General features: G+C 45.7%; 49 protein-coding genes (2 of these 49 cut by a window edge). 24 read left to right on the top strand and 25 right to left on the bottom strand.

The features are described 5' to 3' along the window. Both KDM92_RS05205 and KDM92_RS05200 read left to right on the top strand, forming a co-directional pair. Positions 1 to 1,095: the end of a TonB-dependent receptor gene (locus tag KDM92_RS05205; protein ID WP_230408175.1), read on the top strand. It extends 1,353 nt beyond the left edge of the window; the window shows 1,095 of its 2,448 coding nt (coding positions 1,354-2,448); its start codon lies off the left edge, out of view; the stop codon is at positions 1,093 to 1,095. Between the two features lie 258 nt (positions 1,096 to 1,353). Further along, positions 1,354 to 1,656 carry a DUF1161 domain-containing protein gene (locus tag KDM92_RS05200; protein WP_212683320.1) on the top strand — a complete coding sequence of 101 codons (303 nt, stop codon included), beginning with the start codon at positions 1,354 to 1,356 and terminating at the stop codon, positions 1,654 to 1,656. A gap of 76 nt (positions 1,657 to 1,732) precedes the next feature. Here the strand turns inward: KDM92_RS05200 and KDM92_RS05195 are convergent, their stop codons facing one another. Beyond that, on the bottom strand, positions 1,733 to 2,419 hold the full coding sequence (locus tag KDM92_RS05195) for a glutathione S-transferase family protein (protein WP_212683319.1): 687 nt from the start codon (positions 2,417 to 2,419) through the stop codon (positions 1,733 to 1,735). A gap of 198 nt (positions 2,420 to 2,617) precedes the next feature. Further along, positions 2,618 to 3,580 carry a transcriptional regulator FtrA gene (ftrA, locus tag KDM92_RS05190; protein WP_212683318.1) on the bottom strand — a complete coding sequence of 321 codons (963 nt, stop codon included), beginning with the start codon at positions 3,578 to 3,580 and terminating at the stop codon, positions 2,618 to 2,620. A gap of 150 nt (positions 3,581 to 3,730) precedes the next feature. On the opposite strand from ftrA, the gene KDM92_RS05185 reads away from it, so the two are divergent. After that, entirely contained in the window at positions 3,731 to 4,129 is a 399-nt protein-coding gene (locus KDM92_RS05185; RefSeq protein ID WP_212683317.1) for a rhodanese-like domain-containing protein, read from the top strand. Between the two features lie 223 nt (positions 4,130 to 4,352). Next, positions 4,353 to 6,743 (top strand): glycoside hydrolase family 127 protein, encoded by a 2,391-nt coding sequence (locus tag KDM92_RS05180; RefSeq protein WP_329603129.1) that lies wholly within the window; start codon positions 4,353 to 4,355, stop codon positions 6,741 to 6,743. Here the strand turns inward: KDM92_RS05180 and KDM92_RS05175 are convergent. The 3 genes from KDM92_RS05175 to KDM92_RS05165 form a co-directional block, all read right to left on the bottom strand. Further along, on the bottom strand, positions 6,738 to 7,427 hold the full coding sequence (locus KDM92_RS05175) for a DNA alkylation repair protein (RefSeq protein ID WP_212683315.1): 690 nt from the start codon (positions 7,425 to 7,427) through the stop codon (positions 6,738 to 6,740). The genes KDM92_RS05180 and KDM92_RS05175 overlap by 6 nt on opposite strands. Positions 7,428 to 7,440: 13 nt before the next feature. Beyond that, the gene (gene ggt, locus KDM92_RS05170; protein ID WP_230408174.1) at positions 7,441 to 9,243 is read right to left on the bottom strand and encodes a gamma-glutamyltransferase; all 1,803 of its coding nucleotides are present in this window, start codon (positions 9,241 to 9,243) and stop codon (positions 7,441 to 7,443) included. A gap of 185 nt (positions 9,244 to 9,428) precedes the next feature. Continuing rightward, entirely contained in the window at positions 9,429 to 9,677 is a 249-nt protein-coding gene (locus KDM92_RS05165; RefSeq protein ID WP_212683314.1) for a hypothetical protein, read from the bottom strand. 451 nt (positions 9,678 to 10,128) lie between these two features. On the opposite strand from KDM92_RS05165, the gene KDM92_RS05160 reads away from it, so the two are divergent. The 4 genes from KDM92_RS05160 to KDM92_RS05145 all read left to right on the top strand — a co-directional run bounded on the left by KDM92_RS05160 (position 10,129) and on the right by KDM92_RS05145 (position 14,532). After that, positions 10,129 to 10,875: a transporter substrate-binding domain-containing protein gene (locus KDM92_RS05160; protein ID WP_212683313.1), complete on the top strand. Its 747-nt coding sequence runs from the start codon at positions 10,129 to 10,131 to the stop codon at positions 10,873 to 10,875. Positions 10,876 to 10,914: 39 nt separating this feature from the next. Next, positions 10,915 to 12,147, top strand: coding sequence for a GGDEF domain-containing protein (locus KDM92_RS05155; RefSeq protein WP_212683312.1), 1,233 nt, complete (start codon positions 10,915 to 10,917; stop codon positions 12,145 to 12,147). 55 nt (positions 12,148 to 12,202) lie between these two features. Then, on the top strand, positions 12,203 to 13,882 hold the full coding sequence (locus KDM92_RS05150; protein ID WP_212683311.1) for a mechanosensitive ion channel family protein: 1,680 nt from the start codon (positions 12,203 to 12,205) through the stop codon (positions 13,880 to 13,882). A gap of 101 nt (positions 13,883 to 13,983) precedes the next feature. Next, positions 13,984 to 14,532, top strand: coding sequence for a thymidine kinase (locus tag KDM92_RS05145; protein ID WP_212683310.1), 549 nt, complete (start codon positions 13,984 to 13,986; stop codon positions 14,530 to 14,532). 147 nt (positions 14,533 to 14,679) lie between these two features. On the opposite strand, the gene KDM92_RS05140 is transcribed toward KDM92_RS05145, so the two are convergent. Then, positions 14,680 to 15,396: a glutathione S-transferase family protein gene (locus tag KDM92_RS05140; RefSeq protein WP_212683309.1), complete on the bottom strand. Its 717-nt coding sequence runs from the start codon at positions 15,394 to 15,396 to the stop codon at positions 14,680 to 14,682. A gap of 335 nt (positions 15,397 to 15,731) precedes the next feature. Between KDM92_RS05140 and KDM92_RS05135 the strand changes: the two genes are divergently transcribed. Continuing rightward, positions 15,732 to 17,936: an OsmC domain/YcaO domain-containing protein gene (locus KDM92_RS05135; RefSeq protein ID WP_212683308.1), complete on the top strand. Its 2,205-nt coding sequence runs from the start codon at positions 15,732 to 15,734 to the stop codon at positions 17,934 to 17,936. A 126-nt stretch (positions 17,937 to 18,062) separates the two neighbouring features. Here the strand turns inward: KDM92_RS05135 and KDM92_RS05130 are convergent, their stop codons facing one another. From KDM92_RS05130 to KDM92_RS05115, 4 genes are all read right to left on the bottom strand, one after another. Beyond that, the gene (locus KDM92_RS05130) at positions 18,063 to 18,509 is read right to left on the bottom strand and encodes a nuclear transport factor 2 family protein (RefSeq protein WP_212683307.1); all 447 of its coding nucleotides are present in this window, start codon (positions 18,507 to 18,509) and stop codon (positions 18,063 to 18,065) included. A gap of 250 nt (positions 18,510 to 18,759) precedes the next feature. Next, complete coding sequence (locus KDM92_RS05125; RefSeq protein ID WP_212683306.1) at positions 18,760 to 19,815, bottom strand: AraC family transcriptional regulator; 1,056 nt, start codon at positions 19,813 to 19,815, stop codon at positions 18,760 to 18,762. Positions 19,816 to 19,952: 137 nt separating this feature from the next. After that, on the bottom strand, positions 19,953 to 20,726 hold the full coding sequence (locus KDM92_RS05120) for a LytR/AlgR family response regulator transcription factor (RefSeq protein WP_212683305.1): 774 nt from the start codon (positions 20,724 to 20,726) through the stop codon (positions 19,953 to 19,955). After that, positions 20,716 to 21,846 carry a sensor histidine kinase gene (locus KDM92_RS05115; protein WP_212683304.1) on the bottom strand — a complete coding sequence of 377 codons (1,131 nt, stop codon included), beginning with the start codon at positions 21,844 to 21,846 and terminating at the stop codon, positions 20,716 to 20,718. Before KDM92_RS05115 ends, KDM92_RS05120 begins: the two co-directional genes overlap by 11 nt. Positions 21,847 to 22,304: 458 nt before the next feature. On the opposite strand from KDM92_RS05115, the gene KDM92_RS05110 reads away from it, so the two are divergent. Together KDM92_RS05110 and KDM92_RS05105 are read left to right on the top strand one after the other, a co-directional pair. Next, entirely contained in the window at positions 22,305 to 24,485 is a 2,181-nt protein-coding gene (locus KDM92_RS05110) for a carbohydrate binding family 9 domain-containing protein (RefSeq protein WP_212683303.1), read from the top strand. Positions 24,486 to 24,905: 420 nt separating this feature from the next. Next, positions 24,906 to 26,090, top strand: coding sequence for a peroxidase, FMP-type (locus KDM92_RS05105; protein ID WP_212683302.1), 1,185 nt, complete (start codon positions 24,906 to 24,908; stop codon positions 26,088 to 26,090). 142 nt (positions 26,091 to 26,232) lie between these two features. Here KDM92_RS05105 and KDM92_RS05100 read toward each other — a convergent pair whose 3' ends face one another. Then, a complete protein-coding gene (locus KDM92_RS05100; protein ID WP_212683301.1) occupies positions 26,233 to 27,318 on the bottom strand; it encodes a GGDEF domain-containing protein in 1,086 nt (361 codons plus the stop codon). Positions 27,319 to 27,574: 256 nt separating this feature from the next. Next, the gene (locus tag KDM92_RS05095) at positions 27,575 to 28,195 is read right to left on the bottom strand and encodes a DUF7010 family protein (RefSeq protein ID WP_212683300.1); all 621 of its coding nucleotides are present in this window, start codon (positions 28,193 to 28,195) and stop codon (positions 27,575 to 27,577) included. 279 nt (positions 28,196 to 28,474) lie between these two features. On the opposite strand from KDM92_RS05095, the gene rhlP reads away from it, so the two are divergent. The 3 genes from rhlP to KDM92_RS05080 all read left to right on the top strand — a co-directional run bounded on the left by rhlP (position 28,475) and on the right by KDM92_RS05080 (position 31,161). Beyond that, entirely contained in the window at positions 28,475 to 29,260 is a 786-nt protein-coding gene (rhlP, locus tag KDM92_RS05090) for a rhombotarget lipoprotein (RefSeq protein ID WP_212683299.1), read from the top strand. 251 nt (positions 29,261 to 29,511) lie between these two features. Then, on the top strand, positions 29,512 to 30,021 hold the full coding sequence (locus KDM92_RS05085; protein ID WP_212683298.1) for a hypothetical protein: 510 nt from the start codon (positions 29,512 to 29,514) through the stop codon (positions 30,019 to 30,021). Between the two features lie 438 nt (positions 30,022 to 30,459). Continuing rightward, positions 30,460 to 31,161, top strand: a complete 702-nt coding sequence (locus KDM92_RS05080) for a NosD domain-containing protein (protein WP_212683297.1) — start codon at positions 30,460 to 30,462, stop codon at positions 31,159 to 31,161. 81 nt (positions 31,162 to 31,242) lie between these two features. Here KDM92_RS05080 and KDM92_RS05075 read toward each other — a convergent pair whose 3' ends face one another. Next, positions 31,243 to 31,992, bottom strand: coding sequence for an alpha/beta hydrolase family protein (locus tag KDM92_RS05075; RefSeq protein WP_212683296.1), 750 nt, complete (start codon positions 31,990 to 31,992; stop codon positions 31,243 to 31,245). Positions 31,993 to 32,103: 111 nt separating this feature from the next. Further along, positions 32,104 to 33,054 (bottom strand): DUF6279 family lipoprotein, encoded by a 951-nt coding sequence (locus tag KDM92_RS05070; protein WP_212683295.1) that lies wholly within the window; start codon positions 33,052 to 33,054, stop codon positions 32,104 to 32,106. 247 nt (positions 33,055 to 33,301) lie between these two features. Here KDM92_RS05070 and KDM92_RS05065 point away from each other — a divergent pair, with 247 nt between their 5' ends. The 5 genes from KDM92_RS05065 (at position 33,302) to KDM92_RS05045 (ending at position 37,801) form a co-directional block, all read left to right on the top strand. Beyond that, the gene (locus KDM92_RS05065) at positions 33,302 to 34,561 is read left to right on the top strand and encodes a putative Na+/H+ antiporter (RefSeq protein ID WP_212683294.1); all 1,260 of its coding nucleotides are present in this window, start codon (positions 33,302 to 33,304) and stop codon (positions 34,559 to 34,561) included. Between the two features lie 109 nt (positions 34,562 to 34,670). Further along, the gene (locus KDM92_RS05060) at positions 34,671 to 35,858 is read left to right on the top strand and encodes a cation:proton antiporter (RefSeq protein WP_212683293.1); all 1,188 of its coding nucleotides are present in this window, start codon (positions 34,671 to 34,673) and stop codon (positions 35,856 to 35,858) included. A gap of 1 nt (position 35,859) precedes the next feature. After that, positions 35,860 to 36,984 (top strand): YbdK family carboxylate-amine ligase, encoded by a 1,125-nt coding sequence (locus KDM92_RS05055; RefSeq protein ID WP_212683292.1) that lies wholly within the window; start codon positions 35,860 to 35,862, stop codon positions 36,982 to 36,984. A 49-nt stretch (positions 36,985 to 37,033) separates the two neighbouring features. Continuing rightward, a complete protein-coding gene (locus tag KDM92_RS05050; protein WP_212683291.1) occupies positions 37,034 to 37,480 on the top strand; it encodes a hypothetical protein in 447 nt (148 codons plus the stop codon). A gap of 9 nt (positions 37,481 to 37,489) precedes the next feature. Continuing rightward, positions 37,490 to 37,801, top strand: coding sequence for a hypothetical protein (locus KDM92_RS05045; RefSeq protein ID WP_212683290.1), 312 nt, complete (start codon positions 37,490 to 37,492; stop codon positions 37,799 to 37,801). Between the two features lie 316 nt (positions 37,802 to 38,117). Here KDM92_RS05045 and KDM92_RS05040 read toward each other — a convergent pair whose 3' ends face one another. The 5 genes from KDM92_RS05040 to KDM92_RS05020 all read right to left on the bottom strand — a co-directional run bounded on the left by KDM92_RS05040 (position 38,118) and on the right by KDM92_RS05020 (position 45,659). Continuing rightward, positions 38,118 to 38,621: a hypothetical protein gene (locus tag KDM92_RS05040; RefSeq protein ID WP_212683289.1), complete on the bottom strand. Its 504-nt coding sequence runs from the start codon at positions 38,619 to 38,621 to the stop codon at positions 38,118 to 38,120. A gap of 238 nt (positions 38,622 to 38,859) precedes the next feature. Beyond that, positions 38,860 to 39,945: a DUF5694 domain-containing protein gene (locus KDM92_RS05035; RefSeq protein WP_212683288.1), complete on the bottom strand. Its 1,086-nt coding sequence runs from the start codon at positions 39,943 to 39,945 to the stop codon at positions 38,860 to 38,862. A gap of 307 nt (positions 39,946 to 40,252) precedes the next feature. After that, a complete protein-coding gene (locus KDM92_RS05030; RefSeq protein WP_212683287.1) occupies positions 40,253 to 42,421 on the bottom strand; it encodes a TonB-dependent receptor plug domain-containing protein in 2,169 nt (722 codons plus the stop codon). Between the two features lie 421 nt (positions 42,422 to 42,842). Beyond that, positions 42,843 to 44,408: an eCIS core domain-containing protein gene (locus KDM92_RS05025; RefSeq protein ID WP_230408173.1), complete on the bottom strand. Its 1,566-nt coding sequence runs from the start codon at positions 44,406 to 44,408 to the stop codon at positions 42,843 to 42,845. A 342-nt stretch (positions 44,409 to 44,750) separates the two neighbouring features. After that, positions 44,751 to 45,659: a LysR family transcriptional regulator gene (locus KDM92_RS05020; protein ID WP_212683420.1), complete on the bottom strand. Its 909-nt coding sequence runs from the start codon at positions 45,657 to 45,659 to the stop codon at positions 44,751 to 44,753. Between the two features lie 184 nt (positions 45,660 to 45,843). On the opposite strand from KDM92_RS05020, the gene KDM92_RS05015 reads away from it, so the two are divergent. Further along, positions 45,844 to 46,620, top strand: a complete 777-nt coding sequence (locus KDM92_RS05015) for an SDR family NAD(P)-dependent oxidoreductase (RefSeq protein ID WP_212683286.1) — start codon at positions 45,844 to 45,846, stop codon at positions 46,618 to 46,620. Between the two features lie 142 nt (positions 46,621 to 46,762). Here KDM92_RS05015 and KDM92_RS18550 read toward each other — a convergent pair whose 3' ends face one another. After that, on the bottom strand, positions 46,763 to 48,931 hold the full coding sequence (locus KDM92_RS18550; protein ID WP_230408172.1) for a DNA/RNA non-specific endonuclease: 2,169 nt from the start codon (positions 48,929 to 48,931) through the stop codon (positions 46,763 to 46,765). A 255-nt stretch (positions 48,932 to 49,186) separates the two neighbouring features. Here KDM92_RS18550 and KDM92_RS05005 point away from each other — a divergent pair, with 255 nt between their 5' ends. Further along, positions 49,187 to 49,564, top strand: coding sequence for a hypothetical protein (locus KDM92_RS05005; RefSeq protein WP_212683285.1), 378 nt, complete (start codon positions 49,187 to 49,189; stop codon positions 49,562 to 49,564). A 76-nt stretch (positions 49,565 to 49,640) separates the two neighbouring features. On the opposite strand, the gene tmpT is transcribed toward KDM92_RS05005, so the two are convergent. Beyond that, positions 49,641 to 50,282, bottom strand: coding sequence for a thiopurine S-methyltransferase (gene tmpT / locus KDM92_RS05000; protein WP_212683284.1), 642 nt, complete (start codon positions 50,280 to 50,282; stop codon positions 49,641 to 49,643). A gap of 130 nt (positions 50,283 to 50,412) precedes the next feature. On the opposite strand from tmpT, the gene KDM92_RS04995 reads away from it, so the two are divergent. Both KDM92_RS04995 and KDM92_RS04990 read left to right on the top strand, forming a co-directional pair. Continuing rightward, positions 50,413 to 50,817, top strand: a complete 405-nt coding sequence (locus KDM92_RS04995) for a helix-turn-helix domain-containing protein (RefSeq protein ID WP_212683283.1) — start codon at positions 50,413 to 50,415, stop codon at positions 50,815 to 50,817. A 386-nt stretch (positions 50,818 to 51,203) separates the two neighbouring features. After that, a complete protein-coding gene (locus tag KDM92_RS04990; RefSeq protein WP_212683282.1) occupies positions 51,204 to 52,145 on the top strand; it encodes a hypothetical protein in 942 nt (313 codons plus the stop codon). Between the two features lie 384 nt (positions 52,146 to 52,529). On the opposite strand, the gene prfH is transcribed toward KDM92_RS04990, so the two are convergent. The 4 genes from prfH to KDM92_RS04970 form a co-directional block, all read right to left on the bottom strand. Further along, positions 52,530 to 53,153, bottom strand: coding sequence for a peptide chain release factor H (prfH, locus tag KDM92_RS04985; RefSeq protein ID WP_212683281.1), 624 nt, complete (start codon positions 53,151 to 53,153; stop codon positions 52,530 to 52,532). Further along, a complete protein-coding gene (locus KDM92_RS04980) occupies positions 53,150 to 54,310 on the bottom strand; it encodes an RNA ligase RtcB family protein (RefSeq protein WP_212683280.1) in 1,161 nt (386 codons plus the stop codon). The genes prfH and KDM92_RS04980 overlap by 4 nt, the downstream gene beginning before the upstream one ends. Positions 54,311 to 54,697: 387 nt before the next feature. Further along, entirely contained in the window at positions 54,698 to 55,183 is a 486-nt protein-coding gene (locus tag KDM92_RS04975) for a MarR family transcriptional regulator (protein ID WP_212683279.1), read from the bottom strand. Beyond that, the gene (locus tag KDM92_RS04970; RefSeq protein ID WP_212683278.1) at positions 55,176 to 56,507 is read right to left on the bottom strand and encodes a S41 family peptidase; all 1,332 of its coding nucleotides are present in this window, start codon (positions 56,505 to 56,507) and stop codon (positions 55,176 to 55,178) included. The genes KDM92_RS04975 and KDM92_RS04970 overlap by 8 nt, the downstream gene beginning before the upstream one ends. Positions 56,508 to 57,091: 584 nt before the next feature. Between KDM92_RS04970 and KDM92_RS04965 the strand changes: the two genes are divergently transcribed. Next, a protein-coding gene (locus tag KDM92_RS04965) for a sensor domain-containing protein (RefSeq protein WP_212683277.1) crosses the window boundary here: on the top strand, positions 57,092 to 57,671 show its beginning. 875 nt of this gene lie beyond the right edge of the window; only the first 580 of its 1,455 coding nucleotides appear in the window; the start codon lies at positions 57,092 to 57,094; the stop codon falls past the right edge of the window.

Below are 57,671 nucleotides of genomic sequence, written 5' to 3'. Positions count from 1 at the left end.
CAACGTCCGCGTGATCCGCTCATCACCCAATATGGCAGCGAAATCGACAATCGCGTCGTGCAATTGCATTGGCAAGATGCATGGAAAATTCAGCCCACTTTGACTTTGCAAGCAGGATTTAAATCCAGTCTGCAATTTGCACAAGGATACTTTCCTGTTCAACCGAAACTCGGTGCGATCAATGGCGGTTCAAGCGCGCTACCAGAGGGAAGCATCACGACCAAGGCCTGGTTCTTACCACAACTCGGTGCGATATGGCGTCTGCCCAATCAAGATCAAGTCTATGTCAATTTGCAGAAAAATTTGCGTCAATTCATCACTTATGGCGCCGTCGGTGCATCGCCATGGAGCTTAAATAGTCAAAGTGCATTTGACCTATTCAAACGCACTGCGGAACCAGAAACGGCAATTAGTTTTGAAACGGGAATTCGCACTCGCCGTCAATTTGGCGCATCTAATCAGCAATCGCGTCAGCAAGGATTTGGTCTATCAGGAATCGAAAATCAAGTCACACTTTACCATGTGAATTTTCGTGATCGTCTGCTACAAATCAGCCCAACTCCAGTGATTTCTTCTATCGTTAATGGCAATCCGATTTTAGCCAATGTCGGCGATGTCAAAACCTATGGAATAGACATTGCGACTACGCTGCAATTTGGCACGCAGGTTTCGCTATTTAATGCTTTATCGTATAACCAATCCAGCTACCAAGACGACTATTTAAGCGGCAGCAATCGGATCGCTACTAAAGGCAAGCAAGTACCCGCCAGCCCGAGCTGGCTCAACAAATCGATGTTGAAGTTGAAATGGAACGCGCTCGAATGGCAGTTGCTTGGCGACTATGTTGGCAAACGCTACGCCACCTACACCAATGATTTAAGCGTTCCCGCACATTTCCTGATGCACTTTGGCTTGCAATATCCATTACCGTGGACATCGCCGCATGGTCACGGCCAACTCAGTCTTCATGTGCATAATTTAGCCAATCGCCGTGGTACTTCAACGCTGGTGGTGGGTGCCGCTGATAGCACTTACAACACATTTCCAATCGCACCACGCCAAGTTTTTGTGAACCTATCTTTTACGCTCAAATAGGCACTTCTTACAATCTCCCAGCGTTTCTGCAGCTGCATCCTAAAACAGTCGTATATGGCGACAACCCAAGATCATGTTGGCTGAGTTCATGACAATTACAACAGTAATCTATACGGATATCGAATATTTCTATTCGGAATTGTTTCTGAGTGATAAGGTTTTATTCAGAACTCTTACGATGCATCCGTTTATATGCAAACGGAATGCCAACTGAGTGACAACGACAGCCCAAAGATGGATCAAGGCGGTCTCAACTAAGTGCCAACAATTTACAATATCAAAATGGGGGTGGCGATTATGAAGCGTACAATCTTAACTATCAGCCTATTATTCATGGCATTTTCAGCATCGGCCGGGGTGTTATCTTGTGACGATCTCAAGGCTAAGATTGAAAAGAAAGTCGCAGGAAAAGGGGTTAAAGACTATCCTATGGTGGTGGTGAGCAAAGATACTCAAATCAAAGGCAGGGTATTGGGAAGCTGCGACAAAGGAACCATGAAGATTATTCACCAAAAATCCAAAGCACCGAAATCGAACGAAGCAACTTCCTCAGGTTCTTAAACTTCTTCAAGTTCTTAATCAGCATACGCAGTGTGCATACACCATGCACACTGTTATTCATGCATTCATTACTAAATTACGGTTGCATACGTTTATCTTCAAGTATCTCACCCGCAGCCAAAGCTGTTTTTTCGTGCCCAGGTTCACGCCATTTTTCTCTTAAAGCCTCGGTCTGCCATTGTTGCATTGATGGTAGTGCTAACATTCGTTTTACATACGCACTAGCTTGTGGATTCATAGCAAGACCATACGTTTGAATACGGAACACGACGGGGGCAAAAAATGCATCGACGGCGGTAAATTTTTCACCGGCCAAAAACGGTCCACCAAATCGATTCAAGCCTTCACACCACAACTCATTCAAACGATCGATTTCTGCTTGCAGGTCGGCTTTCACTTCTTTTAACCGTATGCGCAAACCAACATGCATGGTGCAAGTGGAGCGTAACTGATTAAAGCCAGAATGCATTTCGGCCGCAGCACAGCGTGCCCAGATTTTTGCTTGCGCATCTTCTGGCCAAACACCACGATGACGATCTGCCAGATATTCAATAATCGCCAAAGAATCCCACACAACCGCAACACCATCATGTAAGCAGGGAACTTTACCCGCCGGAGAAAATTTTCGGAAATTTTCCCAGTTACTGCCAGTGCCAAAAGTCACCAGTTTTTCTTCAAACAATAATTCCATTTCGCGCATCATTATCCACGGGCGTAAAGACCAGGATGAATAAACTTTGTTCGCGATATAAAGTGTGTACATGCAAGGCCTCTCTTATGCTGTGAATAGATAATCTGGTGAACCGCAATCGATCTAGAACTATTATGACTGAGTTTTAATGCCTATAAATACAAAATGTGCGGATGAATGACGATGCGCAAATCTATTACTTGAGGTCAAATGCCTTAGCAAGGTAGCATTTAGCACCCGCCGTCCTCTCATTTTTAGTGCTATTTGAACCTAACTACCAAAAAACTGCTTACGGTATGCAAGCGGGCTTGTCGCAGTAATGCGTTTAAATTGGCGTCGAAAGGTTTCTTCTGAACCAAAGCCGGTCAACTCGACTATTCGTGCCAAGCTAGTCGATGAAGATTCAAGCAACTCTTTCGCTAGCGCAACGCGCTCACGTGCAATCCATTCTTTTGGTGTGGTATTAGCTAATTGCTGGAACTGTCTTTGTAAAGTACGCTCACTCATCGCAGCACGCTTTGCTAACGTGGATAAACTGTGATCACGTGCTGGATGTGCGCGTATCCAATCCAGCAATTGCGACAAACGTCCGCGTTCATCTTCAGCGATGGGACGCGGAATAAATTGTGCTTGCCCTCCTTCACGATGCGGCGGAATGACTAAGCGCTGTGCCACTTGATTCGCAATTTTCACACCATAATCTTTTCTGACCAGATATAACAGCATATCCAGCCCAGCTGCTGACCCAGCCGAACTAATGATCTGCCCATCATCAACATACAGATCATCTGCTTCGACTTGCAGACTTGGATAAGTTAGTCGTAGTTTTTCAGCATAACGCCAATGCGTCGTGACTTTTCTATCATCCAAAATACCCGCTGCAGCCAGCACGAAAATCCCTGAACAAATCGTACAAAAGCGTACACCACGCGCGTAGGCCGCGCGGATCTTTTTAAGCAATACTTCTGGAGGTGTCTCTTCGATATCTCGCCACCCAGGAATAACAATAATATCTCCGTGTTGCAGTTGATCGAGACGGCGCAGCGAATAAGGCGCCTCAACTAAAATGCCGCCAGCAGCGCGCAGCTTGCCAGCTTCAATCGCACAGACTTGAAATCGATACCATTCAACATTGAGTTCAGGACGATGCAAAGAAAACAGTTCGACTGCACACGCGAATTCGAATGTACAAAGTCGATCATAAGCAAGCGCAATCACGCGGGGTGCAGACATAGCTATAGCAAAGAAATACTTGGATAATTAGCGGTTGCAAATTATGACGTATTTTGACTGAATACTGTCATTTACGACACTATACTGCGACTCAACTGTCGCGCACAATCACCTTGTTCGGAATTCGTTTATTTTACTCAAGGAGAACTTATGACCACCAATGCCGTACTCGAAGTCGCCGCTGCTAGTAGTGCTGAAGCACTACAACGTTTTGCAGCTAGCTTGCAATATGAAACCGATTGCTGGGACGTACATGAAGCGTTCGCACAAGGTGATCCGGGATTTATTTTGTTTGATGTTCGTACCATAGACGAATATCAAAGAGGACACATTGATGGTGCGATTCACATGATGCGCGGGAAGATGATTGCTTCAAAATTGAATCACTATCCTCCAAATACCTTGTTTGTGACTTACTGCGCGGGGCCGCATTGCAACGGTGCTACCAAAGCTGCTATCGCGCTTGCAAAACTAGGGCGGCCAGTGAAGATCATGTTGGGTGGCGTCACTGGGTGGGTAGATCAAGGATACGAGCTAGTTCATTCCTAAACTTCGATGAAAAGGTTTGCACAGCTTACGACTGTCGCTAACTAAACAATATGACGAAATCCATTGATTTGCCGTTGACTGCCTATATGTTTTTATTAGAAAGAGTAGCGAATTTCACTATGCGGGTTTCGTCACATCATAAACCTTCATGGGTCAAGACCGGATAATCCGCTTCCCGTATATTTTATGCTTGGACAAATTCGAACGGCAAGGGAGACGCATTGTGACTAATACAAATACACTGAAACATCGTCGCAACTTTTTACAAAGTTCGCTGACTCTCGGTGCGCTGTCTTTAAGTCCACTCTCTCATGGACAACACGGCAAACATAGTCAACACATCCCAAGCCAAGCAACGGCGATACCTTTGAATCAAGTGCGCTTGCTGCCGTCGCCGTATTTAAAAGCGCTCACTGCAAACCAAGCTTATCTGTTGCGACTCGATGCTGATCGCTTTTTACATAATTACCACCGTTTTGCTGGACTTTCGGTCAAAGGAAAGATTTACGGTGGTTGGGAGTCGGACACGATTGCTGGCGAGGGCTTGGGTCACTATCTATCCGCGCTGGCTTTGATGTTTGCGCAAACCGGCGAGGCGGAATTCAAAAGCAGAATTGATTACATCATCACGGAATTAACACGTGTACAAAAAGCACATGGCGATGGTTACATGGGCGGTTTCATGCGCAAACGGCGTGATGGCAGCATCGTTGATGGTAAAGAGATTTTTGCCGAAATGCTGCAAGGAGAAATTCGATCTGCGGGTTTTGATTTGAATGGTTGTTGGGTTCCCTTTTATAACTGGCACAAATTGATGGCGGGTCTGCTCGACGCGCATCAATTAGCAAGCAACGCGCAAGCATTACAACTACTAATCGGGCTCGCTGAGTATATTGATCGTTTCTTTCAAGGGATCAATGATGAGCAATTACAACTGATCTTAAATTGCGAGCACGGCGGCATCAACGAGAGTTTTGCCGAACTTTACGCGCGCACGGGCGACAGACGTTGGCTCACATTAGCGCTACGTTTGTACCACCAAAAAGTATTGAAACCTTTAGAACAAGAACGCGATGAGTTAGCGAACATTCACGCCAATACACAAATCCCCAAGTTAATCGGTCTAGCACGACTCTACGAGGTACATGGTCAGCCAGCTCACGCCAACGCCGCTAAGTATTTCTGGCAACGTGTCACACAACATCACAGCTACGTGATCGGCGGTCATGGTGATCGAGAATATTTTTTTGAAGCAGACACCATTGCAAAGCATTTAACCGAACAGACTTGTGAAGCCTGCTGTAGCTACAATATGCTCAAGCTGACGCGCCATTTATATAGCTGGCAGCCCGATGCCGCGTACTTTGACTATTACGAGCGCACCCATCTCAATCATATTTTGGCGCATCAAGATCCCAAGACTGGTATGTTCACTTATATGACGCCGTTGATGTCAGGAGTACCGCGCGCTTATTCGAGTGAAGAAAATGACTTTTGGTGCTGCGTATTGTCGGGCATGGAAAGTCATGCCAAACATGGCGATTCGATTTACTGGCACCACCAAGATAGTCTGCTGATTAATTTGTATATCCCTTCCAAACTCGATTGGCGACAACAAGGCTTGCAGTTAGAAATGCAAACCGCTTATCCCTATCAAGATGAGATTATTTTTAGCGTACAGCAAGCCACCCGTCGTAAGAAATTGAATCTAGCGTTTCGTATTCCAGCGTGGGCGAAAAATTATCAAATCAGTGTCAATGGCAAACCCGTATCGAGTCAGCTAGAAAAAAATTATCTCGTCATACAAAAAGAATGGCGCAAGGGCGATGTAGTGAAGCTGGTTTTACCGATGGCTTTGCGTATGGAGAACGCACAAGGTAGCACAAATGTAGCGGCGATATTGCGTGGCCCTATGGTGCTGGCAGCAGATCTCGGTAGCAGCGAAGCCGCATACAATGGCATCGCGCCGGCTTTAGTCGGCAAAGATATTTTATCGGCATTTTCCAGCATACAATCGAGTGCTGCGCATTATCAAAGCAAGGGCATTGGGCGTCCACACGATTTGCAGTTCAAGCCTTTCTATGCGCAGTACACACGACGTTCAGCCGTGTATTTTTCTATCTATGATGATGCCGCTTGGCAGCAAGCCGAAGCCGAGGTGCGACGTGAACAAGCACGCTTACACGAATTGAGTTTACGTGCGGTTGATGCGATGCATCTAGGTGAAATGCAGGCCGAACGTGATCATCAGTTGGAGGCCGATATTTCTTACCCCGTGGTGTATCGTGGTAAAAATGGTAGAGATGCTCGCACAGGTGGTTTCTTCAGCTTCACAATGAAAGTGCAGCCAGGTCCTTTGATTCTACAAGCGACTTATTCCGGCGAGGAGAAAAATCGTGACTTCACAATTACTGTCGACGACGTAGAAATCGCGCATATCGTCTTGAACGGCAACAAGGCTGGCGAGTTTATTGAACAGGAATACCTGATTCCAGAATCCTTAAGTCGGGGCAAAGAAAAGATCCGTGTACGTTTCAACCCTAAAAATGGCAAGACGGCAGGTCCGGTATTTGGCTGTCGTCTATATAAGGCGCCTGTCAACAACGGCTCATAAATGCTTTAATGCCTCACGCACACTGAGTGACGACAACTGCATTTGGTATGCTGACACAAAATCACGAACCCGAGCTGGCTGCCACCTTGCGTAATCACGCAAGGCCCAGCCTATCGCTTTGCGAATAAAGAAATCTTCTTCTGCCGCAAGTTGTAATGCGTATGAAAACAAGCGCGTAGTGTCGGTTTGCAAACGCCAGCCTAATTGATGCGTGATTGCAATCCGTCGAACCCACATCGATGCATGCTGCAATGCTTGATCCATGCACGCTTGCGCATCCGGTGAATTTGCACGTGACAAGAATACGATGTCACCAATCACTGCGGCCAAACCATCAACGCTATCCCACCAAGCTTTTTTCTGCGCTAGTTGAATCAATGCAGAAATGTCCTGTAAACCCAGCACTTTTTTATGCTGAGCCAATAAATCAATCGCAATGTATTGGTACTCACGCTGCGGCATTTCCCACAGCAAATCTGCTAGTTGCAAAACTTCGGTCGCGCTGAACTTTGACTTTCCCATAGATTTGACAATTTGCGCTAACAACTGTCGTCGTAAGGGTGTTTTAATACCGAGAAAATCAAACTGATCGCGCATATAGGCGCGCATCGCTGGTGCATGTTCGCTGTTTGCATTTGCTTGCAAACAGCGCTGAACTTCATGAACAAATTCTTGCACTAGCATTTTCGTCGCGACATCAATGCGATTTTTTCTGTACCAAGGCACTACCCACACCATGGCGCGCAGGTTCGCTAATCGCAGTCACGGTACCGTCGGGATTAAAACGAATCGCGCTTGCGGCGCCGATTTCCGCATCGCTCTTATCGAGCTTCCATTGATGACCAAATCGCGCCAAACCCGTCGCTTGCGCTGCACCGATAAATTGGGGCTCAACCTGAGTCTGTTCCGCATTGCGCTCTGACATACGCGGTGCAGCTAAGGCACGCAGCATATCCATATTCAAATCAATATGATTGACGATAGTTTGTAAAACCGTGGTGATGATCGTAGAACCACCTGGGCTACCAACGGTAAACGCGGGCTTGCCATCTTTAAATGCAATCACCGGAGCAATACTACTGCGCGGACGCTTACCTGCTTCGGGAATATTCGGATGCGGTGCAGTGAAATCAAAATCACTCAACTCATTGTTTAACAAAAATCCATAACCCGGCACCACCATGCCATTACCACCCCAATCTTCTATCGTATATGTGTAAGCAACAATATTGCCTTCTTTATCGCTCACGGTTAAATGCGTAGTGTGGTTGCTCTCTTGCTTTACCGCCTTTGATTCAGAACCAGCGAACGCACGTGGACGCAACGGAATACTCGGGTCTTGCTGAAATGGATAAGGATCACCTGGCAAAGCAGCATTCGCGCGGCTTGCAGCTTGATCGAGACGAATCATTTGGGCTCTTTGTTTGCTGTAGTCTTTACTTAGTAAACCCGCCACCGGAACATCAACAAATTCAGGATCACCAATATAGGCATTGCGATCAGCAAAAGCCAAACGCGATGCTTCTAAATATAAATGCTCAACTTGTTGACGCGACATTTTCTTGGTATCGAAATTTTCTAAAATGTTTAAGGCCAATGCGACTGTCAAACCACCACTACTAGGCGCACCCAAGGCATACAAATCATAGCCACGATAAGTGCTATAGATGGGCAAGCGCGTGCGAACTTCATAATTAAGTAAATCAGCTTGCGTCATATTGCCGGGGCGGACTTTGGCGTTGCCTTGCACGGGCGGATGATTGACTGTTTGCAAAAGTGCGTCGGCAATTTTGCCGCGATAAAATGCATTTGCCCCCGCCTGCGCCAAGATCTGATAGGTCTTGGCCAAATCGGGATTTTTGAAAGCATAGCCAACCGGCAAAGGCTTACCGTCACGCAAATACAAAGCGCTGCTAGAGCTATACAAAGCGAACTTGTGCGCCGCGCCGCTATTTAGGTGATGGAAAATAGGGGAAACCTGAAATCCTTGTTTCGCAGTTTGAATCGCAGGCGCTAACACTTGCTTGAACTGCATACTGCCATAACGCTTCAAAGCTTCGTCCCAAGCGCGCACTGTCCCCGGTACCCCAACTGATAGCCCACTGCTCACCGAGTCTTCCCAAGCGATTGCTTTTCCATTTTCGGTAAATATATCCGAGCGAACGCTGGCAGGTGCCGTCTCGCGGTGATCTAGCACTACAAATCGTTTTTCTTTCGCCAAATAGATCAGCATAAAACCACCACCGCCTATGCCACAACTAAAGGGATCGGTTACCCCCAAAGTCGCGGCAGCAGCGACCGCCGCATCAATCGCATTGCCACCTTGATTGAGTATTTTTAGTGCGGATTGCGAAGCGATTTCATTGATTGTCGCCACCGCGCCGCCTGTACCCGTGGCAATCGGCGTCTTGTTACTAGCGATAGCAGAAACCGAGGATAAACTTAAGCTCAATGCCAAGCCAAACGACATGAGTGATGATGCGTGAACTTGAAAAAACATAAAGACAATCCGTCAAATGAGAAGTAGCGAAGAATTTGATCAAACTCAATTCTCTACATTAACGGATACCATGCCGACTGGCTACTACCAACAAAAGTCAAATTGTGGTCTGTGGTTTTTGAGCACGCGCTCATCTAGCACTAATCCAATGCTTATTTAATATCGACTACAGGCATAAATACCTATTAGGTCGATACGAATCCCAACTTTTGCATAATACTGGAACGCACTTTCGGTGTGTTCTTTATGATAATCAGCTTCTCGTTTTCCATCACAATCAGCATCTTCATCGGTGCGGCACTTTTCACTTGGCGACTTCCCGCATCCGACCAGTAATGCAAAACCACGACCAAGCAAATAATTCCAAGTAATACGGTGGCAAATCGCTCAATGAGTTGGCGTAGTAAGCCACGAAGTTGCACTAACTTTTTCATCTGTATTCTCCTGCAATGCTTACGATAAGCATGTTTATGCAGAATACGTGCCAGCTTGGCGCAAAAATTAAGTGATTGATTTTATTGATTTTTATCGAATTTATTTGCATTAATCAATAGTACGGACAAGACTTTTCGGACGACCGCGGACAATTGTCTCAGCGATGTTGCATGTCGAATGTTGCAATTCGAATTGAAAATCCACACGTCGATACGATAGAGCTTGCAACGCAGCAATTCTGAAAGGCATAATGAATTACAAGGGATATCAGAGTAAGCGCTAGCGCAAATTCTAGAAGAAATACAAGAACACGCATAGGGACAAACACCAGCACGAACGCTAATTTGAGACTGACATCGTTACATTCAGCACGTCAGTCAAGTGCGCTATATTCAATGCTCAGTCTTTCAACACCAACCACGACGCGCCAAAGAAAATAAAAGTATAGAAATGCTCAGCATCAAAAGAATCAAACAACTTTTTATCTTGGCAATCTTGTGTGGCAGCTCAAGTGCAGTGCTGGCGGAATCAAGTATTACTGTAGTCTGGCCGGCTCGCCCACCATTTCAATATGTAGAAAACGGTATCGCCAGAGGTGTCCGGCTAGAACGCGCCAAACAAGTCTTTGCAATGGCAAAAATATCGACGCAATTGATCGAAGAACCTGCAAAACGGATTTGGGCAAGTTTTGCGGCAGGTAAAAAGAACTACTGCTCATTCGATTGGTATAAATTGCCTGAGCGCGAACAAATCGTACAGTTTTCTGTCGCTTTTGAAAAAACGCCGCCTTACTCTGTTCTGACCAATGACACGGTGTTAACCCAAGTCAGTGCGCACAAAAATCTCCGTTCCTTGATGGCCGACCCTGAGCTAACATTAGGATCATTAGATTCCGTCAGCTACGGCAAAGAGCTAGAGTCCATGATTTTTTATAGCAGGAATAAACAGCTCCGCATGAATGTCTTACCGCGTATCATGGCGCGCATGATAGGTGCCAATCGTGCGTCCTATATGCTAATCGACAAACGCGAGTGGGAGTTTATGAAAACTGGCGACCAATACATTAGCAGCACACGTATTCTTGATCTTGAAGGTGTTCCGGAAGGACTGGACAGTTTTATTGTTTGCAGTAAAGATGTCCCTGCTGCTGTCATGTCTCGATTGAATGCAGCGATCATCAAAGTCGGATCAAATTAATTCTGCCTGCCTTCTTCATTACCCTCTGAAAAATATTCCATGATAGCGATCGATCCACGCTCAGTTCTGGTTGTCTGGGCTGCACTCAACATCTTGTTTGCTGGCATGCTGGCACTGGTTGGCATGCAAGCGCGCAATGTAAAAGGCGTTAAACAATGGGCGACCGGTGATTTACTGATCGGCATCGCACTTGGTATTGGTAGTCAAATCAGTTACCCAGCGACGCCATTGATGGCAGGCAGTGCAGCGATCTTACTCGGACTGGGCTTAGGCTTAATTTATAACGGCATCGAAGCATTTGAAGGCCGTCGTTGTCGCTACTGGATTCCCGTACTACTTGCAACGACCATCATCGCAAATAGTTTCATTTTCGGATTATTGTTTTTTGAATCAAAGACACGCATCTTTATTAATTTTTTGGCGTTTGCCGTAATTCATGGCATGTGCGCACGCGCCTTGTTTATTCGCATCGAACAACCCTTGCGCACTGCCTATTGGCTAGCAGCATCCTCAATGAGTATTATTTGCTTACTTGCGATTGCACGTTTAGTGAGTGTCGCACTAACGCCAGCCGATGAGATTAGTATGTTCTCTGCTACCGGAGTTAATCCTATCGTGTTTCTATTTGGTAGTTTGGCGCAAATGTCAGTGTCATTTGCCTTCATGCTGATGATTAACTACACCCTCGCACATCAATTAAATATGTTGGCGACCACCGATGTTTTAACCGGCTTATTCAATCGACGCCGTTTCGAAGAAGAAGCCAAACGTCAAATCAGCCATAGCAAGCGCACCGGCGAAAGCCTGAGCATAATGATGATTGATGTCGATCACTTTAAACACATCAATGATCAATTTGGACATCCAGCAGGTGATGAGGTGTTACGCAAAATAGCCAGCTTGATGCAAGCAATGGTCAGAAATAATGATTTCGTCGCTCGTTACGGCGGCGAGGAATTTTGTGTCTTGTTGCCAGCCACCAGCGAAGCACAAGCTTATGTATTGGGTGAACGCTTACGTCGTTCCTATAGTGATCTGGTGATTCCATGGCAACACCATTTACTCAAGGGCACGATTAGTATCGGTATTGCTAGTAATGAAAACGATCGCGCTACCGAAATCGAAGCACAGCAACTCGATGCTTTGATCGCTGCTGCGGATGTCGCTCTCTATCACGCAAAAAATCATGGTCGTGATCAAGTGACCTGCTACTCAAGCTGTCAAAGTACCGCAACCGAACTCAGTGAAACGCCTATCGGTATATCCCACTAATTCAATATCCGCGCTCATCGCTCACATAGTTCTCATAGATACAAGGAATTCCATCATGCTGCACAACCGAACCACAAGCATCAAACAACTCAGCATAACGATGATAGGATGGATGTTGGCGCTATACACGTCGATCAGCCTTGCTTCCATTGAGAGCGCACCCACCGCGCCAAAAGTCAGCAACAATTCTGAAGCCACACTCTCTATTCTGAATCGAGAGATCATTCATTTTCGCACCACGGTGCTCGGCATCGAACCAGAAGAGCGTGTTAAGCGCGCGCAACGTCGCATTGAACAACAACTCAGCAACACCGGTGAACACAAAGTCAGTATTGCCGATATGCCACCGGGGAAATTGATTCAGATCGATGGAGCAGGCAGTTTTTATATCGCACCGGAAGATGCTGATCCGTTTCAACAAGAAAGCTTAGATAGTGTCGCCAAACAAACCTTAGAGCGCTTAAATCTGGTACTTAAAGAATCACGTGAAAGTCGCAGTCTAGAAGGCATGCTGCGCGCTGGTGCTTATGTCGCAATAGCCTCGCTATTGTTCGCAACGCTGCTCTGGCTGACCTTTCGCTTGCGTCGCGCAGTCGTCGTCAAAACCTTGTCTTTTGCCCGTGACAAACTCGATGGGCACGAATTAATTGAATCGAAATTAATCAACCGTGAACACATACAAAGTGGCTTACGACGGGTATTGCAGTGGTTTTCATGGCTAGTGATTTTTTTACTGACGTATGAATGGCTTAGCTATAGCTTGTCGCAGTTCCCATTCACCCGCCCGTTGGGAGAACAACTGAATCACTACTTACTCAATTTAGTCGGCAAAATCGGTAGTGCAACGATTAAAGCGATTCCTGATCTCTTCACTGCCATCGTCATATTTTTCTTGGCAAAAATAGTCATGCAAGCCTTGAACGCACTATTTGATCGTATCGAAAATGGTAACTTAGAAGTCACTTGGTTAGCTGCTGACGTGGTGTCACCAACCCGACGCATCGTCAAGGTAGCGGTTTGGCTATTTGCCTTAACCATGGCTTATCCTTATTTACCTGGTTCAGGAACCGAAGCTTTTAAAGGAATCTCTGTTTTGCTAGGTTTGATGATCTCACTCGGTGCGTCTAGCTTAATTGCGCAAGCGGCGAGTGGACTAATTTTGACTTATTCGCGGATTTACCGTCAGGGTGAATTCATTCACGTGAATGGACATGAAGGCACGATTACTGACTTGGGCATGTTCACTACCCGCATTCGCAATGGCATGGGATTAGAAATCACTTTACCCAATGCACTGGTTCTCGGCAATGTCACCAAAAATTATTCGCGCGCGCTCCAAGGTCCAGGCTTCGTGATCGACACCAAAGTAACAATTGGATACGACACACCTTGGCGTCAAGTCGAGGCAATGCTGATCGAAGCCGCACGTCGTACACCAAGCATCTTGCAAGATCCAACACCCAAAGTATTTCAAACCGCACTGTCAGATTTCTATCCTGAATATTTATTGATATGCCAAGCTGCCCCAGCAGATCCTGTGCCGCGCGCTGAAGTAATGAGTTTATTACACGCGAATATTCAAGATGTGTTCAATGAATACAATGTACAAATCATGTCGCCACACTACTTAGGCGATCCAGAAAAAGAAAAATTAGTGCCGAAAGAAGGCTGGTTCCGTGCACCAGCCAATCAAAAGCAAACAGAAATTGATGGCAATGAGCGAAATGCAAGCTAATGTCCGCCTCGACCAACTTGCAGCAGGTGAGCAAGCGATGGTATAACGCCCACCCAACTAGATAGAAGCAAATAATAGAATCAAAAAAATAGGAAACCAAATTGGCGAAGTTATATTTTCGATACTCAGCAATGAATGCGGGTAAATCCACCGCGCTACTACAAGTTGCGCACAACTACGAAGAACAAGGGCAACAAGTTTGTTTGTACACCGCTGCCATCGATAATCGTTATGGCACAGGCAAAATCACTTCACGACTAGGGCCTCAACGCGAGGCAGCGACATTTGATGCCGGCTTCGATTTCTTTCGTGATGCGCCGACAGTCAATTGCATCTTAGTCGATGAAGCGCAATTTTTATCGCCGCAGCAGGTCAAGCAACTGCACCAACTGGCGCACGTGCGCGGTATTCCCGTTATTTGCTACGGACTACGCAGCGATTTTCTAGGCGAGCCATTTCAAGGTTCGAGCTACTTGATGACGCTCGCTGACACCATAGAAGAACTCAAAAACATCTGTACTTGCGGTAAGAAAGCAACTATGAATATTCGTGTTGACACCCAAGGCAAACGCATGACGGCAGGTGAACAAATCGATATCGGCGGCAACGAACGTTATCAGCATGTATGCGGACGCTGTTTTTATCAATAAAACGATCATAAAAAAAACAGCGATTCTTTGCATACAAAGAATCGCTGTTGTCGGCATCTAGTTTATTCGCTTAACTTACTTGCTTAACTTACTTGCTTAACTTACTTGCTCAACTTACTCGCGAAATTTACGCACTTCGCTAATCACTCAAGTTGGCGCTTCAATTTTATGCTTCATGCGCTCACAATACTCGCGCAAATTAGGCAGACTTAAGGCCGTTTGTTTTAAAGCGGTTTCCATCGGCACATCGATAATCGCGGATAAAAATGCATACGCTGTCGCATCAATGGTTCGTACTTGTTCACCCATGAAATAAGTTTTATTGGCCAAAAATACCGAGATCGCTTTCAGAATATCTGTACCGATCGCATCAATTTCTGCGGGGTTATGGCGACCTATGCCTTGTGCGCGAATAGACTTTAATACCTGCTTACGCGCCATCTTGGCAAAAAAGGAATGTAGAAAACTGGGCAAACCTAGCTGACCAAAATATTGCATGATGGCGGGACGGTAAATCATCCAAGCTTTGTCATCAGCCCAGCGTATCCATGCGGCGACAAAATACAGTTTTTCTTCCAATAATGCGCGATAAGCCTGCGCGATGGAGAGTTCTAAAGGACTCATTCCAGCATCCAAAGGATGATCCGAAATCGATTCAAAATGTGCCAAGATGACGGAAGAATCACAAATCACCCGATCTTCCAAACGCACCGTCGGCAGTTTCTGTTTGGGCGATTTTTGTGCATTTGCGATTTGTGCTCTGTAGTCGATTTTCTGCAAACGAAAATACACTTCAACTTTGGAACAAAAAGGACTGATATCGAGTACGTCCCAGACAGAGCCATATTTATATAAAGTTAGCATCGCTATATTCCTCAGTTGAAAAGTGCAGCATTTTGTTTGCACTTAGTTCTGCTTCATTACGTTTAACATTACGCTTGATTAAATAAAAATCAGCAATTTACCTAAACTACCTACCCAACAGCCGCTTCATCGAAGTGCTTCAAGGGCGGAGTATACTGAGCTTGCCTTATTGGTGCAATTAATTCATGTCAATTAAATAAAGTTAGCGAACTAGCCTTAGGTATGCATCACCCGCTGCCAGTCAGAATCAAGGATAATGGCGCTAAATCGATTTTCTAGCTGCGCACTCAGAGCAATGGTCCGCACGCTCCTTATTTACCTCTCGGAATATTTTCATGGAAATTAAAGTCAACTTTCTCGACAAACTTCGTCTCGAAGCCAAGTTCGATGATTTCACGGTGATCGCCGATCAGCCGATTCGCTATAAAGGTGATGGCTCTGCGCCCGGCCCATTCGACTACTTCCTCGCATCATCAGCTTTATGCGCGGCGTATTTTGTCAAGTTGTACTGCAACACCCGCAATATTCCGACTGAAAATATTCGTCTCTCACAGAACAATATCGTCGATCCAGAAAATCGCTACGCACAGATTTTTAAAATTCAAGTTGAATTGCCTGCGGATATTTCTGCCAAAGATCGCGAAGGTATCTTGCGTTCTATCGAACGCTGCACAGTAAAAAAAGTGGTGCAACAAGGCCCAGAATTTGTGATCGAAGAAGTCGAAAATCTGGATGCCGATGCGCAAGCCTTACTGACGATCAATCCAGATACAAAAGCAGCCACCTACATTCTTGGCAAAGATCTGCCGCTTGAACAAACCATCGCGAACATGTCGAGCTTATTAGCTGGACTAGGCATCAAAATCGAAATCGCCTCATGGCGTAATATCATTCCGAATGTGTGGTCCTTGCATATTCGCGATGCGCATTCGCCGATGTGCTTTACCAATGGCAAAGGCGCGACCAAAGAAAGTGCGCTAGCGTCTGCACTTGGCGAATACATTGAGCGTTTGAGCAATAATCATTTTTACGCTGGATCATACTGGGGCGAAGACATCGCCAATGCAGAATTCGTACATTACCCGAACGAAAAATGGTTTAAGCCTGGTAAAAAAGATGCGCTACCTAAAGAAATTTTAGATACTTATAGCTTAGCGATTTATAACCCAGATAAAGAGTTGCGTGGCTCGCATCTGATCGATACTAATTCCGGCAATGTAGAACGCGGAATTTGCAGCTTGCCGTTTGAACGACTGTCCGATGGGGCGACGATCTACTTCCCATCGAACTTAGTCGAAAACCTGTTCGCCAGCAATGGCATGAGTGCTGGTAATACCTTGGCCGAAGCGCAAGTGCAATGTCTATCTGAGATTTTTGAACGCGCAGTTAAACGTGAAATTTTAGAAGGCGAATTGACTCTGCCTGATGTACCTACGGAAGTGCTAGCGAAATACCCAAGCATCCTCGCCGGCATCCAAGGATTAGAAGAGCAAGGCTTTCCCGTCTTGGTCAAAGACGCCTCACTCGGCGGCCAATATCCCGTCATGTGTGTGACTTTGATGAACCCGCGCACTGGCGGCGTGTTCGCCTCTTTTGGTGCGCATCCTAGTTTTGAAGTGGCGCTAGAACGCAGCTTAACCGAGTTGTTACAAGGTCGTAGCTTTGAAGGTTTGAACGACTTACCACCACCAACCTTTGTCAGCAATGCGGTCACCGAACCGAATAATTTTGTTGAACATTTCATCGATTCTAGCGGTGTCGTCTCATGGCGCTTCTTTAGCGCCAAAGCCAACTACGAATTTGTCGAATGGGATTTCTCAGGACAAGGCGAAAATTCCAACACCGAGGAAGCGGCCACACTGTTTGGCATTCTCCAAGACATGGGCAAAGAAGTTTACCAAGCGGTATACGACCAACTCGGCGCCACCGCTTGCCGCATCCTCGTGCCCGGCTATTCCGAAGTCTATCCAGTCGAAGATTTGATCTGGGATAACACCAATAAGGCTCTGCTATTCCGCGAAGACATTCTGAATTTGCATCAACTCGACGACGATGGCTTAAGCGATTTACTCGAACGCTTGGAAAATAATGAGTTAGATGACTACAGCGACATCGCCACCTTGATCGGCATAGAATTTGATGAGAACACGGTATGGGGACAACTCACCGTGCTCGAATTACGCTTGTTAATTAATCTCGCCTTACAAGAATTTGAAGACGCCCACGATCAAGTACAGGCCTTCTTGCAATACAACGACAATACGGTTGAACGCGGACTGTTTTATCAAGCTTTGAACGTGGTACTCGAAGTGGAATTAAGTGACGAGCTTGATCACGACGACTACGAACCCAACTTCCGCCGCATGTTTGGCAAGGAGCGTATGGATGCAGTCTACGGCTCACTAGAAGGCAGCGTGCGTTTCTACGGCTTAACACCAACCAGCATAAAACTAGAAGGTTTGGATAGACATCAACGTTTGATTGATAGTTATAAGAAGTTGCACGTCGCACGCGCCAAGTTCGCATCACTATCAAAATAAAGCATCTCAAAAGTCAGATTGCTACAGCGAAGCACGGCGCTTAGCTGTAGCAATTAATAGTAAGACTCTGGGAGAGTGCAGCGTGAAGATTTTGTAAGCTGAATAATTCAACCACAATAAAACAAACTACTTGCGAACCCCACTCCAAGACTTACTAACAATTTTCCACTGCCCATCAATTTTATTCAGCGCAAGGTAGTCGACGCCTTGCCATTGTGGATAATCTAAAGTGACTTTGACGACGGCACCGAGATCGCTGATATCCAATATGGTGTACTGGCGATGGCGCTGGGCTTCGTCCTCTGCTGGATGACCGGGAAACCCTTGTACCCATTCTTCTCCGCTTTGTGTGACGACTTTTTGTTGCCGATTTGAATATCCCAACACGATTGCATCTTTTCTGGCGACTTGTAAGGCGATATCGGCCCGACCAGCTCTAAAAGCTTGCATCATCGTTTGCATAGTCTGATCCACCGCGGCAAATTCTTTATGCTGCTGCACTTGAGCGAAAACGGGGTGGGATAAACTGGCGAGAATGCTGATCCAAAAAATAGGTTTTAGAAAAAATTTCATATTTAAATCCTTGATGTAGAAAATTGAAAAATGACGACGCGCGGATATCGATCTCTTGCTTCTCCAATTCCTATGAAGAAGTGAAAGATTGAATCAACGATTTAGAAAAAACCGCGAACTACTGCTGGAAGTTTTGAGGAAAGCGTCCTTAGCCACCGCGGCTAAGAACACACTGTTTGGAGAAGAAGACATGATAGAGAGCTCCGTTAAAAGTTAAAGGAGCTTTCATCATAAGGATTTGCGTTGAAATCTATGCCTGACTAGATATTTCAGGACTACTAAAATCAGTTTTCGGAGTCTGATGTTGTTCTCGATACGATGAAGGCGTGCATCCATTCACTTTTTTGAAGGCGGCATAAAAGGTCGACATCGATTGAAAGCCTGCTGCCTCTGCAATATTTTCTAGAGAATGCTCGGCATTTTGTAGCAGCAAATGCTGCGCTTCCGCGACACGCAACGCGTTTAAATATTGCTTGAAAGAGGTTCCGTTATTGTCGTTCAAGAGCTGTGACAAACGTGCTTGCGGCATACCCAAACGTCGCGCCAGACGCGATAAGTTGAGCATAGGATCAAGAAACAAACGTTCTTTCGCCATTAAATCGGCTAAGGCTTGCAATTCTATGCTTGCTGCTGGTGTTTCAATTCTTCGGTTCTGATACGGCTCGACTGGTGCACTACCATGCCGCCACCCCCACAACACGATCAAACACAAATACAAAACAAAGGAAAACGATAATGCCCCCACAATATACGAGGTATAACCGGAGCTAGCATAGGCTAGCCAAATGAACCATAGGCCTGCCACAACTGTAAGTAGCAAACGTCCTGCAGTTGCAGTGGGAAGACGATGTTTTTGCTGTATCAAGATACCGCTACTAATCAGCAGATAGGCAAACCAAAGCCAAGTAATTGTTCCCACAATCGGGCCGTGCCACAGTTGCGGATCATTCGCGTAGGGCCAAATCAGATTAACCAACAATGCGACCAAGCTAATCACCAATAAATGCAGGCGCTCCCATTGCCCCAAAAGCTTCTCACTACTCAAGCTATGGCGCACAAAGAAATACAAACAAGGACCGATGAAGAAACATGCAGTCAAACCAATTTGTATGACAATTGACGGCGTATCAGATAAAAAAACCAGCGCAACGGATTTACCGGTACGGATACTCACCATCAAAATTAAAATCGCTAACCACCGCTGCGCGACCGAGACCGAACCCGCGATCAAAAGATAGATGGAGAGTGCTAATCCATTAAATGAACCAAGCGCGGCAAAGAAAAATAAGAGGTGATTATGAACCATGCTCAAATGAATGAATCGAGTGATAAAAGGTGCGCCGCAACACAAATCAATGCACGTCAATGCAAATCACAACATGCTAACAACACATCTATCTAAGTAAATGAATAAGTAGCGTCGCTGAAAATCACGATAGTAGCTCAAATCGAATCAATCATGATCTCTTTGACCATCTGTAGGTAGGCTCGGCTGACCGGTAATGTATGACCACAACGTAGCGCCAGAGTTGCCGCGCCGTTTGTGAAATTACCGAGTTTGATCATATCGGTCGCACGTACAATGAAACCGCGATGCACACGCACAAAAACTTGTGGATCAAGCTTTTGCTCTAAGGTGTTCATCGTCACACGTAACAATTTGCAGCCGAGTTTGGTGTGTAGTTCGACATAATTGCCAGCAGTCGATATGTAACTGACCTGATCCAAAGATACGACTTCGATCTCACCAAGGCTACGTATGGCAACCTGTTGCAGATAAGCATGTTGCGGCGTTGAGCCTGTTTCTAGATAAGCGTTTAGCGTTTGACCATAACCACTTTTGCCACGCATGCGTACCGTCTCTGCGGCACGTCCCAGTGTTTCAGACAAACGTGTATTGGAAAAAGGTTTCAGCAAATAATCCAAAGCGAAACATTCAAACGCGTGCAATGCATAACAACTATGCGCGGTCACAAAAATGATCACAGGTGGTGCGCTGGTTTTACAAAGTCGCTTGGCGAGATCGATACCTGAAGTTTCTGGCATATGAATATCGAGAAAGATGACATCGACTTGATGCTGCGCCAACACTTGCTCGGCTTCACTCGCGCTTTCACATAGCGCCAATACTTGCCATTCTGGATAATTGCGTAGGGCACATTGCAAATTGACCCGCCCCAATTGTTCGTCATCGACAATAATTGCGTTAATACTCATTTGGCAGAAAAATATCTACTTGAAAGCGATTACCAACTTTGCCTGCATTAAGACTAGCTGCGCCATGATATAAAGAATGAAGACGCGCCTTCAGCGTTTTTAAACCTAGGCCAAAACCGGGCGCGCTGGCAACTCCGACATGAACTGGATTACTCACGCTACATAGCAAGCCTCTGCTATCCAAGCTAAAAGTGAATACGATATCGCTTTCACCTTTGTGACACTCCAAATCATGCCGTAGCGCGTTTTCTAACAGAGGCTGGAGCAAAAATGGGGGGCAATCATAAGCAAGAACCGCTGGGCTAAGTCCATGCATCTCTACCTTTAATCGTTCACCATAACGTAATTTCTGTAAGCACAAATAGTCATTCAAACACTGCACTTCGTCTTGTATGCCAACCCAGGTCATTTCACCAGATGCTAGTGAGTAACGTAAAAGCTCACTTAATTTTTCAATCGCAATCAATGCGCTTTCACTGTTGGCAGAACGCACTAAACCAGACAATGCATTTAAAGAATTAAACATAAAGTGCGGTTCCAATTGCGCCTTCAACATCGCAAGATTTTGCTGTTCCAAAGCCAAACTCAAACGCAGAGAATGTTCACGCTGATCGCGTAGCGCAGTCAAACGCTTTTGATTTTGCTGCCACAAACGCAATCCCAACACTGCTGCAAATACAGCCGTAATCGCACAAATCCGAAACAAGCAAACGGCATTTTCGTAAGCAAGTACACGATCTAAGAATGGAATGTCCTTACGTGCCCAAATGAGTGCAAAAGCAGCGTTGAAAATGTGCCACGGTATGATAAAAAGAAATGAAAGTACATAAGCGAGAAAAATGACACGCGCGTGATTCAGATACTCGTCCCAACGACACGACAAAAAATATAATACCCAAGAGAGTGGCGCTAGCACCAAAGCAGCTGCTACCCAATTTACAAAAATCGTCCCGAACTGTGCTCGCTCACCATTACGTAAATCTTCGCTATAAATTGCCAAGGCAATCAATACACATAGTGAACCCCATCCCAAGAAATTATAGAGCAAGAAAAAGAATGGCCGCTTCCAATCTGGAAACTTAATCGGCAAAAGCAACGAGGAATTTGTCAGGCTAGTCATGCGCATTAGTATAACGCGATAAATTCCTAGCAAATCAAATTCGCATGTATTCCATCACACTAAAATGCACACTCATCACAATCTTAAGTGGGTGATGAAAGTGGCGATGCAGAGACGAATTTTGCTTAATTCACAGCAACAAACTAAGTCGCTTGCTAGACGTAACGAAGCTGAACAAGCTACCAATATCCGCACGGCAAGTATGACATCGGGTGCTCAAAGAATTGCCCAAAAACACGCTATCACACCGTGATAGCAATCTATCACTCTTACAATGAAGATATCAAACAAAGCCAAGATAATTGTCGCTCGACTTGTACTGATTTGGACGTCACATGGCAACAATAATCGCAAAACACTTTACTCACACCTGCAAAGCTACGGTGCGAAACATACATGGAAATTCAAACAAAAGATTACTGACCGCATTTGTATTTGGAATATTCGGAATCATTAGCTTGCTGCTACAAAATCCCGCACTGGCGCAGTTAGTCATCCCCAAAGCCGATAAACCACCCCAATTGAAAGATTATCGCCAACCAGACAACATTCCTGCCACCGCAGGTGTTGAGATCAAGCAGTTTGTGCAAAACACGCCGCATGAAGGAAGCGCACCAAGCTATGCGACTAAGGCTTATCTCTCTTACGACCAAGAAAATCTATACACGATCTTTGTTGCACATGCCAATCCTAAACATTTAATTGCACGACATTCACGACGTGAAAATAATGGCGGAGAAGATTTCGTTTTGCTGCAAATCGATACCTTCAAAGATGGGCAGCGTGCCTTTGTATTCTATGTAACCCCGCTTGGGGTACAGGCCGACTCCAGCTATATAGAAGGCAAAGAAGAAGATTTTGATTTCGACACCCAATGGCGCACTGAAGGTGAGTTAACCGAGTTTGGTTACATCGTCAAGATCGCAATTCCATTCAAGAGCTTACGTTTTGCCAATGGTGATAAACAAGAATGGGGACTTTCCGTGGCGCGCTATATTCCTGAGTTCACCGAATTTATCACCTGGCCTCTTATCTCCAAGCAGCAGCCGACTCTGGTTAACCAGTTTGGCACTGTAGTGATCAATGAGCGCATAGCAGAACAACGAAACTACCACGTCAATCCCTATCTTTTTAGCGGCAAAGACAAGTTTCTGACCAACATCGACAAACAAGGTAAAAAGTATGTCGGTTTTGTTCAACAACAAAAAACACAGCTTGGTTTGGATGCCAAATATGTGTGGAATAATTCGGTCACCGTCGATCTCACTTTGAATCCAGATTTTTCCGATGTAGAAAGCGACGAACCACAAGTCTTGGTAGATAAACGCTTCGAAACTTTATTCCCAGAAAAACGTCCCTTCTTTTTAGAGAACTCTGGCTTTTTCAAAACTCCCTTACCCTTATTTTTCTCACGCCGCATTGTCGAACCAGATGCAGGACTACGCGTGACCGGCCGTCAAAATCAATTTGCGCTTGGCGGCATGATGATGGACGATGTATCCGAGCCTGCGGCTGGCAAAGCCCATATCGGCTTAGTACGTGGGCAGGTCGACTTTGGCCAAACCGGTAACCTCGGACTTCTATTCAGTAAGCGCAGCCAAGCTGATCAAGCCAACTCAGTTGCCGGGGCGGATTTCAGACTGACGCCATTAGCCAACTGGATCTTCACTGGACAATTCGCAAAAAGCCAAAGCAAACAGCATCAAAACAAGCATGAAGGCGAAAATCAAAACAACAAGCAAACGAATAACAACGACCATCTAGCCTATGTCGAAGCGATTTATGGCTCACGTGCATTGACCTATAGCGGAAAATATACCGACATAGGACAACAATTTGATGCTCGTTTAGGCTTTATTCCACGTACCGATATCAAACAAAACGAACAGCAAGCGAACTATACTTGGTTCGGCGCACCTGGAGATTGGATACTGACGCAAGAGCTCAAAGCCACGCTCACCCATACCGACAATCAACAGGGTCAATTTCAAGATCAAAAAAACCATTTGCTATACACCCTCAAAGCTAAGCAAGCCAATACTTTCACGATAGAGGCAGTACAACAATCCGATAATCTGAACAATCAAAAGGTCAAGACGGCGGGTTGGTTAATAGGTTGGCACACTCGTACCTTGCCTGAGCTAGTGAGCACCATTAAATTGGGCCAGCGACAAGCACCCAATTACCAATTTGTTGATCCTGCTGTGTTGAGCGGCGATGCGCGCAATGCGCAACTAAAAATAAAGTGGCTGTTCGGTCGCCATGTGCGTCTAGATGCGAGTTATATCTGGAATGATCTACGTCACGCCAAAGGCACTGTCTATCTTGATCGACTTGCGCGCTTTAATCTCGCCTACCAGTTCGATAACTATTGGGGTGCCAGTCTGATTATGGATTATCACTCCCTATCCGCAAATCAAACTTGGAGTAGCTTAAAAAACGAAAAGAGTCTCAACACCAATCTACAATTGCGCTACGTACTAAGCCCAGGATCAAGTGTTTACCTCGGCTATGTTGATCGACAAGAAAACATAGGTTTATTCCATGATGAACATGGCTTGGTGCAAGCACGACCAACGAATCAGCTTTCACTTCATACAGGCAAACGTGTCTTTATCAAATTGAGTCATTTGTTTTAAGTCCGCTTTTTCCATTTACATGTTGAGCCGCTTCAGGCTTGACATGTAAAGCGATGTCGAACATCACCATCTCTTGCAACACGCGCTAACGCTGCGTTTCTCCTCACTACCCGTATGTGGCTATCGACCCAACACTGCGTCGATACAGCACCGCGTCAACACGGCACCTACATTTCCCCACTTGGCACGATGCTTGCTAAAAATAAAATCCAGTTTCATCACAAACACAATTTCTGAAAGACGGTTTTTCTTTGTGCTTAGTAGCGCCAGAGATTCAATCTGAATAGCGATGAAACTGGAAAGGCTTTTGTAATTCCACCGACTCTGTTGCGTGCGATGCAAGCGCCTGCCATGTAAAAACAATTGTCGAGATCGATCACGCCAAATTCAACCCTGATACTTTTTAATGGAGCAACGAACATGAGCATTCCGCAAACCCCAACACCGCCGTATCCAGAATACTCAGACGCCGTCTTAGATGCGCCAGCTAACTACGGCATATTGGAACAACTGATCGGCACTTGGGTCAATGTCAATCCTAACAAGAGTGCGACAGGTTGGGGCTTACATACGACTTGTATGCCGTCGCCTGGCACCAATACCGAAACCATTTTTGGTATTTTTCATTTTTTATGCGAAGACTATACTGAAGAACTGAGCTTTGCTCCGGTATCTGGTGGTGTACGAAATCGCGGTGGTACTAACGAACAATTCGCTGGCGCTATCGAATACAAGCAAAGCGTGCAGCGCGTTAGCGATGGCGTTGGTATCCACGAAGAAGTGGGGATGTATCTGTGGCTAAATGAAATGTACAACCACGCCGCTACTGAGCAATCGGTAATCGACGATAACGGCTATCCCTTGATCTCAATTGGGGCAGGGGCGAATGGGCCGAATTATGTGCCGCCTTATTCGATAGCAAGAAGCGGCACGATTCCACACGGCAGTGCAATCATGTTGACGGGTAACTTTCAACAAGATGTTCCTGGCAAACCCGCATTTCCAACTGGCACCGACAGTTGGAGCGCACCATTTGTGCAGTCTTGGCCAGACTTACAAATCGCCAATGCACCCAATCTCGCTTCCTCGCCGTTAGCGATTTCTCCTAGTATGGGTGCTTCTGCTTTGCTAGTGCCTCCCAATGGCAACACTGCAGAGGCAGCGCCACTCAATCTCGACGAGCCTGCACCGGCGTGGGCGTTTGATAAATCTTTAACCGTGACCCAGCCTGATAGCAACCTGACGTATTTTCAGCGCATCGTTGCGGATCAACATTATCCTTATTCTGTGCGTCCCGATTTGCGTCTACGCGATGCAATCAAGGATCAAAACATTAGCAAATACACCTTGATTCAATTGAGTAGCAAACACGATGGCGGCCCACAAGGGGGCATACTCAACACGCCCTTCGTCAAGAAGTTTGCTAACGTGACCGAGATGAGTTTGAATCTGTGGTTAGAAACGGTGATCGAGGATGGGCAAGAAGTGCTACAACTACAATACGAGCAAATCATCTTCTTCGAGTTCATGGTCGGTTCGAATGGACAAACCACCCGCTGGCCACATATACAAATCAATACTTTGCGTAAAAAGCCCGCATGTTAAAAAATCAAGTTAAGGCATTGAAGTAAGTTAGATCGGCTCAAGGGACATTTTCGGTAACAATTTGAAAGTTCCTTGAGCCGCACAGTATGGGGTGAGCGGATGAGCCAATGAGCGACTAGATAACTCACCAAAGCTCATACGATTAAGCAGTCGTAGCAAAACAAGACACGCGATTGCGCCCCAATTGTTTCGCCTCGTACATCGCCTGATCTGCGCGTCGCTGTATCGCTGCCATACTCTCGCCCACTTGGTCGGAAGTTGCAATGCCGATACTTGCGGTAATACACAATCGTTGCGTCGCAATTTGCGGCATCAAGTCTTCAATCTCTTGACGCATATGCTCGGCTAACTTATGTGCACCTGCTAAATCAGTATCGGGTAAAAATACCGAAAATTCTTCACCACCAATCCGGCCAACTGCATCGCTTTGGCGTACCACGTTTAGCATGCTTTTACTGACTGCTTTCAAAACAATATCACCAGCTTCATGGCCATAGGTGTCATTAATTTTTTTAAAGTGATCAAGATCGACAAACAACACTGAAAACTGCTGATGATGCCGTTGCGCCAAATGAATTAATTGATCGCAAGTAGCGTAATAGGCACCTGCATTGAGTAAATCCGTCAAAGGATCATGGCTGGCGAGATGGCGCAGACGTTGATTGGATTCACGCATACGCACAAAATAAGACATCGAGCGCGCACCATAAATATGAAAGAATGCGCCCAAATAAAACAAGGCAACCAGTAAAGTCGCCATCGCATTGATCGAATATGGTTGCGGCAAATAAGCGTTGCCTACTGCCAAACCCAACATCGTCGCCAAGCTTATCAGCATGCCGGCTTTTTGCCCAAGTAAGATATACACACCAGGGATATTCGTAAAATACCAAATCACGCGCATTTCGTCGGCAGACACCATATACAGTGCAGACGTATATTCAGCCATACAAACTGCCTCATACATCCATGCCAATTTCAGCAATAAATGCGGGCGACCACGCAAGCCTAACCAGAGCAATAGACTCAGCGACATAAAGATCGCCATCGATACTACGTGAAGCGTATCTATCGTATTGATTCCCGTCGCCACCCCAAGCAGGAGCAAACCAGTAACCACTGCGCCTGCCAGCATTAACACCGTCAGAAATCGGAACTGGAAGGCGCGATATTCTTCACCCTCTAAGAAAGTCACATCGCCGTAGAGTATTTGTCTCAAGGTTGGCATCGTCAATTCCTCGTGCATTTTGCGAAGCTTGTTTTTTCAATCTCATAATACGCTCAAGATGCTAGCCGATGAAGGTATCAAGCAGATTTAGCAACAGTTTGCTTAATACCTAATCGCTTTGCGCTGAGATAAATGTCGATGCAGCTAGCACGATGCATTCACAATGCATTCACAATACAAGCAAGATCAACCAACGATGTTAATAATATCAACAACCAAAGAAAATAAAGAAAGGTAAAAAAAGACACTGCTCATACTAGTATGCTGCTTGCGCAAACAAGCTTGCTGGCTGCGTTTTCACCGCTTGCATACGCTTCCAACGCAACTCCAAAACAGCGATGCTCACCACATACAGAGCCACCACAATCAGCGCTTGCAACACAAAGCTGTGCTCGGGATACATGATCCATGCAAATGTACATAACACAGTACGAACAATTGCATGGAACACACCGATCCAATGTTGAATCAAGACGCTCAAAGGTAGCCACATCAAACCCGTCAAAATCGCTACCGCAAAAGGCAAGCTACGATAATTTTCTAAGAAAAATGGAATCGCTAAGGCGTAACACAAAAAGCACATCGCCACCGCCGACAAAAATACCGTATCAAAGAAATTACGTTTCGCATTTGACTTAAACGCCAATTGCTCACCAGTTAGCTTTGCCAACAACATCGCTACATAAACAATGCTACCGGTACCAATAAATATCGCCAAAACCTGCGCCTTAGGGCTGAGAAAAGCCCCAGTAAAGATCAAGAGCGACCACACCAATAAGCCTGCCAAAGGCATCGCTAAGAAGCGACGTTGACGAAACTCAGCCAGTTGTTGATCCAATGACATAGCCACTGTTGAAGAAACTGAAGATGATGACATGATGAACTCCCTCTCAAAAAAGCGATTAAGCAATGAATGTGTCGATGGAGACATGATCAAGCAAATCCGCGCTATCGCGTAGTAGCGTTTGTCATGACTTCGCATGACATTTGTCAGGCGCGCATCGGGATGCTTGAGCAGAAAATAAAATAACCCAACCCAGTAGACGACACAAAATGCGACGCTAAGCATCAAGACATGCGACTTTTTATAAAGAGAGTGCTGTATGAATAAGATCTAGTTAGGCTGCACACTCTTTCTAACTACCTAAAGAACAGCATGAAAACCTTAAAGTTATTGAGTGGCTTGGCTATCGCAGCCATCACCGTATTCGCACTTAGTGGTTGCGCAAGCATGGCTGGACCGAAAGAATCAAAACAATCGGCCAGTATCGTCGATTACCTCTATCCCAAAGCTGCACAAGCACCGCGACTTGCTCCTGGTATCACCTATCTAAAACCGCCAATGCGGGTGGGTATCGCCTTTGTTCCAAACGCGCCCAGTGCGCGTACCTTGCCCGAAACGGAAAAAATCAAACTGATGGAACGCGTCAAAGTCGCATTTGCTGGACAAGCCTATCTTGGTTCGATAGACATCATTCCATCACAATATCTAAAGGCCGCTGGCGGTTTCGACAATATGGAACAAGTCGCACGGATGTTTAATGTCGACGTGATGGCGATGGTTTCTTACGATCAAGTTCAATTCACCGATAGCAATTCACTGTCGTTCTTATATTGGACCGTGATCGGTGCCTACCTCGTCCATGGTAACGAACACGACACCCAAACCATGCTCGACATCTCGGTATTTGATGTGGCAAGTCGTCAATTACTCATGCGTGCACCGGGTACGAGCCAAGTAAAAGGCAGCGCCAATTTATCCAACTACAGCGAGCGCTCGCGCGTAGCGCGTATAGAAGGCTATAACAAAGCAGCCGATCAATTAATTCCAGCATTACAAAATGAAATTGCGAGCTTTCGCGAACGTCTAAAGACCAATGAGAATATGCGCGTTGAGCCGCGTGCAGGCTATCGCGGCGATAGTAATCCAAGTCAGAAATAAGACGCTTCACGCGACGGCTGCGATGATGGGTACAACTCTATCTGTGCCCATCGATACATTTCAACTCAAACGGGCATCAACAAGCACACATCGCATTATTTGCAAATTGCGCTATTCGATCAGGTAAGCAAGTTTACAATATGGACTTTTCTCAATTTAGATTAACCAGTTCCATGTTCAGCAAAAATACTTTTCTCTGTGCACTACCATTCGTGTTTGCTTGCAGCACCTTACTTGTATCAAATCAGAGTATGGCCAAACTAGATCAACAGGGCGCGACTATCCCATCACTATGTCTGAAGGGTGAAAGCAATTTAGCGACTGCGTGGATGGGAAATACGATCAGCACTGAAAGTGGTTACAAAAATAAAAAGGACGGTAAGATCGTCTCGATGTGTACCGATGTAGAGCAAGCGCCGTATCAAAAAGTAGTCTATCGCTACGGTCTGCCACAACAGATAGAATTAGAAATGGTCGCAAGCGAATCCGCACCATTTTACTTTTTTAATCGTTCCACCTCCACACACACTGGAGAAGATATAGTCTTCTTCAACAATGCGAACTATACCTACTACTTGGTGATCGCAGCAGGCCAAGCGAATGGCGTCACTTTACGCATCTACAATGGAAAAAAGTTGATTTTTAATCGTTTCTCCGGCAATCACGATGGCGAAGATTTTGTACAAGGTCCAGCCGAAGTTGATCTCAAAGCACGGCAATCAAAACGCTACCAAATCAAAAAACCAGCGCACGCTTTTTAGCAAAACGCATATTTAGCTTCAATCCTGCTTGCATTCAGGTGAGCACAGGGATGCATCAGGTATCACCGAAGAGAAATCGCAATATGCTCAGACAATTCACAAAAAATTAAATGACAAGCGTCGCTTGTGGCTTCAACGCATCTCAAAAATTTGGCGACAATGATATGAACGGATTAGAAATTACACTCACACTATCGCCCGAATATTTTGTTTGTGCTTATTAAAGACTTATTACCGTTTCACAAGATACGATAATCAATTACAGCACATAACATTTCTAAATGCGAACGATGCTTTGCCACCAGCTCAAAACTGAAGATAGCGTAAAGCAAAGTTGATCAAACTAATGTTAACGTGTTATTTTGCATACGACGGTTCTCAGCGTAACCATTTCAGAATCGACTTTTCTCCTGCTTTTAAACTTGAAGGAATGCCGCCATGTCTGTGCTAAAACATCTGAAACTTTTTGTTGTGCTCTTATTCGCTACATTTGCATATAGTTCTACAGCATCAGCTGCTTGTACACCGATCAATTCCGTTCCTTTTGCAATCACTTCGTCTGGGCAATACTGCCTAAGTAATAATGTTCAAACAAGCGGTGCAGCCGGAATTCAAATTAGTATAGGCATTGGAAATGTTACGCTAGATTTAGGTGGCTTTTCTCTCAAATGTATGGCGGCGCAGAACGCCATCATGACTACAACAAGCGTATCAAATGTAATCGTTGAGAACGGTACGATCCGTGATTGCAACTATGCGGTGGCAATTAATAATTGTACTAGTTGTAGCGTTAGAAATATTCAAGCAATCAATAACTCGATAGGCATTGTTGCCAGTGGCTTTGCATCCAGAGTAGAGAATAATCAAATCCGCAACGATAATGCGAGTGCGGGAAACCCAGCGATCTTAATGGATGCATATGCATCGCTGATTTCATCAAATCACATCAGCGGTTCGTCTTTAGGAATAATGAATCGGGGCAAAGGCAATGTCATACGCGCAAATAGTTTTGGCCAATGTGGCACCGCGATTCGTTTCGACACTCGCGCCACCTACCAAGACAATCTAACTCAGCTATGTACAACGGCATTCTCGGGCGCGGACTTGGCAAATAGTACCGATGCTGGTGGGAATTTTTAAACGTTGTTTCGACTTTAAGTATTACTAATACGTTTTGCCCCAATCGCGTGACTTTTGATTCAAATTAGTCACAAGACCGAACTACCGCCCCAAAGATAGTAATTCACTTAGGACCGATTGCCACGCAACTGTGGCTGGATCAATCAAGGCAAAATGACCACAATCTGGTAAGTTCAGCAAACGTGTAGCCGGAAACACCGCGCAATATGAGGCGGCGACCGCGGGTGGGACGATTTCATCATCATTGCCTTGCAAAATACTGACCGCTACTTTAGGCGTGTGCAGATTCATGGGATTCACATCCGCACGATGAATTGGATCTTGTCCCAAAAAGCGCTGCACTGCGCCATCACCTAATTGCATTGCATGCGCCATTTGCAAATCAGCGGCAGGCGCCAAAGCAAGAACGCCCTTTAAGTGAATCGGCAAGTCTAACTGCGCACAACGTGCCGCTGCCCACAACACCAAATGTCCGCCTGCAGAATGCCCAAGCAACAAAATCTGCCCATTGTGCCGCTGTGCTTGTGCAGGCAAGGTGTGCAAAGCGCACATCACATCACCAAGAGTTTGATCGGGTTGGCCTGAAACTCGACGATACTCCAAGGTCAAGGTTGTCCATCCCGCTTCTGCCAATGCGCAAGACATCGCTTCTGCATGCATGCGATCATATTCTGGCTTCCAAAAACCACCATGTATGAGCACCAACAGCGGCAGTGCATCTGCTTGGCTACCGTAGCGTAGGTCAGCAATTTGATCAGGATGATCACCATACGCGAGAGTAAGATCGGCGGGCTTGGCGCTGCGGCTAAGTATAGAAAGGTCTTCGCTCATAGGACTCTTGAAAAGTAAGTGACAGCATAGACTGACAGTAATACTGTGATATAGGAAAAAGCGATCATTGCACAATAACAATTTTACCGAAAAGTAAACTCGGCTATGCTCTTATTTTCGCGCGATAAGATACTTGCAGTCATCGATCCAGCCTTGCAACTTCTTATGTGCATGTGCTTTCTGTTCTTGCGAAGAAGTGCGAATAATTTCGACCATCAATTGTTGTATAGCTGCGCGAGAAGCTTCTGCTTGAGCGCGCTGCTCATTCGATTCGGATCGTTCAAAATTAGCTAAGATTGCCGCTTGTATCATCGCTTGCGCGACTTCGCGATTTGGTTTTTCATTTTGAATTTTGCTCAACAACTGTAAGACTTCTCGTTGACGCGACTGACTGTCTTCTAACCATTGCGCATAATTGGGTGGATACTTTTCCAAATAGCGTGCGATGATCGCTTCTTGCTCACGGCTGACACTGCCGAGCCAATCATCGGTTTGATTGACGAGTTTTTTAAAACGCGCCTTCACTTGTTTTTCAGGCGTTAGCTCTAAATACTTCTCACGAAAATCTTCATTATTCTTTTCAAACTTGCGTGTCAAATGCGCCTTCTGTGAAGCATCCATCGCCAATGCAAAATCCGTTAACTCAGGTAAAACTTTTAGCGCTATCGCTTGTGTGTATTGTTCAACTTGCTTAAAACTAGCTTCGAGTTCAAGTGGTCCCGGATTCGACGCGAGCTTGGACTGCAACTGCGTCAGTGTTTGTACATACTGCGGCAACTGGGTACTGCGATGCCAGCTCAACAACTGCGCTATATCTTGCTTAGTCTTGGCCTTTTGTGAAGAACGAAAATCGACATAACCGTCCAACCACCAATACACCACTGTATCAGCATTCGAGTAAGCAAGCCGCGCTGTACTACAACTCCCTAATAGCGCGAATAACATCAACAGGATTAGTAGTCGCAGCCATCGAAATGGACGCGCACCAACATATTGATCACGCATCGTTTGTTGAAATAGTGTCGTACTCAATTCATTCCCCTCTATTTGCATTTGCTGCATTTGTCTCATGAACTGAATGCATGATGACAATCCGAAAAAGGACTAATTAAAAGGACTAGGTAACCAATGACATGAATCATACCAAAAGCGCAGAATCGACGTTGAGTACGCTGATTTGCAGCGAAATTAGGCAGACTATTCAAGCATGCTGTAATCGGTTAGAATTGGCTCGGGTGCGCATCCTTGGTGATGTAGCAGGTTTCAGCGACGGTCGGGCCGCCTCGCTGCTTCTTTACGGCGGATACCCATGACGCATTTCAATATCGAGCTAATTGCCGCGGTCATTTTTGCAATTGCTCTCATCCATACCTTTTCTGCAAAACAGTTTGAGCGTTTATCGCATCGCTTTCCACGCCATGCGGGTTTATTTCATTTACTAGGCGAAGTCGAAGTCGTATTTGGCTTTTGGGCTATCGTCTTAATTTTTTGTATGACGGCGATTAGCGGTGGTGATCAGGCTTTGGCCTATGCCGAATCGCGCCAATACACCGAGCCACTATTTGTATTCGTGGTGATGGTGGTTGCCGCATCGCGGCCAATTTTGGAGTTGGTCATCAACACAGTTAATGGCATTGCGCGTGCGATGCCATTGCGCACCTCTTTAGTCAGCGCTTGGTTAGGATTGGCAGCGGTGCCCTTGTTTGGTTCCGCTATTACCGAACCGGCTGCGATGACGATTGCCGCCTTGATGTTAGCGCCGCAGGTATTCCGATCTGAAGTACCAGAGCGCATCAAGTATTTTGCGCTCGGCGTACTGTTTGTAAACATTTCGATAGGCGGCACCTTAACTTCGTTTGCCGCACCACCGGTATTGATGGTCGCTGCAACTTGGCAATGGGATTCCGCATTTATGCTAGCGACCTTTGGTTGGAAGGCTGCGATTGCCGTACTCATCAATGCTAGTCTCGCGGTCTTCGTCTTACGCAAATATTTGCCTGATCAAATCAAGCAAGCTAGTACCGAGACAAAAAAATCAGTACCGATTACGCTGACGATCGTGCACATTGCCTTCTTGGTTGGCGTCGTCATGTTGGCACATCACCCAGTCGCGTTTCTGGGCTTATTCTTGATGTTTCTTGGCGTGACACAAGCTTACGAACGTCATCAAAATCCGCTGATTATCAAAGAAGCCTTATTGGTCGCGTTTTTCTTGGCGGGCTTGGTGGTACTCGGTGGACTGCAACAATGGTGGTTGCAACCATTAGTAGCGAATATGTCGCCAAAAGTTCTATTCTTTGGCGCAACTGCGTTAACCGCTGTCACCGATAACGCAGCGCTTACCTATCTCGGTTCATTAATTAGCGGTATATCCGATCAAGCCAAATACAGCCTCGTTGCTGGCGCAGTCGCGGGTGGCGGCTTGACCATGATTGCCAATGCCCCAAATCCAGCCGGGGTCGCCTTGCTCAAGCGCGGCTTCTCTGACGAATCCATCGGTGCAGGTGGTTTATTCATCGGCGCATTACTACCAACCGCCATCGCGATTGGCGCGTTTATTCTCCTTTAATTCAACGGCGTTTGCGCTAGCGTTTTAGATACCAAGGCTGTCCTCCATAGTCTTAGTGTCTAGCTTGCAAACGCCCAAGCCAGATCAGCTAGCTGATCGAAAGGACATCATGCTCGAACTCACTCAACTTCAACATGACATGGCTTGGCCATTAAGCATATTACTCGCATGGATCATCGGTGAATTTGTCAATCGATGGCTCAAACTACCGCGCATTAGTGCTTACGCAGTAGTGGGCTTTTTATTGGCGCCATCTCAACTCGGATTGTTACCAAGCAGCCAATCACCAACAATGCTGTTGATGGCGAATATCGCTTTTGGTTTGATCCTGTTTGAGAGTGGTTATCGGATCAATCTGCGCTGGCTGCGTAGCAATCCTTGGCTGACCGCAGCTAGCCTGACTGAAGCGGTGTTAACTTTTATCTGCGTCTATTTCTTGGTGCTCGCTTTCGGACAAACAGAAACCACCGCGCTATTGTTGGCAGCGCTATCCATGGCAACTTCGCCCGCTACGATTTTGCGCGTGATCAATAAACAAAAAAGTTCTGGTCAAGTGACGGAACGCGTATTGCATTTGTCGGTGCTTAACTGTGTGTTGGCGGTATTGACCTTTAAAGTGATCCTAGGTCTGGTGATCTTTAAAACCTCTGGCAATATCTGGAATGCCAGCTATAACGGCTTAATCGTCTTACTCATTTCAGCCGCACTAGGCGTCACGTTTGGCGTACTCATACCTGCGGTGCTGCGTAAAACAAATCGCTTAAACCAAGATGGCACACTCGCATTTACGATTGCAATCATCTTTATCGTTGCCTTGACGCACAGCTTAAAACTATCGCCGGTACTCGCGACCTTAACATTCGGTTTGGTGGTGAGGCATCGCCGTATTATTTTAAATTCTTCACAACGCGGTTTTGGTGCACTCGGTGATTTGTTAACCGTGATGCTATTTGTGTTTATCGCCGCAACAATCGAATGGCAGCAAGTGCTTGCTGGTATGAGCTTGGGCTTAGCAATCATATTCGTACGTCAGTTAAGCAAGACCATTGGTATCAGTATTTTTTCTCGGGTTAGCGGCATCTCTTGGCGCAAAGGTGCGTTAGTCGGCATGGCAAGTCTGCCGATTTCCACCTTTGTGATCTTGGTGTTAGAGCAAACCAGATACATCGGTATCGATTTAATCGACCAACTTGCGCCGCTAGCGGCGGCCGCCTTTACCTTAGAAATTATCGGCCCGCTATTCGTACAACGTGCCTTGATTTGGGCGCAAGAAGTTCCAGAAAAAAAGGAGGCGTAAGATGGCGCTAGAACAATTTAAACAATCTGCAGCGCTCAGCATGGGTGTCGAACTAGAACTGCAATTAGTCAGTTTAAGCGATTTTGATTTACAAGCTGCCAGCCCAGATATGTTGGAACTACTATCGCGCAAAGCTTTTCCAGGCGTCGTCACACCCGAAGTCACTGAGAGTATGTTGGAAATTGCGACCAGCGTGCAAACCAATCACAGCGGTCTACTCAGCGAATTAAGAGAGATGCGTGACATCTTGGTACAAGCTGCCGACAAACTCAATATTGGCATCGGTGGTGGTGGCACGCATCCGTTTCAAATCTGGTCAGATCGTCGCATATTCAAGAAACCGCGCTTTCAAGAAGTATCTGCACTCTACGGTTATTTGACCAAGCAGTTCACTATTTTTGGACAACACGTACATATCGGTTGCACCAGTGGCGACGAGGCATTATTTCTATTGCACGCTTTGAATCGCTATGTTCCACACTTCATCGCCTTGTCGTCGTCATCGCCCTTTGTTCAAGGACATGACACCCTGTTTAACTCGGCTCGACTCAATTCGGTATTCGCATTTCCATTAAGTGGTCGCTCACCGTTTTTTCTGAAATGGGATGAATTTGAAAATCACTATTTCAAAAAAATGGAGCACACCGGCGTCGTCAAAAGTATGAAAGACTTCTATTGGGACATTCGCCCTAAACCCGAATACGGCACGATAGAACTGAGGGTCTGCGATACGCCATTAACGGTAGAACGTGCGGCGGGTTTGGCTTGCTACCTGCAAGCGCTATGCAAATATCTGTTAGAACGCAATGAACCCAATCCCGCCGAAGACGACTATTTAGTCTATAACTACAACCGTTTTCAAGCATGCCGCTTCGGGCTAGACGGCACCATCGTCCATCCCAAATCCTATGAACAAATGCCACTACGCGAAGACATCTTAACCACCTTACGCAAAATCCAACCACATGCCGATAGCTTAGGCGCGAGCGAAGCCATAGCCCACATCTATCAAGCAACCCACACTGGCAGTGACGCCAGCCTATTGCGCGATGAATTTGCGCATCGTGGCAGTGTTGAAGGGATGGTTGATTTTTCTTTGCAGAAGTTTAGGCAAAGTGCGGGGTGAATATTAGTTTGTCACCAATTTATTTGCTCAACTGAATTGAAAGCGACACATGGGTCTCATTCACTATTTAGCGATGACCGTCATATTGTTGGTGGCGGCCTATTTTATCGCCCTGGGTTTCATTGCCTTGATTAAACCATCGCTGGCAGCGCGATTCTTGCTCGGCTTTGCGCAGAACATAGTCGTTCATTACTGTGAATTGTTATTACGGTTGATTGTTGGCTTCGCCTTGTTGCATCAAAGTGCCACGATGCAATTCACCAATGCGATCAAATTGTTCGCTTGGACACTGATCTTCAGCACCTTGGTCTTGTTCGTTCTGCCGTGGCGCTGGCACCGCCAATTTGCGCAAAAAGTTGTGCCTTATGCCAATCGTTATCTATCCGTGATAGGCGTCATCTCTTTGACTTTGGGCATTAGCCTCATCTTCGCTCTCAATGCGAGCGCACAGACGCCTATCGTCGCGCCTAGGATTGCACAGACATCACACTCATAACCGTCAACATTGGGCGAGCGTGTGCCGTTTAGTGTCATCAGTAAGGCGAATTCTTTTCAGTATGGTCCTGTGTGTATCGATGCGGCGTGTCGTGGGCAGGGCGTTTTTCCGCGTTTGTTTGAGACTATGCGTTTGGGGATGTGCGCGCGCTATCCTATTGGCGTGACCTTCATCAATCGCCTCAATCCACATTCTTACCATGCGCATACCAAGAAACTGGGGATGACGGTGATTGATGAGTTTGAATTTAATGACAGGCCGTATTATGGTTTGGCGTTTGATATGGCGCGCTCGGTATTGCCTAACAAGGTGTCGCCATAGTTGAACCTATTTGCTGTTTATCTCGTCTATTGCGCGCCTCTCTATCTACGCTTCTGCGCAACAATCTCACCAAGAAAGAAAATTCTCGAATGAAGCTACAACAGTTTACTTTAGGGCTGAAGTAGCTGCGGACTTTGTTGATTAATACGGTGTTGCCGCGTGAGTAGATTTAACTGACGTACAGTTGTGCTCCCTTCTCTTCGATTCATTGGTATCGACAAAAGTACCGATTCAATTGAAAACTCTCTCACGCTTGCGAGAGAGAGAATTGATTTAAGAAAATAGCTCAACGGTTGAATTCAATCGAGCTAGTCCATCATGGCGTGCACAAAAACAAGTGCGGGCGCTTGACCAACACAGTCTCTGCGAGCTCTACTGTGGATTTGATGTTGGGATAGGCTTGTTTCAATTCCGCTTCTATCCCAGGATAATTCCTACGGAGTTCAATCGATTTATTTTCTGTATAAATAAAATTGCCGATGTAGGTGATTTGACCGGCAGGCACATGAAAACCCTGTACTTGTTCTGAATGCGGATTTGGCAGATTAAATGGGCTATACGTGTAATAGCCGGGGGCGAGATCGAATGCAAAGTATTGCAGCGAATTTGTCTCCTTCGATACCGAGGCGCTCATCCTATTAAAACGCCAGCAATTGCCGGTGATTGCTTGCTTCTCAAGACTGTATTCGTCAAGACTAAGAGAAAATCGTGGGTAGTTCCACACACCTTCCACCGCAACGCCAACAATTGCAATCCCGCGATCTTGCTTAGGGTTGATCACTTTTGCGTGAGGTATGGCGTCAACATTATTTAGTAGCAAACATCCCTGCAAGGAGCTTAACATCGTAACGATAGCAAGTTTTTTTATCGGCAATCGCATATCTGTGAACTTTGCTGTGCAGTGTGCGCAGTAGGTGAAGAGAACGGAAAGTGTGTCATCGGCGTGCTCAGCCGATTCAGGATAATGATAGCGTCAATCTTTAAAGCGCATCGTACTAAATTGAAGTTGCTGATCAAGCCAGCGCAAATTGATCTGGCTTGGTTTCTAACCCATGCGACTATTTAAGTAGCTTTGCTGAGTCGACTAACTGTACTTCATGCATCATGTTTAAATACGCATCGAAATAAGGTTTATGGGAAGAGCCAACCACGCTTAACACACGCGCGCCCGGTTGATTAGCAAATGCGCTGCGAATATTCGCGACCATCCGTAAATTGCGCGTCTCCCACCATGCAACATACTGACGGCCATACAGTTCCGGCGTTGCATGTCGAATGCCACCACCGAAGTCTGCTTTGATAAATGCACGCACTTTGGCCGGATCGTTATAGAAGCGATACAGGTTCAACACACCTTGTGCGGTATCCAATTTCGCTTCCAAAGCTTGCGACTCTTTTTTCTCAGGGATACGAATCTTGCTCCACATATCTTGCAAAGCTTCGCCATATTTTGGTCCTGCCCGATCTGTAATATCGTCAGCGGTATGATCATCTGTTGCATAAACACGTTCTAAGCCTAATCTCGCAGCTAACACCGCAGCGACTTCAAAATTTTCATTCGAGATAGGAGATTCTCGGTTTAAAAATTTCAGCATGCTTTCAGCAATGCCATCGGATGCTTTACGCTCGCTTGCATCTAGTCGTAACCATTGCACTAGGGCGGATGCCCTATCATTTGCGGCTAAGAAAACCGCGATCAAACGACGGCGTTCCGCTGGGCTTGGTGTCGTACTGGGCTGCTGCGACCAGGTTTTTAAGGTCGATTGAATTTCAATCAAGGCTTCTTGCAAACCCAAGCCGATCGCCTTCTGCGCAGGCGCTGGGTCCCAACAATAGTCTTTAAAAACATCTGGATGCGTCAACGCATTAGTCCGCACGAACTCGCATTGCTCGCCGGATAGAGCTTCAATCGTAATAATTTGCGGCTTAAATTGCGCCAATCGATCAAGCAAGCTCGATAAGTTTGCGCGATTTAACTTATCGCCATACGCACTCAAATGCGGCGATCCCAACACCAATACTTGGGTCGGTTTGCCATACACATCTTTTTTCCACGCACGCGGATCAAAGTCAGCGGTTTGCGCCTGTGCCACGGTGTGAAATAAACTGGCGCAAGATGCCAAAGCCAACAAGGTTTTTTTCATAGCTAGTCTCCTCAATGATGAAAGTGAGATGAGCTTATCAAGCCAAGAAAATGATAGAAATAGGAGAGTGATAGAGTGCTAAATGGAAGGGATGCACTGCACATAGTTACGATTGAAATGCAGCGACTCTTTTTTGGAATATGCCTTGCAAAAAGAAGTTTCCTCGGCCTTGAAGAGACGATACACAAAGCAATCAAGCCTTACGACTAGACGTTTTATAACAAACGTCTATCGCAAGGCTTAGTAACATCACTGCTTGATCCGCCGTACCTTTTAAGTATCAGCGTTTCAATCTAAATTACATCAATTAAAACTTATACTCATACGTCATACTAACGTTACGTGCTGTCGGTACAGCGCGTGCTGATTGGCTGCGTGTATTACCCACACTAGCGTAGGTGAGGGAATCATAAGCCGAACCACCCAACAAATTATTCAAAGCAAAACGAATTTGACTTTGTTTGTCGAACTTCCACAGTGCATACACATCCACATTTTTCGGTGTCTTCACGTATTGACGCTCGGTCAAGCTAATTTGCTGCCAATGTGAATCTTGAATTTTTGCACTGACACCAGCAGTCAAAGGAATATCTTTTGCACGATAGTTCGCACCAAAAGTAACGACATATTCATACGGTGTGAGTGAATTATAGGGTGTCGCCAAATCCTTCACGTTTGACCAGAAATGAGAGTAACTAGCAGAGAAATCCATATCAGGCGCATTATCCATCCAACGCTTTAAAGGAAATTGCGTGGAAAGTTCCAAGCTTTGACTTTGTGCCTTGCCTGCGTTCACAAACTGCTTCCAATAAGATTTGTCCGCTTCAAACACGACTTCACGATGAATATCTTTAATCGCTTGCGCTTTTGCACGAATGGCGTAATTGAGACCATCTTTACCATTGTGTTCAAACGCTGCATCAACGCTCCATGAGAGTTCTGGACGCAGATTTGGATTACCGACAATGTTCGGGCTTTCGATCGAATTGTTGATCACATAGATCTTCGGCATCAACAGTTGTGTACCTTCTGGTGCTTTAAATGTACGCGATACGCCAAGACGAATTCGCTCTGTATTTTGTGGATCGAGCTGCCACATGGTTTGAATCACAGGGCTCAACACACTAGCGCGATTAGTAACTTTTTCACCGTCATTGTTTTCAGTACGAATGCCTTGTGATTCCCAACGCAAACCGAGTGATACAGAAGAATTTTTCTTAAACTTCCAATCATCTTGTACGAAGAATGCGGCATTATCCATAACCGAATTAGCGCTATGTGGACGATAAATCGGGTTTTGATTCGAAACAAATTTATCGGTTTGATTATTATCCACATCGACATCCGCACGCCATCCTGACCAACCGATGATCAGATCATGTTCGGCATTGGTTGGAATATTCAACTTACCGTTGGTCATACCAACGATGACATGCACATCGGTATTGAGGTCACGATTGAATTTCAGTGTGCCGTCAGGCAAATAATTTTGTGAGCGAGAGCGTGCAATGAAATTTTGTGCTTGGAAACCGGCAGTTACGTCAACACCAATTTGATTCTCTAAAGTTGTGACGGCCTTAAGATTACTGCCAAAGTTGGTCCCACGATTGGTATCTTGTGAAGTCGTTTTACCGATTTCAAATACACGCCCCGATAAGTTTTTGTACTGGCTAGTGCTATCTGAATCAAAACGGTTATGCGCAACAATCGAAGTCGAGGTCAGATTGATGTTGGAATCAGTTTTGTATTGAATGCGTGGAGAAATACGCAGAGATTCATCGCTACGCTTGCTGTTAGACGTATTTTGGAATTGGCTCTTGCTACCGGATAACAGATTTTCATTCACATAATTTGTGGTCGAATCGTCTGGTTGACCAGCACTCATACGGTCTTTTGATAAGCTGACGCTGACGGTATGCGACAAGTTACCGTTTTTATCTGAATGGAACCAATCTACGCCACCATTGTTCTTGAACATGTGACCAATGCTAGCTTTAATGCTGTGCTGCTTATTGGATGCCGCTTTCTTCAAAATGATATTGATCGTGCCAGCCATCGCTTGTGTACTAAATTGCGCATTCGCACCGCGATAAATCTCCACACGCTCGATCATATTCAAAGGAATATCTTCAATCGTAATGCCGCGTGGCGCTTCCCCATCAATCAAAATTTGTGTGTAACCTGCTGCCATTCCTAACAAGTGCAATTTATTGTTGGTCACTTGTACGCCTGGCACGCGCTTCATCGCATCAACGATATTGTTATCGCCAAAACGCGTCAGTTCTGCATTGCTCACGATAGAACGTGAAGCGGTTTCTGTACGTGCGAATTGTTCTTGTGATTTACCTTGCACTTCAACACGTTGTGTTTGTTGTGGCGCTTGCGTTTTAACTTCGCTGGGCTGCTGTGCCTGCGCAGAAGCAGCAATCACGTTGCAGAGAATAAGAGTAATAAGTGAGCTTTTGGATGTTTGCATGATCGTCTCGAATTAAAAAGTAACAGCAGAAATAATTGGCTAGCTGTTGATGGCTCGCACTGTATCGAATTTCTATTTTTGATTTAAGCGATATGCGACGAAACGACAAAAAGTGGGCCTGAAAAAACGATTTTCCATGCCGAACATATTTCAGAAGAGTGATGAAACGCGGATTTTTAACGTCAAAAAAGTTCGTTTAGAGCGCTGGCGATAGTGTAGAACGATTTACGCAATTGTGCTTGCGGTGGGAAGTTTGATGTCGATGAAGAGAAACCTTAATTCACAGTAACGGCGTGTGAATTAAAGTTCGTGAATATTGCAAATAGGTAGATAAAGTGAGCTACTTCTATTCCATCCACCTATTCAGAAAAATTAGAACCTGCAATGAAAAATGCCATGTTGACGTACGCAGAAATCAGAATCAGCGTTCTCGTTTATATACGTTGTACCAAGTATTACTTGGTTGATTTTCATAAACGTGGGTTTTGATTTTATCCACCGTTGCGTCCGGCACGTCGTCCGGCTGAAAGTGGCCAGAGCTATTGGTGACTATGATGTCATACTTGGTCACTGTCCTTCCCCATTTTTGACGCTCACCTAAATTGTTGACGTGGATCGTTCCAGCCGTTGTCACATCAGGGTCTCCGCCAACTAGGGCAGGATGTGGTAATTTCTCACCGTTACGATTTGCTCGTTTAATCTCATCATTGTGGTGTACGTACATAAGTTCCGAACTACTTCCAGCGAGACTTGGAATCTCGGTGCCATTCTCCATCCGGTAATGCGCCATTCGTCTATAAGTGATTTCTCGATTATTTGTAACGGCTGTGGTCATGCGTGCTAATTTCGAATTATAGCTACCACCGCCAGTTGCAATCGCGTTGTACGATGGTCGCCATGCACTAAAAATATTGTTATATTCGGCATGCAACAAGTCCGCAGCGACTGACTCAGGTCGTGTTTGTTTGCGTTGAATTAAGCTAGCGGTATCAGATTTCACTTGTAAAGGTGTAGCACTTACCTTATCACTTTGGCCTAGTTGCAATGCTTTCGCACCCATCACATCTGCCTCGTTTTCCAGCCCCACATCGTCGTTCACCGGCACCCCGAGCTTTAATTGCATAGTTGGCTTGACGCGCGACTGCGCCTGTTGCACGACATGCCAAGCTTCATGCGGCAAATGCTGCTCTTGGCCAGCGGCTACATGAATCTCATTCCCTTGTGCGAAGGCATGCGCGTTGAGCTGAGCAGGTCGATCTGAGTTGTAATGCACTTGAACATGATCCATATTCATGCCAGAAAGTGCTTCTATTCCTGCTTTTAGTTGAGTAGGCAAACCGGAATTGTTTGTTAAAGATGCTGAAGATTTCTTTTGTAATGCTGTATGTGTTAGTGATTTTTCCTGAACTAGCTCCTCGTCTTCCGCTCTTTGAACGGTAACAAATTTCCCTTGGACGGGCTCCTCTTCTTCTACTTTTTGTACCGTCGCGAACTTTCCTTGTACTAATTCTTCATCTTCGGCTCTTTGTGCAATTTCAAATTTACCTTGCACAGGTTCTTCATCTTCGACCTTTTGCAAAGTCGTAAACTTTCCTTGTACTAACTCTTCATCTTCGGCTCTTTGTGCAATTTCAAATTTACCTTGCACAGGTTCTTCATCTTCGACCTTTTGCAAAGTCGCAAACTTTCCTTGTACTAGCTCTTCATCTTCGGCTCTTTGGATAGCTTCAAATTTTCCTTGTACCGGCTCTTCGTCTTCGACTCGCTGAAGCGTTATATTGCTTGCCCCATTTAAGGCGTCTTTGCGTTCTTGAAGTTGCGCTGCTTGGACGCTTGCATTCATCATGTCTTGTCGATTCGCTTGGCGCGAAACAACTTGGCGCTGGTCTAACATGGAACTAGTGGCCAATGCTGGTCTGCGCGCTTGAACTGTTTGGCTCGCGCTATCTGCGTGATGATTTGATGTGGCTGCAATTCTTGTTTTCATGATGCATCCTTGTTTTCGAAATAACATTGGCTAACTAAATGGCACAATAATTTAAGTGGCAATCAGAAAAATCTAGTTGCCTTTCGTATCAGCTTTTGCCTACGTCCAATTGGTGCAAAAAGTCTTGTCACAACTCAATATGAATCGAGCAATTTTTATGCCCAGAATCACAGCACATTTATACTGAATATAAGACAAAGTTTAATGAAAAAGAATGATTAAGAGTTAATTCAATGCATGTAAATTGACTTGAATCGTTTTACAAACATGTAAAAACCACGATTTGAGCGCAACTCAAACTGAGTTGACACGAAAAGTGCAAATTAAAATACGAGAACGATTCTAATTAGGCAGCAAATGTGGCTTTAGCTTGTCACTCAACCATTCGATAAATTTCTGTGTGCGTTTCGCCAAATGACGACGATCAGGGTAGAGGATAGAGACTGGCATTGAGGGCGCTTGGTAGTCGGGCAGAATCGAGACCAAATTTTGTAGACTCGCCGCGTGTAATTGTCCAAACTGCGGCACCTGAATAATGCCAAAGCCAGCCTGACACGCGGCGTGATAGGCGTCGCTGTTATTCACAGTCATCCCACCTTTCATCGCCAAGTAATGGGTCTTGCCAGATTGTTGATATTCAAAACCGAGCGACTTATTTCCAAAGTTACTCACATAATGAATCAAAAAGTGCGCTTGTAAATCATCGAGCTCGCGTGGCGTTCCCCACTGCGCTAAATAGGCTTTACTGGCTAAATTGACTTGCCCCAAATAACCCAAAGGGCGGGCAATCAAGCTACTGTCATGCAAAGTGCCGACCCGCATCACACAATCAAAGCCTTCTCGAATCAAATCCACTCGACGATCGGTACAGCTGAGTTCTATCTCTATCCCTGGATGCAGTGCTAAGAATTCTGGGAGCGCGGGAATCACAATGTTTCTCGCTGCGGCGACTGGTAAATCAACCCGCAAACGTCCATTCAAAGGTGTTTGCTGTGAATCAAACAAACTCGTCAACTCTGCAAAATCATGTAGTAAATCTTTGCTGCGGTCGTAATACAACATGCCATCTTGCGTCATTTGCACGCTGCGTGTCGTTCTTTGTAGTAGCCGCGTGCCCAGCTGCGATTCGAGCTGCTTAATTGCTTCTGACACCGTCGCTTTCGGCAAATTCAAACTGTCTGCCGCTTGTGTAAAACTACACAAGTCAGCCACCCGCAAATAAATACGCATTGCTTCTAATTGATTCATCAGACTAACCCCATCACAACAGCACAAACGAAAAGAATTAATTTTGTTCGATTTTTCTGAACAGTGTAAACAAATTTAGCCCATTTATCGACATGAATGATCAATTTAAACTGCGCAATATCCAATGCTCGTCTTGAGTGTGGAACTGATTTTGACGACAGAACAAGAACTGAAAGGAAATAATAGAATGACGAAAATAGACGAATCCTCACCAAGCATCGCTTTGATTACAGGTGGTAGCCGCGGTTTGGGAAGAAGTGCAGCACTGCATCTGGCAAGACATGGTGTCGATATTATACTCACCTACCAACAACAAAAAGATGCGGCTCAAGCGCTGGTGCAAGAGATCCAGCAACTAGGACGTAAAGCAGTTGCTATACAACTGGACGTTGGCAATATCGCCAGCTTTCCTAGTTTTATACAAAGTCTAAGTGAGGCACTAACCACGCAATGGCATACTGATCGATTTACGATGTTACTCAATAATGCGGGTATAGGTGCGCACCAACCGTTTGCTGAATTCACCGAAGCACAATTCGATTTATTGATGAATGTACATTTGAAAGGCGTGTTCTTTCTCACCCAACAATTGCTACCTCTCATCGAAGATGGTGGCCGCATCTTAAATGTGTCGTCAGGTTTAACTCGCTTCTCTCTACCTGGCTACAGCGCATATGCCGCCATGAAAGGCTCAGTTGAAGTGCTAACACGCTATTGGGCAAAAGAACTTGGTGGCCGAGGCATCAGCGTCAATGTGCTGGCACCTGGTGCTATCGAAACCGACTTTGGTCACGGCGCAGTACGAGATAACGCTCAACTCAATCAGTTCGTTGCCAATCAAACAGCCTTAGGACGCGCTGGCTTACCAGACGATATTGGCGCTGTCGCTGCGGCTTTGTTGGTACGAGATACGCAATGGATTAACGGTCAACGTATTGAAGCTTCTGGCGGGATGTTTTTGTAAGTAAGCATAACTCATCAAATCCGCTGAAACCTAAAATCATCAGCATTACTGCAACCAAGTTAATTGTCATAACACAGCAAGACCTTTTACTATTGCTTTAATGACTCAGACGGTGAAGTTTAAGGGTTTGGGATTGGGCACCTCACAGTTTTAAGTTAGGATCCAATTCCAAACTGAGCATTTTATTCTTTTCTTTCACTGGCAAGTTGGTCGCCCTCACCACGTCAGCGAAATCGGCTTTGGTTTTGCTACCCGAACTAGTCATATGATTTTGAACCGCTGCGACAAACGATGCGCCTTTCGCTGCATTTGATAAGAATGCTCTGGTTGCAAGCGGCCCCCCACCGTTACCCCGAAGTATCAAATAGTCTTTTGATTCCTCTTTAGCGGCTTTATCGATAGGACCGTCAGATTTATTTCTGCTTCTAACAGGTCCGCCACTACCTTTTTTTCGCTCCACCTTCATAAGGTCGTCGAACATCCGCCCTATACGAATCGACACTTGTAATAAATTCACTTTGGTATTGGTCGTCGGTAACACAGACGGTGTCATTCCTTTTGGTGTCGTGGTGGCGGTGGGCTGATCACGGAGATCTTGCGGTTCAGGTTGGAACATAAAGCCACTAAATGATGGCTGCTGTCCCATATGAATCATGGTTCCACCGAATGTCGTAGCAGTTTCAAAATACCCAGCAAGAAATCCTGAATTTGTGCGTTTAATTCCTGGCCGTGTATGTTGAGCACTACTATTTGGTTCAATTACAAGGTCTTGAGCAGTTTGCTTCGATGACTGCAAATTGTGAAAATGTGCGCCCTTATTAAAGGCGAGCAATGGAATATTCTTTGTCCCACCTTTATCAACCGTTCCAGTCCAAAATGTTGGCACCCAACGTCTAAAAGTAACACTAGTGTTCTTTAGATCAGTAGCTGTTTGATTTCCTTTCGTGGGGAGCATATTCAGGATCGCACGATTGATGACACCCGCATCAACAAGTTGCTCACCTGTGCGGACATAATCATCCCCCTGATATTCAACCTTGACGGAATAATCGAACTTATGACCATGTGACATCAAATGCTCTGGCACACTTTCCCAACCCCGCATCAAGCCCTGGTTGAAATTTTTATTCTCTTGCGGCGCAAGATTACCGTGCACATCTGCTGTTTGCCCTTCCATCAAAGTATGTTCGACAAGATGGCCACCATCATAGGTATTGCCCAGATTCTGTCGATTGAAAATGGCGCGCTCCATCACTCCAAAATGACCGTATGGACCGATCACTGAATTGTCTCGATTTTTTGAGTCCGCCTTAGAACTCGATTTTGGGTCGATTGAGGCGACCACCTCTCCCGCTCGAGAAAACGAGCCCGAATAGGTGGAGTCATTAGGCAAAATTTTCTGCAGGCTATGAAAGGTGTAGCTCTCACTCAATCCTGCACTTTTGAAAAATCCTTGAAATGCGGCGTGGAGAGAGGCTAGCGGTGTTGCCGCGTTTAGCTCGCGAGGTGAGTTAGACTTAAACTTCGATTTACGCTGCATCAACGGCTCAGACGCAAGACCATATTGTTGCGCGCCTCCCAATTGTAATCTCTGCTTTTGCACCTCGAGGTCATGATTACCCTCTGTACTCATCTGTACAGCACCAAGGCTTAGGGCTTTCGCCCCCATCACATCCGCCTCAGTTTCCAAACCCGCATCATCATTCACTGGCACCCCAGTTTTCATCTGCATCGTGGGCTTAACGCGTCCCTGCGCCTGCTGTACCACATGCCAAGCCTCGTGCGGCAAATGCTGCTCTTGCCCAGGTGCGACATGAATCTCACTACCTTGTGCATAAGCATGCGCATTTAATTGGGCTGGTTGCGCAGAGTTATAGTGAACTTTCACATGATCCATGCTCATGCCTGATAAAGATTCAATACCCGATTTCAAATTATCAGGAAGACCTGTCTTATTGGGCTTTGGAGATGCGGCTTCTGTCTCTCTACGTTGAACTATCAAATCCTGCGTCTGCGCTTGAATTGCTTCTTCATCTTCCATCCTTTGTAGTACGGACGCATCGGTCATAGCACTCATGGTTTTCAGTTGCCGACTACGCATACTGCTTTGCGCCAGTTGTCCGATCACTTTAAGCTGTCGAGTTTGCACACTATCGTTGGCGATATCTTGTAACTTACGTTGACTTGTCGCTTGTAAACGCTGGTCAACAAGCTCAGGTTGCACTTCATAGGTCGCCGCTTGCTGAACACGAGCGTGTACAGATTTTGTCGCATCGGCATGTGCATGCTGCATAGGTGCTGCTGTACTCATACTTGAACTCGCTCTCTATATGAGCTCGACAGTTTTAAAGTCGTGCAAAGTGAAAAATATACACCTACTATTCTATTGTTTTTACCAATTTAATTTCAAGTATGTAAAATATTTTTTCTCACAACATTCTCTTTTGCTGTACCGAAAGGTAGATGCAAACTTTATGTTCATAACATGAACCAGATTTGCTGAGAACCATATTCACATTAGAAGTGCATCATTCGTCTGAAAATACCTTCATCTTCCTTGTACCGCATGAACTTTATTTATACCGTGATCGTAATCGTACTTTGTGTTTGGGCAATCACTATTTCACTGAACGGGATTGCTGATTCAATTTCTCTCGATACCTATCGAGCACAGGCGTTAAAGCAGTTTATGGAATATCGTACACATTCCGCGACACTTGAGTTCATTCTTATTGGCGCAGAAGCAGAGATCATCAAATCGAGCGAAGATATTGTTAATAACGAGGGCTGGATTATGTCTTACTCTCTCACATGTTATGCCCGAAACGCTCACGGCGAATATTTTATGTTTGTCTCAAATTATGAAGATAAACCATTCTGCAAACACATAAGTCACGCAAATGCTAAGTTAATTTTAGGACACAAATATCGAAAGCCAATTTGAGTTGTTTTTAAATTGGATGATCAATATAAGCCGCAATACATGATCGACTGAGCCGCGAATTATCTCGCGCTAAGAATCATTCATTGCTACGCAAGCAATACACCGACTCAGTCGCGGATGTTTTTCCTTTCATACCACCTTCTACCTCAGCGGTATGCAAGTCCTCAATCGCATAAACGCCTCCGTAGTGTTGTTGTACTTCTGATCGAGAGATTGAAAATGGTGGACCATCTACGACGTTTTGATCGTACTCATAGGTGATTAACAATTGCGGCGCGTTGTGACTAAGATCTAGTAGATGCTTGGCATACGCTTGACGCATATTCAATGGCAAGGCGACCAAGGCTGCGCGATCATAGATCGCATCAATGCGGCCTAGGTGTTCTGCCGTAAGCTTAAAAAAATCTCCAACAAAAATACGCAACTGCGTAGTTTGATAACAGCGCATGCCTAGTACATCGCTGATCTCAGGCTGCACACCCAAATCTGCAAATAATTCTTGCACTGCGACTTCACTCAATTCCACACCAACTACCTGCAATCCAAGCTGCAAGAAGTAACTGACATCTCTAGTCTTACCACACAAGGGCAAGAACACAGTTTGCCCAGCGTGCAAGCCGAGGGTCGGAAAATACGCGGGCAAATACGGATTGATCTGCTCGCGATGAAACCCAATCTCGCGGCGTTGCCATTTGTCGTGCCAAAATTGTGCATCCATATCATCCTCGCTAAATTTGATTAAGAGAACCCTGTACGCACAGCAAGTTGCGCACGAGTCTCATCGATTGAAGACATTAGCATACAAGTTCAAGTACACTTGAAGTCAAGGATTTTTTTGGAGTAAGACGATGGACATAGCCGAAGTGGTCAAACAAACTAGCATCCCCGCCTCACGTTTGCGTTACTACGAAGAACTCGGTCTAATCAACAGTCACAGTCGCAAAGGCCTGCGACGTCAATACGCGCCCGAGGTTCTTGAAACCATCGGATTTATCATACTGGCGCAATCAGCAGGTTTTTCGCTGGCGGATATCAAAAATCTGCTAGTCCCCGCAACACAAGGCAAACAACAACTCAAACGCGACATGCTCGCCAACAAAGCGGTAGAAATCGACCGCCAAATCCGCCAGCTACAGGCAATCGCGAAAAGCCTACGCCATGCCGCCGTGTGCCCAGCAAGCAGCCATTTTGAATGCCCGAGCTTTTTAAAACTTATGCGTAATGCGATGAAGCTTGGTAAAGGAGCACGCTAGGATCGATTTATAGGAACAGTGACAGCACCAAATTGGCTGACTGGCAATGCTATCGGTATCACGGTTTTTACTATTGGATTATTAGTGAGTGCCAAAAGGCGAGGCCATATTGTATTACCATCTTTTCAGTCGACAGTTTCGAAGAAATGATGCGCGAAGCTTGTACAGAGATCAAAAAAATCTTAGTGCGCCTGAAATCACATCCTACGAAGTGGTATCTAAACGAAACTTTCCTTCTCCTTTTCTTTGTTGGGAAGCGAGCGACTAGCGGCTGAGTCCACTGTCTGGTCGCAAGTGCTAGTACTTTTATGCTAAAAATTGTCGTACTAATGCAAGTTTCTTACACTAGCTGTCTTTACAGGCCGATACTTTCGACAGAGATACTTATGTTCTTATTCACTATCAAACCACCACGTGCATTCACTCTATTCGCCCTCGCAATGGCAGGATTGAGCTTGAGCGCTTGCCAAACCGTACAAGATCAGCGCATACCGCTGCCAGCAGACTTTGAACAACGTGCTGAAATAATCACCATACGCAAGCCCATCGCACAATACAAAGACCAGCACTTCGAACAAAACACGCAGCAATTTTTGGTGCGAGCCATGCATATTTCACGCGAAAAATCTGAACGCAGTCAGCAGCTTTTTTCAAGTAGCGGTATCAGTGGTTTACAACTAACCGGGGCAGATCGCTTTACCCGCTTTTTGTGGAATGAAGTCTTAGGGATGCGTTCGACGATTCGGCAACAGTACAAGCTCGCAAGCGAACGTACATATCACTTTCAAGTGGTTCCCGCGGTAACTTCTACGCTAAATCAAGAACCAGTCGATGTGCAATGCCAACTCTATCAACTTGATGATGTCGCCCATGTAGAACAACAGAAGCGTGACCGCCAAGGCAGGGATAGAAATACCACTACGACAGAACGCGATCGACTCTACAGCTTTTTACGCTGCGAGCTGATCTTGCAAGATCAAGTCTGGCAACTCGGTCTTGACGCCGAAGGCAGTCAACTACCAAGTATAGAATTAGGACGCCCTATTTCCGGGAGTGCAAACGACTTCTACCTGATCGAACATGAAAAAGGACGGCAATTCTTAGTCAATGGCGAATGGCGCAACTTACCATTCACCGTTGCCGCCACATCCGGCCTGCATTTTTACAAAGACAATGCGCATGTCGCGGCGATCTCATTTGAAGGACAAACACCAAAAATCTGGATAGAAAGAAGCAATGATACAAACGCGAAAAAAATACTCTTCGCCACCTCTTACGCACTCATGATGTATGACTGGCTCGATCAAGAATGGCGTAGTCCGCTTTAGGTAAATTGGAACATGCTGACTAAGCTCAACTCTCGAACTTAAGGTGGATGCAACGCATCCACCGAATAGTACGTGTCACAGCAAGGCTTTATCATCGCATTGTCTTCGTATCAATCGCAATACGCCTTTGTGAAATCACACCCACATTTCATGCATTGTCGGACCACATAACCAGCATAGTGAGTTCCATTTGCAGTTCTTTTCCCTTGATAGAAAGCAGAGGCACCACAATTTGGACATCGAACCCGGAACACTAAAACATTGAAAATAGCGGTACGAATGTCTAAAACATTCATACCTGCTATTTAACTACCGCAAAATTAAATATGCCTTATATACTCAAGTAGTCACTGCAATTATCGGTTTCGAAACCTACACACTCCATCATCGACGCCTAAACTCAAGACCAACAAACACCAGACTCGCACCGCCACGTTCTAATTCGAAATGACTCAATCGCCGATCACGGTTTTGTTGAAGCGCTTGCTGCTCGTCGCGCTCTGCTAATTTTTGCGCAATCAAAAGCTGCGCCAATTTTTTATTCGCGTATTGGCTGCGTTCGGTTTGCACCTTCACGCTGATTCCACTTGCCAGATGTGTGGCGCGGATCGCACTGTCGGTTTTGTTGACGTGTTGCCCGCCGGGGCCGCTGGCGCGACATGCTTGGAATTTGATGGTGTCATCAACGATGCGCCCTTCATTTTGAAACAAGCGCACACCAATGAACCAATTTTTGCGCGGATGTCGCAAACGATAAGGGCTTGCACATATCCATTGCACGCTGCCTTGCCACTCTTGTATCCATGTGATCGACGAATTTTCACTTTCCACTTCAAGACTCAACAACAAAGATTTGTAATTGGACGCACGCGCAGCACTAACGCTCTCGATTAATTCGAGGCTACAAGCGTGGCGTTTCGCCTCGGCTTGTAAAGCTTGCCAAGCCTTCGCTACGGCCAAACAACATTCTTCTGGCCCCTGACCCGCGGTGATTTGTACTAAGATCATACGCAGCACCCTCCTGAAGTTTTATAACTGATCAAAGGCTTGAGCTTGGCAACCACCTTGATTAAACCCGCTTCTTGCAGCGATGTAATCACACTGTCGATGGGTTTATAGGCCTCGGGGGCTTCTTCAAAGATCAAGCCTTTGTCGTGACACACCACGCGACTGTCTAGCGCAGTTCTACTTAATTGCGCCGCCGTATAGCGTTGCTTGAGACGTGCTTCACATTCGCTACGCATCCACTTTCGACCAGCGCCATGTGCAAGCGAAAATAGGCTATGACTCGCCAACTCGCCGCGTACAGCTTGCACCACAAAAGAATAATCACCACGTGAACCCGGGATCACGATTAAACCCTCATCCGCAGGCGCGGCGCCTTTTCTGTGTATAAAGCCACGCACACCATCGATGCTCACTTCACTCAAGAAATTATGATGAATATCTAATACAGTTTCAGCATCCGTCGCCAAATTCGCACAAATACGCTCGGCGATTAAACGTCGATTGCACAACGCAAAATCTAAAGCCTGCTGATGTTGCTGCCAATACGCGATCGCGGCGGTATCGTCTTCAGCCAGCCCGAGATGCCCAAACTGATCAATATGCTCGCGCAAAATATGTCCACCCAAACCGCGTGAACCGCTATGCACCAACAACATCACTTGTTTGCGATCCAAGCCATGTGCGGAAAAAATGTCTTGATCAAACACTTCGATGATTTGCTGTATCTCGGCAAAATGATTGCCACCGCCTATCGTACCCAAGCTTTGTTCAAAACCACTATCTTGCAATTGAAAAGAGCGCACGCGCTCGCGCCAAACATCGCTTTGCTCGATCAAGGGCGCATCGATATTGCCTAAACGTTTCACTAATTTATCGAGCGAGATCTTAGCAATCGAGAGATCGGTTTTTAGCAAGCGCATACCGCAACCGATGTCGCCACCAATCAATGCAGGGTAAAAGCGACCAATCGAAAAGAAAGCCGCGCCCACAGGATAGCCGCGCCCCGGATGTAAATCAGGCATACCAACCACTCTGTGCATGCCAGGCAGTTTTGCTGTTGTTTGTAATTGCTGGATTGCGCCTCCTTCAATCCAAGTTTTTGGTGAGGCGATCACAGAAACATTTTCTGCGATGATTTGTAATGAGGAATTGCCCATTCGGTTTCAACCTGTAAAAGTGCAGGTCGTCGCCAGGACGTGTTGGTCGTAAATCTATTTTGCTAAAAATCTGCTGAATCTGACTCTTCAGATTGACGAGGTAAAAGAAATACGCTTAAGCCTGACGTAACCCGCTAATAAAAAAAGCGTGTAGTGGGATCAGGTTGATTGCATTCATGATGAGCTCCTTTTTATCGTTATTATGGAGAGAGGGGGAATTGAAGTCGCAATGCGCTTCGGGCTCGATTATAACAATGATTCTTTTTCGAAAACAAGCAAAGATTAAATAGTTTAGTCTCAGGATTTATGCCTCGGTAACATCGAACGATTACTCTCTCCCTCTGCTTCTTGCTGTAGGGGGGGCTAGACGATTATCAAATCTTGCTGTCACTTTTTGTTATCGATACGCTTTTCCAGCGGTCTTTCATTGAGCGCATCGATAGTTCTATCCACTAATTGCCGAACGTCGCCTACTTCAGCAAACAACTGGGTATAGGCATCGCGAATCAATGACGTACACTGCTCAAATTTCTTAAGCTGTGCCAAGCCTTCATCAGTGGGGATAAAAACCCTTCGTCGGGCGTCATCGTCATCACTTCTATCCTGCACAAGACCCAAACGCACCAGCTTAGGTAGCTTTTGAATGACCAATTGATGTGAATGTCCAAGTTCACGTGCCAGATCCGCGGCTGAAGCCTCGCCGAGCGCCGCCAGAACAGTCATCAGCGAACACGAACGGACTGGGATGATGATCCCCATCGCATCGAACACACTCTGGGATTGCTCTTCAATTAGGATGCTCAGTCGTTCGACAGCACGGCCAAGATACACCGCATCATCGATCGCTGGTGAATTAAGTTTTCGTTTAGTCATGACGCTTGTATCTCTGAATGCTACCGTCCCTGTTTACTCGCTCCAGCGCCGCTACTTTTCCACGTGAGGTAATTAAGCGATATCGAAAATCTGAAACCCCTTCAACCGCGAACAGGTCATCACCGAGCGGCTCCAACGCTACCCGGAACCGCTCGCGCCAAATGTAGTAGAGTGTTCCATTGTCGAATACAAGCAGACGACCTTCATATTTGCCGGCAGCGTTTTTCAGCATGGTAACATCGACCTGCGGGCGCTGGATAGCCGCCATCAAACTAGGGAGTAGCCATTCAATTTCGGCGCGCTTGGCCTCGTCCTTCTTCGCTAGGTTTTCAAGCGCCAGCTTATGTGCCAGCGGAAGTGCGCGAATAGACGGGCTTTGGATATCAGGTTGCACCCCAGTACCTTCAAAATCGCCATGTTCCACAGGATCTTGTATCTGGCCAATTGGTACTTGCACGAAGAAATCGCGATTGACTGGCTTCCGAGCAACAGGATGCGCTCCGCCGGCGGTCCGCTCACCGATCAAGGTCGCACGCCCAAGTTTTTTCATTGAATAGGATAACCATTCTGCTGAGGAAAACGACGTAGAGCCTGTAAGGATATAGAGCGGCTTTTCCACCATACGTTTCCCTGGCAGTCCTGGTAGAACCCATTGTCCGCGCGCGATGCGTTTGCCGTCCTCGTTGTAGTAATAATCGAAGAGGAGCTGATCTTTTTCACTGGAGAAAAAATAGCTGGCTAAAAATTGCGCCATTTCCAGATAACCGCCGTTGTTATAACGCAAATCGATGATCAGCGCATCCGTATTACCAACAAAGCGCATTACGGATGCGGCCGTTTCATACGCAAGTTCTGGATCGGCAAAATAACTAAATCGTATATAACCGATATTTCCCTTTAGGCGAGCAACCTCGTCAAAACCAAAATTAGTCTCTTCTAGCTTGTTCAACTCTTCCTTTCGTATCTTAGCCTTAAGTGCTGGGTTTGCCTTCGCCTCGAAGTCTGCGATCCATTTTGAATCTACACCCACGAAGAAATGCAAGTCGCCACTAACTTTTACGAGATCATCAGTCAGCTTGCGCGCAAACTCCGCTTTCGTGGTAGCCGAATCATAGTCTCCCTTTTTCAAGTGGTCCTGAAGCGCGGATGCAATTTTTCGCGTGATATCCGGAAACACGTAGTTTGCCGTTAAGGTGTTATTGAGAGAAGCGATGATCGCGCCCTTATCCTCTCGCGACAAATCTGGGGCGTCGGCAAATGCGTATGATGAACAAATGATTGACAGAGCCGAGAGCATTTTAATTAGCTGCAAGTGATACCGCATATTGTGGTTTCCTCAAATAAAAAACGCATAATACAATATATTGCGCAACATATTGTATAAATTTGCATGCGTTTCTTTTTAAAAATAGAAAATGGTCTCATTCCACATCAGCGCTAATACTGCAAGCGTACTTTGAACACGCCCCTTCTTCTCAACTGAATCTAGAATTTTCGACGTTAAAGTAGCAACAAACTAAGTAATTATCCAATCAAGGGTTTCTTTAATCTACACGGAGGCGATAAGCTTCTATCAGTCGGTATGCATAGCAATATCGCAAAAAAAAACACGGCCAACGCCGCATTCTAAATGTGTCTGTTTATTGCGATATTTCACATTCGCTGAGGAGTTATAGGTTTAAGATAGAACATATGTCTTCAGAGAATATGCATTCTTTTATTATTTGAATCAAAGGATGTCATTCAACAACTCAATAAGGTTGTGAGCTAGATTTTTTAACTAAATGCTTTAAGTAAAATTCTTTAACACATATATTAATTATAGATACCGTTAAAGATCCCGTTTTGTAATTCGTGCGCTTGAAATTCATCATCAACAATGGACAAGAATATTCAGTCTGGACATGTATGAACCAACAAATGCTCTCGCTGGCGAATTTCACAGAAGATAATCTGCGTGCCATACTTCAAGCACTGCCTGCACTGATCTGGCTGAAAGATGCTGATGGGGTTTATCTTGCCTGTAACGAGCGTTTTGAACAATTTTTTGGCGCCTTGGAAAAAGATATCATCGGTCGTACCGACTATGATTTTGTCAGCAAAGAACTAGCCGACTCTTTCCGCGCTAACGATCTGTTAGCCATGCAAAAAGGCGGCCTGAACATTAACGAAGAATGGATTAGCTTCGCCCATGACGGACACCGCGAGCTAGTCGAAACTAGCAAAACACCTTTGCACAATTCCGATGGCAAACTCATTGGTATTTTAGGTATTTCGCACGACATCACCAAACGCAAACAGCTAGAAAAATACGAAAAATTTCGCAGCTCCACCTTGGAATTATTGGCGAAAAATATCCCTTTACCCAGCGTATTAGAAGCGATCGTGCGCGGTGTTGAGCTGCTGCATACCAACATTATGTGTAGCATTTTATTGCTCGATAAAGAAGGTAAACATCTAGTCGATGGTGTCGCCCCTAGTTTGCCTA

It is taken from the genome of Affinundibacterium baiyunense (assembly GCF_018139645.1).
Classification (GTDB): domain Bacteria; phylum Pseudomonadota; class Gammaproteobacteria; order Burkholderiales; family Burkholderiaceae_D; genus Undibacterium; species Undibacterium baiyunense.
The sequence above is the reverse complement of the archived record's forward strand: the minus strand, read 5'-3'. Positions and strand labels throughout refer to the sequence as shown.

Coding starts and splice junctions, on each gene's coding strand:
- KDM92_RS05195 (WP_212683319.1), bottom strand. CDS start 2,419: ATGTACACACTTTATATCGCGAACAAAGTTTATTCATCCTGGTCTTTA.
- ftrA (WP_212683318.1), bottom strand. CDS start 3,580: ATGTCTGCACCCCGCGTGATTGCGCTTGCTTATGATCGACTTTGTACA.
- KDM92_RS05185 (WP_212683317.1), top strand. CDS start 3,731: ATGACCACCAATGCCGTACTCGAAGTCGCCGCTGCTAGTAGTGCTGAA.
- KDM92_RS05175 (WP_212683315.1), bottom strand. CDS start 7,427: ATGCTAGTGCAAGAATTTGTTCATGAAGTTCAGCGCTGTTTGCAAGCA.
- ggt (WP_230408174.1), bottom strand. CDS start 9,243: ATGTTTTTTCAAGTTCACGCATCATCACTCATGTCGTTTGGCTTGGCA.
- KDM92_RS05165 (WP_212683314.1), bottom strand. CDS start 9,677: ATGAAAAAGTTAGTGCAACTTCGTGGCTTACTACGCCAACTCATTGAG.
- KDM92_RS05160 (WP_212683313.1), top strand. CDS start 10,129: ATGCTCAGCATCAAAAGAATCAAACAACTTTTTATCTTGGCAATCTTG.
- KDM92_RS05155 (WP_212683312.1), top strand. CDS start 10,915: ATGATAGCGATCGATCCACGCTCAGTTCTGGTTGTCTGGGCTGCACTC.
- KDM92_RS05150 (WP_212683311.1), top strand. CDS start 12,203: ATGCTGCACAACCGAACCACAAGCATCAAACAACTCAGCATAACGATG.
- KDM92_RS05140 (WP_212683309.1), bottom strand. CDS start 15,396: ATGCTAACTTTATATAAATATGGCTCTGTCTGGGACGTACTCGATATC.
- KDM92_RS05135 (WP_212683308.1), top strand. CDS start 15,732: ATGGAAATTAAAGTCAACTTTCTCGACAAACTTCGTCTCGAAGCCAAG.
- KDM92_RS05130 (WP_212683307.1), bottom strand. CDS start 18,509: ATGAAATTTTTTCTAAAACCTATTTTTTGGATCAGCATTCTCGCCAGT.
- KDM92_RS05125 (WP_212683306.1), bottom strand. CDS start 19,815: ATGGTTCATAATCACCTCTTATTTTTCTTTGCCGCGCTTGGTTCATTT.
- KDM92_RS05120 (WP_212683305.1), bottom strand. CDS start 20,726: ATGAGTATTAACGCAATTATTGTCGATGACGAACAATTGGGGCGGGTC.
- KDM92_RS05115 (WP_212683304.1), bottom strand. CDS start 21,846: ATGACTAGCCTGACAAATTCCTCGTTGCTTTTGCCGATTAAGTTTCCA.
- KDM92_RS05105 (WP_212683302.1), top strand. CDS start 24,906: ATGAGCATTCCGCAAACCCCAACACCGCCGTATCCAGAATACTCAGAC.
- KDM92_RS05100 (WP_212683301.1), bottom strand. CDS start 27,318: ATGCCAACCTTGAGACAAATACTCTACGGCGATGTGACTTTCTTAGAG.
- KDM92_RS05095 (WP_212683300.1), bottom strand. CDS start 28,195: ATGTCATCATCTTCAGTTTCTTCAACAGTGGCTATGTCATTGGATCAA.
- rhlP (WP_212683299.1), top strand. CDS start 28,475: ATGAAAACCTTAAAGTTATTGAGTGGCTTGGCTATCGCAGCCATCACC.
- KDM92_RS05085 (WP_212683298.1), top strand. CDS start 29,512: ATGGCCAAACTAGATCAACAGGGCGCGACTATCCCATCACTATGTCTG.
- KDM92_RS05080 (WP_212683297.1), top strand. CDS start 30,460: ATGTCTGTGCTAAAACATCTGAAACTTTTTGTTGTGCTCTTATTCGCT.
- KDM92_RS05075 (WP_212683296.1), bottom strand. CDS start 31,992: ATGAGCGAAGACCTTTCTATACTTAGCCGCAGCGCCAAGCCCGCCGAT.
- KDM92_RS05070 (WP_212683295.1), bottom strand. CDS start 33,054: ATGCAGCAAATGCAAATAGAGGGGAATGAATTGAGTACGACACTATTT.
- KDM92_RS05065 (WP_212683294.1), top strand. CDS start 33,302: ATGACGCATTTCAATATCGAGCTAATTGCCGCGGTCATTTTTGCAATT.
- KDM92_RS05060 (WP_212683293.1), top strand. CDS start 34,671: ATGCTCGAACTCACTCAACTTCAACATGACATGGCTTGGCCATTAAGC.
- KDM92_RS05055 (WP_212683292.1), top strand. CDS start 35,860: ATGGCGCTAGAACAATTTAAACAATCTGCAGCGCTCAGCATGGGTGTC.
- KDM92_RS05050 (WP_212683291.1), top strand. CDS start 37,034: ATGGGTCTCATTCACTATTTAGCGATGACCGTCATATTGTTGGTGGCG.
- KDM92_RS05035 (WP_212683288.1), bottom strand. CDS start 39,945: ATGAAAAAAACCTTGTTGGCTTTGGCATCTTGCGCCAGTTTATTTCAC.
- KDM92_RS05030 (WP_212683287.1), bottom strand. CDS start 42,421: ATGCAAACATCCAAAAGCTCACTTATTACTCTTATTCTCTGCAACGTG.
- KDM92_RS05025 (WP_230408173.1), bottom strand. CDS start 44,408: ATGAAAACAAGAATTGCAGCCACATCAAATCATCACGCAGATAGCGCG.
- KDM92_RS05015 (WP_212683286.1), top strand. CDS start 45,844: ATGACGAAAATAGACGAATCCTCACCAAGCATCGCTTTGATTACAGGT.
- KDM92_RS18550 (WP_230408172.1), bottom strand. CDS start 48,931: ATGAGTACAGCAGCACCTATGCAGCATGCACATGCCGATGCGACAAAA.
- KDM92_RS05005 (WP_212683285.1), top strand. CDS start 49,187: ATGAACTTTATTTATACCGTGATCGTAATCGTACTTTGTGTTTGGGCA.
- tmpT (WP_212683284.1), bottom strand. CDS start 50,282: ATGGATGCACAATTTTGGCACGACAAATGGCAACGCCGCGAGATTGGG.
- KDM92_RS04995 (WP_212683283.1), top strand. CDS start 50,413: ATGGACATAGCCGAAGTGGTCAAACAAACTAGCATCCCCGCCTCACGT.
- KDM92_RS04990 (WP_212683282.1), top strand. CDS start 51,204: ATGTTCTTATTCACTATCAAACCACCACGTGCATTCACTCTATTCGCC.
- prfH (WP_212683281.1), bottom strand. CDS start 53,153: ATGATCTTAGTACAAATCACCGCGGGTCAGGGGCCAGAAGAATGTTGT.
- KDM92_RS04980 (WP_212683280.1), bottom strand. CDS start 54,310: ATGGGCAATTCCTCATTACAAATCATCGCAGAAAATGTTTCTGTGATC.
- KDM92_RS04975 (WP_212683279.1), bottom strand. CDS start 55,183: ATGACTAAACGAAAACTTAATTCACCAGCGATCGATGATGCGGTGTAT.
- KDM92_RS04970 (WP_212683278.1), bottom strand. CDS start 56,507: ATGCGGTATCACTTGCAGCTAATTAAAATGCTCTCGGCTCTGTCAATC.